47 protein-coding genes (2 of these 47 cut by a window edge) are annotated in these 57671 nt (G+C 71.3%); 30 read left to right on the forward strand and 17 right to left on the reverse strand.

Going from position 1 to position 57671, the window contains the following annotated elements:
* Nucleotides 1–824, reverse strand: partial view of a C40 family peptidase gene (locus DMA15_RS21475; RefSeq protein ID WP_125514403.1) — the 5' portion only. The gene continues 10 nt to the left of window position 1, outside the view; the window shows 824 of its 834 coding nt (coding positions 1–824); its start codon is at nt 822–824; its stop codon lies beyond the left edge, outside the window.
* Nucleotides 825–1618: 794 nt separating this feature from the next.
* On the opposite strand from DMA15_RS21475, the gene DMA15_RS21480 reads away from it, so the two are divergent.
* From DMA15_RS21480 to recQ, 15 genes are all read left to right on the forward strand, one after another.
* A complete protein-coding gene (locus DMA15_RS21480) occupies nt 1619–1978 on the forward strand; it encodes an NADH-quinone oxidoreductase subunit A (protein ID WP_003992243.1) in 360 nt (119 codons plus the stop codon).
* A gap of 21 nt (nt 1979–1999) precedes the next feature.
* A complete protein-coding gene (locus tag DMA15_RS21485; RefSeq protein WP_125514404.1) occupies nt 2000–2554 on the forward strand; it encodes an NADH-quinone oxidoreductase subunit B in 555 nt (184 codons plus the stop codon).
* Entirely contained in the window at nt 2551–3291 is a 741-nt protein-coding gene (locus tag DMA15_RS21490; RefSeq protein WP_125514405.1) for an NADH-quinone oxidoreductase subunit C, read from the forward strand. Before DMA15_RS21485 ends, DMA15_RS21490 begins: the two co-directional genes overlap by 4 nt.
* Complete coding sequence (locus DMA15_RS21495; RefSeq protein WP_125514406.1) at nt 3291–4643, forward strand: NADH-quinone oxidoreductase subunit D; 1353 nt, start codon at nt 3291–3293, stop codon at nt 4641–4643. Before DMA15_RS21490 ends, DMA15_RS21495 begins: the two co-directional genes overlap by 1 nt.
* Entirely contained in the window at nt 4640–5491 is an 852-nt protein-coding gene (gene nuoE / locus DMA15_RS21500; protein ID WP_125514407.1) for an NADH-quinone oxidoreductase subunit NuoE, read from the forward strand. Before DMA15_RS21495 ends, nuoE begins: the two co-directional genes overlap by 4 nt.
* The gene (gene nuoF, locus DMA15_RS21505) at nt 5488–6852 is read left to right on the forward strand and encodes an NADH-quinone oxidoreductase subunit NuoF (RefSeq protein WP_206302788.1); all 1365 of its coding nucleotides are present in this window, start codon (nt 5488–5490) and stop codon (nt 6850–6852) included. The genes nuoE and nuoF overlap by 4 nt, the downstream gene beginning before the upstream one ends.
* Complete coding sequence (locus tag DMA15_RS21510) at nt 6849–9359, forward strand: NADH-quinone oxidoreductase subunit G (protein ID WP_125514409.1); 2511 nt, start codon at nt 6849–6851, stop codon at nt 9357–9359. Before nuoF ends, DMA15_RS21510 begins: the two co-directional genes overlap by 4 nt.
* 38 nt (nt 9360–9397) lie before the next feature.
* Complete coding sequence (gene nuoH / locus DMA15_RS21515; protein ID WP_240660238.1) at nt 9398–10732, forward strand: NADH-quinone oxidoreductase subunit NuoH; 1335 nt, start codon at nt 9398–9400, stop codon at nt 10730–10732.
* Nucleotides 10725–11450 (forward strand): NADH-quinone oxidoreductase subunit NuoI, encoded by a 726-nt coding sequence (gene nuoI, locus DMA15_RS21520; RefSeq protein WP_240659886.1) that lies wholly within the window; start codon nt 10725–10727, stop codon nt 11448–11450. The genes nuoH and nuoI overlap by 8 nt, the downstream gene beginning before the upstream one ends.
* Nucleotides 11447–12286 carry an NADH-quinone oxidoreductase subunit J gene (locus DMA15_RS21525; protein WP_125514411.1) on the forward strand — a complete coding sequence of 280 codons (840 nt, stop codon included), beginning with the start codon at nt 11447–11449 and terminating at the stop codon, nt 12284–12286. Before nuoI ends, DMA15_RS21525 begins: the two co-directional genes overlap by 4 nt.
* Nucleotides 12283–12582 carry an NADH-quinone oxidoreductase subunit NuoK gene (nuoK, locus tag DMA15_RS21530; protein ID WP_055529377.1) on the forward strand — a complete coding sequence of 100 codons (300 nt, stop codon included), beginning with the start codon at nt 12283–12285 and terminating at the stop codon, nt 12580–12582. Before DMA15_RS21525 ends, nuoK begins: the two co-directional genes overlap by 4 nt.
* A 10-nt stretch (nt 12583–12592) precedes the next feature.
* Complete coding sequence (gene nuoL, locus DMA15_RS21535; RefSeq protein ID WP_125514412.1) at nt 12593–14488, forward strand: NADH-quinone oxidoreductase subunit L; 1896 nt, start codon at nt 12593–12595, stop codon at nt 14486–14488.
* A gap of 5 nt (nt 14489–14493) precedes the next feature.
* On the forward strand, nt 14494–16065 hold the full coding sequence (locus DMA15_RS21540) for an NADH-quinone oxidoreductase subunit M (RefSeq protein WP_125514413.1): 1572 nt from the start codon (nt 14494–14496) through the stop codon (nt 16063–16065).
* Nucleotides 16062–17711 carry an NADH-quinone oxidoreductase subunit NuoN gene (gene nuoN / locus DMA15_RS21545; protein ID WP_125514414.1) on the forward strand — a complete coding sequence of 550 codons (1650 nt, stop codon included), beginning with the start codon at nt 16062–16064 and terminating at the stop codon, nt 17709–17711. The genes DMA15_RS21540 and nuoN overlap by 4 nt, the downstream gene beginning before the upstream one ends.
* Nucleotides 17712–17906: 195 nt before the next feature.
* On the forward strand, nt 17907–19919 hold the full coding sequence (recQ, locus tag DMA15_RS21550) for a DNA helicase RecQ (protein ID WP_240660239.1): 2013 nt from the start codon (nt 17907–17909) through the stop codon (nt 19917–19919).
* 152 nt (nt 19920–20071) lie between these two features.
* On the opposite strand, the gene fahA is transcribed toward recQ, so the two are convergent.
* Entirely contained in the window at nt 20072–21385 is a 1314-nt protein-coding gene (fahA, locus tag DMA15_RS21555; RefSeq protein WP_125514416.1) for a fumarylacetoacetase, read from the reverse strand.
* A gap of 213 nt (nt 21386–21598) precedes the next feature.
* On the opposite strand from fahA, the gene DMA15_RS21560 reads away from it, so the two are divergent.
* Together DMA15_RS21560 and DMA15_RS21565 are read left to right on the forward strand one after the other, a co-directional pair.
* Nucleotides 21599–22879 (forward strand): ATP-grasp domain-containing protein, encoded by a 1281-nt coding sequence (locus DMA15_RS21560; protein ID WP_125514417.1) that lies wholly within the window; start codon nt 21599–21601, stop codon nt 22877–22879.
* Nucleotides 22876–24138, forward strand: a complete 1263-nt coding sequence (locus DMA15_RS21565; protein WP_125514418.1) for an NAD(P)-binding domain-containing protein — start codon at nt 22876–22878, stop codon at nt 24136–24138. Before DMA15_RS21560 ends, DMA15_RS21565 begins: the two co-directional genes overlap by 4 nt.
* Nucleotides 24139–24227: 89 nt before the next feature.
* Here the strand turns inward: DMA15_RS21565 and DMA15_RS21570 are convergent, their stop codons facing one another.
* From DMA15_RS21570 to DMA15_RS21580, 3 genes are read right to left on the reverse strand one after another with little or no spacing between them, the layout of a single operon-like run.
* Nucleotides 24228–24647, reverse strand: a complete 420-nt coding sequence (locus DMA15_RS21570) for an SUKH-3 domain-containing protein (RefSeq protein ID WP_164551801.1) — start codon at nt 24645–24647, stop codon at nt 24228–24230.
* An 18-nt stretch (nt 24648–24665) separates the two neighbouring features.
* Nucleotides 24666–26054 (reverse strand): SUKH-3 domain-containing protein, encoded by a 1389-nt coding sequence (locus DMA15_RS21575; protein WP_125514420.1) that lies wholly within the window; start codon nt 26052–26054, stop codon nt 24666–24668.
* A complete protein-coding gene (locus DMA15_RS21580; protein WP_125514421.1) occupies nt 26051–30739 on the reverse strand; it encodes a DUF6531 domain-containing protein in 4689 nt (1562 codons plus the stop codon). The genes DMA15_RS21575 and DMA15_RS21580 overlap by 4 nt, the downstream gene beginning before the upstream one ends.
* 201 nt (nt 30740–30940) lie before the next feature.
* Here DMA15_RS21580 and DMA15_RS21585 point away from each other — a divergent pair, with 201 nt between their 5' ends.
* Entirely contained in the window at nt 30941–31768 is an 828-nt protein-coding gene (locus DMA15_RS21585; protein ID WP_125514422.1) for an HAD family hydrolase, read from the forward strand.
* Nucleotides 31769–31813: 45 nt separating this feature from the next.
* Here the strand turns inward: DMA15_RS21585 and DMA15_RS21590 are convergent, their stop codons facing one another.
* Complete coding sequence (locus DMA15_RS21590; RefSeq protein ID WP_125517926.1) at nt 31814–33805, reverse strand: CocE/NonD family hydrolase; 1992 nt, start codon at nt 33803–33805, stop codon at nt 31814–31816.
* A 307-nt stretch (nt 33806–34112) separates the two neighbouring features.
* On the opposite strand from DMA15_RS21590, the gene DMA15_RS21595 reads away from it, so the two are divergent.
* From DMA15_RS21595 to DMA15_RS21610, 4 genes are all read left to right on the forward strand, one after another.
* Nucleotides 34113–35123, forward strand: a complete 1011-nt coding sequence (locus DMA15_RS21595; RefSeq protein ID WP_125514423.1) for a polyprenyl synthetase family protein — start codon at nt 34113–34115, stop codon at nt 35121–35123.
* A 308-nt stretch (nt 35124–35431) separates the two neighbouring features.
* Nucleotides 35432–36688 (forward strand): DUF2092 domain-containing protein, encoded by a 1257-nt coding sequence (locus DMA15_RS21600; protein WP_125514424.1) that lies wholly within the window; start codon nt 35432–35434, stop codon nt 36686–36688.
* A gap of 156 nt (nt 36689–36844) precedes the next feature.
* Nucleotides 36845–37846, forward strand: coding sequence for an ABC transporter ATP-binding protein (locus DMA15_RS21605; protein WP_125517927.1), 1002 nt, complete (start codon nt 36845–36847; stop codon nt 37844–37846).
* Complete coding sequence (locus DMA15_RS21610) at nt 37833–38735, forward strand: ABC transporter permease (protein ID WP_125514425.1); 903 nt, start codon at nt 37833–37835, stop codon at nt 38733–38735. Before DMA15_RS21605 ends, DMA15_RS21610 begins: the two co-directional genes overlap by 14 nt.
* A 24-nt stretch (nt 38736–38759) precedes the next feature.
* Here DMA15_RS21610 and DMA15_RS21615 read toward each other — a convergent pair whose 3' ends face one another.
* From DMA15_RS21615 to DMA15_RS21630, 4 genes are all read right to left on the reverse strand, one after another.
* Entirely contained in the window at nt 38760–39356 is a 597-nt protein-coding gene (locus DMA15_RS21615; protein WP_125514426.1) for an NAD(P)H-dependent oxidoreductase, read from the reverse strand.
* Between the two features lie 95 nt (nt 39357–39451).
* Entirely contained in the window at nt 39452–40951 is a 1500-nt protein-coding gene (locus DMA15_RS21620) for a hypothetical protein (protein WP_240659887.1), read from the reverse strand.
* Between the two features lie 563 nt (nt 40952–41514).
* The gene (locus DMA15_RS21625) at nt 41515–41970 is read right to left on the reverse strand and encodes a VOC family protein (RefSeq protein ID WP_125514427.1); all 456 of its coding nucleotides are present in this window, start codon (nt 41968–41970) and stop codon (nt 41515–41517) included.
* A gap of 17 nt (nt 41971–41987) precedes the next feature.
* Nucleotides 41988–42917 (reverse strand): AraC family transcriptional regulator, encoded by a 930-nt coding sequence (locus DMA15_RS21630; protein WP_125514428.1) that lies wholly within the window; start codon nt 42915–42917, stop codon nt 41988–41990.
* A gap of 80 nt (nt 42918–42997) precedes the next feature.
* Here DMA15_RS21630 and DMA15_RS21635 point away from each other — a divergent pair, with 80 nt between their 5' ends.
* Nucleotides 42998–43891, forward strand: coding sequence for an NAD(P)H-binding protein (locus DMA15_RS21635; protein ID WP_125514429.1), 894 nt, complete (start codon nt 42998–43000; stop codon nt 43889–43891).
* Between the two features lie 194 nt (nt 43892–44085).
* Here the strand turns inward: DMA15_RS21635 and rarD are convergent, their stop codons facing one another.
* The gene (gene rarD, locus DMA15_RS21640) at nt 44086–45105 is read right to left on the reverse strand and encodes an EamA family transporter RarD (protein WP_276314363.1); all 1020 of its coding nucleotides are present in this window, start codon (nt 45103–45105) and stop codon (nt 44086–44088) included.
* 141 nt (nt 45106–45246) lie between these two features.
* On the reverse strand, nt 45247–46107 hold the full coding sequence (locus DMA15_RS21645; protein ID WP_125514430.1) for an SDR family oxidoreductase: 861 nt from the start codon (nt 46105–46107) through the stop codon (nt 45247–45249).
* A 91-nt stretch (nt 46108–46198) separates the two neighbouring features.
* Between DMA15_RS21645 and DMA15_RS21650 the strand changes: the two genes are divergently transcribed.
* Complete coding sequence (locus tag DMA15_RS21650; RefSeq protein WP_125514431.1) at nt 46199–46582, forward strand: helix-turn-helix domain-containing protein; 384 nt, start codon at nt 46199–46201, stop codon at nt 46580–46582.
* Between the two features lie 36 nt (nt 46583–46618).
* Here the strand turns inward: DMA15_RS21650 and DMA15_RS21655 are convergent, their stop codons facing one another.
* The 5 genes from DMA15_RS21655 to DMA15_RS21675 all read right to left on the reverse strand — a co-directional run bounded on the left by DMA15_RS21655 (nt 46619) and on the right by DMA15_RS21675 (nt 53553).
* Nucleotides 46619–47680: a 2-oxoacid:ferredoxin oxidoreductase subunit beta gene (locus tag DMA15_RS21655; RefSeq protein WP_125514432.1), complete on the reverse strand. Its 1062-nt coding sequence runs from the start codon at nt 47678–47680 to the stop codon at nt 46619–46621.
* Entirely contained in the window at nt 47673–49604 is a 1932-nt protein-coding gene (locus tag DMA15_RS21660; protein ID WP_125514433.1) for a 2-oxoacid:acceptor oxidoreductase subunit alpha, read from the reverse strand. Before DMA15_RS21660 ends, DMA15_RS21655 begins: the two co-directional genes overlap by 8 nt.
* A gap of 296 nt (nt 49605–49900) precedes the next feature.
* Nucleotides 49901–50560 (reverse strand): response regulator transcription factor, encoded by a 660-nt coding sequence (locus DMA15_RS21665; RefSeq protein WP_276314393.1) that lies wholly within the window; start codon nt 50558–50560, stop codon nt 49901–49903.
* 326 nt (nt 50561–50886) lie between these two features.
* Nucleotides 50887–52242 (reverse strand): sensor histidine kinase, encoded by a 1356-nt coding sequence (locus tag DMA15_RS21670; RefSeq protein ID WP_125517930.1) that lies wholly within the window; start codon nt 52240–52242, stop codon nt 50887–50889.
* A 108-nt stretch (nt 52243–52350) separates the two neighbouring features.
* Nucleotides 52351–53553, reverse strand: a complete 1203-nt coding sequence (locus DMA15_RS21675) for a sensor domain-containing protein (RefSeq protein ID WP_125517931.1) — start codon at nt 53551–53553, stop codon at nt 52351–52353.
* A 297-nt stretch (nt 53554–53850) separates the two neighbouring features.
* On the opposite strand from DMA15_RS21675, the gene DMA15_RS21680 reads away from it, so the two are divergent.
* The 6 genes in view from DMA15_RS21680 to DMA15_RS21705 are tightly spaced (at most 2 nt apart) and all read left to right on the forward strand, a layout consistent with a single transcriptional unit that may run on beyond the window.
* Nucleotides 53851–54240 (forward strand): NADH-quinone oxidoreductase subunit A, encoded by a 390-nt coding sequence (locus DMA15_RS21680; RefSeq protein WP_125514435.1) that lies wholly within the window; start codon nt 53851–53853, stop codon nt 54238–54240.
* On the forward strand, nt 54231–54833 hold the full coding sequence (locus DMA15_RS21685; RefSeq protein ID WP_125514436.1) for an NADH-quinone oxidoreductase subunit B: 603 nt from the start codon (nt 54231–54233) through the stop codon (nt 54831–54833). Before DMA15_RS21680 ends, DMA15_RS21685 begins: the two co-directional genes overlap by 10 nt.
* Nucleotides 54830–56131 (forward strand): NADH-quinone oxidoreductase subunit C, encoded by a 1302-nt coding sequence (locus DMA15_RS21690; protein WP_125514437.1) that lies wholly within the window; start codon nt 54830–54832, stop codon nt 56129–56131. Before DMA15_RS21685 ends, DMA15_RS21690 begins: the two co-directional genes overlap by 4 nt.
* Entirely contained in the window at nt 56128–57096 is a 969-nt protein-coding gene (locus DMA15_RS21695) for a complex I subunit 1 family protein (RefSeq protein ID WP_125514438.1), read from the forward strand. Before DMA15_RS21690 ends, DMA15_RS21695 begins: the two co-directional genes overlap by 4 nt.
* Before the next feature lie 2 nt (nt 57097–57098).
* A complete protein-coding gene (locus tag DMA15_RS21700) occupies nt 57099–57659 on the forward strand; it encodes an NADH-quinone oxidoreductase subunit I (RefSeq protein WP_125514439.1) in 561 nt (186 codons plus the stop codon).
* Nucleotides 57656–57671: the beginning of an NADH-quinone oxidoreductase subunit J gene (locus DMA15_RS21705; protein ID WP_125514440.1), read on the forward strand. 590 nt of this gene lie beyond the right edge of the window; 16 of the gene's 606 nt are visible here — the first part of the coding sequence; its start codon is at nt 57656–57658; its stop codon lies off the right edge, out of view. The genes DMA15_RS21700 and DMA15_RS21705 overlap by 4 nt, the downstream gene beginning before the upstream one ends.

Here is a 57671-nt window from a genome sequence, read left to right on the forward strand (position 1 = left end):
CGCACGGCACCCGAGGCCGGGTAACCCGAGAGGTCCTGGATGACAACGCCCTTGCTGGGGTTGGCGGCGTCGAGGTACTGGCCGTTGCCGATGTACACACCGACGTGGTACGCGGAACCGGCGCCACCCCAGTAAAGGATGTCGCCCACCTGGAGGTTGGAGAGCGAGACCGGCGTACCGGCGACCGACTGGTCCTGCGAGACGCGCGGAAGGTCCACGCCCGCCTGCTTGAACGCGGCCTGCACCAGGCTGGAGCAGTCCCAGGCGTTGGGGCCGGAGGCGCCCATCACGTAGGCGTCGCCGAGCTGCGCCTTGAGGAAGCTGATGACCGTGCCGACGCTGCCGCTGGCCGGGGCGACGGAGTCCGAGGCGGTGGCGGCGGCACCGGAACCGGAGCCGGACGTCGACTGGGTGGAGAGCGTGGTGCGCTCGGTGGCACGGGAGGCGCGCTCCTCCTCGGCCTTCTTCTTCGCGGCGGCCTCGGCCTTGCGCTTGGCCTCGGCCTTCTTCTCGGCCTGCGCCTGGTCTTCCTGGGCCTGCTTGGCGGCCTTGGCGGCGGCGGCGTCCTGCTCGGCGCGCGACTCGTAGGTGACGGCGGCCTGCTGCGTCAGGTCGGCCGACTGCGCGATCTGCGCGGACAGATCGGTGGTCAGGGTGGGCATTTCGATGGTCTCGGACACCGGCTCGGCCGCGTTCGCCGTACCGGCCGCCGCGGCCACTGCCAGGGTGCTGAGGACGCCACCGGCAACTCCGGCGCGCAGGGCGATCTTGGAGGCGCTGCGACGGGGCTTCCGGTGGCTGGGTATGTGAGCGGTGTGGGACATGAGAACAACCGCTATCAGGGACTCACGGTTCCCTTCAAGAAACGTGTGGTGCGCCACAGTTGCCGTTCGCGGCCCTGAATCTCGGGCGTGTCGCTCCTTATTGACGCCGTAACGGGCAATGCGGACACCGGTGATCACGCCTGTGATCATGGGTTTTCTGAGATACGCCCGAATTGCCCACGGTCTACCACCGGTTGAGGCCGTTGGCCAAGCCCGGTTGATTTGGCGTGAGGGGCACTGTGGCGCACGTCACAGGGGACTCCCCTCGGGGATCTCCCTGAGACCTCGCCGAGACCTCCCTGAGATCTCCCGTACTTTTCGGCTGCCCTATGGGTGCATTCCCAATCGTTCGCGCGGACGTGGGTGCGGGCACGGGCGGCCCCTCGTGAATCGGCGCACGCGTCCACATCCGTCCCCGCCGCTGCCGCCAAAGTGTGAACGCGGCGCCTTTATCAAGGGAACGCGTCCAGCGCCAATTTGCTTGGCCGCTCCATCTCTTGATAGAGCGCCACGCCTTCGACCAGGCACAACCCGACGAGATGTCACCTCTAGTGATCACTCAGGCGCTTCGCGTACGAAGATCACCGCTCATCCGACTTCATGATCCTTCGTCAGGTGGTGGAGATCACAAAGACGTTGGCGCACCCCGTGTCGCAGATCACAGACCGCCGGGCATAAGATGCGGGGCAGTTGGGCTTGTGACCTGCTTCACATGTAAGCGATCTTCGGTGGGGGTCAGGGCCGGGTCCGACGTAACCGCCAACAGTCAGTGCCGACTGAGAGGAGCGAGGAGCGTGAACGCCTATGCGCCCATCCTCGTGCTGGGAGCCCTCGGGGCAGGCTTTGCGATCTTCTCCGTGGTCATGGCCACGCTTATCGGTCCAAAGCGGTACAACCGCGCGAAGCTAGAGGCCTATGAGTGCGGTATCGAGCCGACGCCGACGCCGGCCGGTGGTGGGCGATTCCCCATCAAGTACTACCTGACGGCGATGCTCTTCATCGTCTTCGACATCGAGATCGTCTTCCTCTACCCCTGGGCCGTCACCTTCGACGCGCTGGGGATTTTCGGGCTCGTGGAGATGCTGCTCTTCGTGCTCACCGTCTTCGTCGCGTACGCGTACGTATGGCGGCGCGGCGGCCTGGAATGGGACTAAAGGTCTGAGGGGCCAAAGAGCATGGGACTCGAAGAGAAACTGCCGAGCGGTTTTCTGCTGACCACCGTCGAACAAGCCGCGGGCTGGGTGCGCAAGTCATCCGTCTTCCCCGCCACCTTCGGCCTCGCGTGCTGCGCCATCGAGATGATGACGACGGGCGCGGGGCGGTACGACCTGGCGCGCTTCGGCATGGAGGTCTTCCGCGGCTCGCCGCGCCAGGCCGATCTGATGATCGTGGCCGGCCGGGTGAGCCAGAAGATGGCGCCGGTCCTGCGGCAGGTCTATGACCAGATGCCCAACCCCAAGTGGGTGATCTCGATGGGAGTTTGCGCCTCATCTGGCGGGATGTTCAACAATTACGCGATTGTGCAAGGTGTGGACCACATTGTCCCTGTTGACATCTATTTGCCCGGCTGTCCGCCGCGGCCCGAGATGCTGATGGACGCGATTCTCAAGCTCCACCAGAAGATCCAGGGCTCCAAGCTCGGCGTGAACGCGCAAGAAGCGGCCCGCGAGGCGGAGGAGGCGGCCCTCAAGGCGCTCCCCACCATCGAGATGAAGGGGCTGCTGCGGTGAGCGACGCGCACGACAAGCACGACACGCCCGGCGAGCAGCCGAACGGCAACGGCGTGCCCGCCCCGCGCGGCGCGGCCGCCGAGGTCATCCGCGTACGCAAGGGGATGTTCGGCGCCGAGGACGGCGGGGACACCTCCGGCTACGGCGGGCTCGTGCGGACCATCACGCTGCCCGGCGCCTCCGCGCGCCCCTACGGCGGCTGGTTCGACGAGGTCGCGGACGAGCTGGAGGGCGCCCTGGAGGAGCAGGGCCTGCTCCCGGAGAACGCGATCGAGAAGACGGTCGTCGACCGCGGCGAGCTGACCTTCCACATCGCGCGCGAGCACCTCCTGCGCGTCGCCCAGACCCTGCGCGACGACCCGGCCCTGCGCTTCGAGCTGTGCACGGGCGTCTCGGGAGTGCACTTCCTGGAGGACAAGGGCCGCGAGCTGCACGCCGTCTACCACCTGCGCTCGATCACCCACAACCGGCTGATCCGGCTGGAGGTCAGCGCCCCCGACGCCGATCCGCACGTCCCCTCGCTGGTCTCCGTCTATCCGACGAACGACTGGCACGAGCGCGAGACGTACGACTTCTTCGGGCTGGTCTTCGACGGCCACCCGGCCCTGACGCGGATCATGATGCCGGACGACTGGCAGGGCTTCCCGCAGCGCAAGGACTACCCCCTCGGCGGCATCCCCGTCGAGTACAAGGGCGCCCAGATCCCGGCTCCGGACCAGCGGAGGTCGTACAGCTGATGTCCACTTCACAGGGAACCCCCCAGGCCGGCGCGGCCTCCGCGGCCTCCGCCCGGGAGACGACCGAGGGGACCGTATATACGGTCACCGGCGGCGACTGGGACGAGGTCGTCCAGGCCGCCGCGAAGGCCGACGACGAGCGCATCATCGTCAACATGGGGCCCCAGCACCCCTCCACGCACGGTGTGCTCCGCCTCATCCTGGAGATCGAGGGCGAGACCGTCGCCGAGGCCCGCTGCGGCATCGGCTATCTGCACACGGGCATCGAGAAGAACCTCGAATACCGCACGTGGACGCAGGGCACGACGTTCGTCACGCGCATGGACTACCTGACGCCGTTCTTCAACGAGACGGCCTACTGCCTCGGGGTCGAGAAGCTGCTCGGCATCGAGGAGCAGATCCCGGACCGCGCCTCGGTCATCCGCGTGCTCCTCATGGAGCTGAACCGCCTCTCCTCGCACCTGGTGGCCATCGCCACCGGCGGCATGGAACTCGGCGCGACGACGATCATGATCTACGGCTTCCGGGATCGTGAACTCATTCTCGACATCTACGAGTTGATCACCGGCCTGCGCATGAACCACGCGTACATCCGGCCCGGCGGACTCGCCCAGGACCTGCCGCCCGGCGCGGTGGACCAGATCCGCGAGTTCGTGAAGAAGATGAACAAGAACCTTCCCGAGTACGACAAGCTCGCCACCGGGAACCCCATCTTCAAGGCCCGTATGCAGGACGTCGGCTACCTCGACCTCGCCGGCTGCATGGCGCTCGGCGCCACCGGCCCGGTCCTGCGCTCGGCGGGCCTGCCGCACGACCTGCGCAAGTCCCAGCCCTACTGCGGCTACGAGAACTACGACTTCGAGATCCCCACCGCGGACACCTGCGACTCCTACGGCCGCTTCCTCATCCGCCTCGAGGAGATGCGGCAGTCGCTGCGCATCGTCGAGCAGTGCCTGGACCGGCTCGCCCCCGGACCGGTGATGGTCGCCGACAAGAAGATCGCCTGGCCCGCCCAACTGGCCCTCGGCCCGGACGGTCTCGGCAACTCGCTCGACCACATCAAGAAGATCATGGGCACCTCCATGGAGTCCCTGATCCACCACTTCAAGCTGGTGACCGAGGGCTTCCGGGTCCCCGCCGGACAGGTGTACACCGCGGTCGAGTCGCCCAAGGGCGAACTGGGCGTGCACGTCGTCTCCGACGGCGGCACCCGCCCCTACCGGGTCCACTTCCGTGACCCGTCCTTCACCAATCTGCAGGCCATGGCGGCGATGTGCGAGGGCGGCCAGGTCGCCGACGTCATCGTCGCCGTCGCGTCCATCGACCCCGTGATGGGAGGCGTCGACCGGTGACCACCACTCCTGAAGAGCAGGACACGGGCGTCAGCCTGGGCATGCCCCAACTCCCCGCCCCCGACTACCCGGCCGACGTCCGGGCCCGGTTGGGCGCGGACGCCAAGGAGATCATCGCCCGCTACCCGGGATCGCGGTCCGCGCTCCTGCCCCTGCTGCACCTGGTGCAGGCGGAGGAGGGCCACGTCACGCGCACGGGCATGCGGTTCTGCGCCGAGACACTGGGCCTGACCACCGCCGAGGTCACCGCCGTGGCGACCTTCTACACCATGTACCGGCGCAAGCCCTCCGGTGACTACCAGGTCGGCGTCTGCACCAACACGCTGTGCGCGGTGATGGGCGGCGACGCGATCTTCGAAGAGCTCAAGCAGCACCTCGGCGTCGGCAACGACGAGACGACCGAGGACGGCAAGATCACCCTTGAGCACATCGAGTGCAACGCGGCCTGCGACTTCGCCCCCGTGGTGATGGTCAACTGGGAGTTCTTCGACAACCAGACGCCCCAGTCCGCCAAGCGGCTCGTCGACGACCTGCGCGCGGGCGTCCCCGTCGAACCCACCCGCGGCGCGCCGCTGTGCACGTACAAGGAGACCGCCCGGATCCTGGCGGGCTTCCCCGACGAGCGCCCCGGTGCCGTCGAGGCGAGCGGTGGCGCGGGCCCCGCCTCACTGATCGGACTGCGCCTGGCCAAGGGCGAGGCGTCGCAACGGCGCGTGGTCCACCCGCGCGCGGGAGGTCCGCAGACCGACGCGCCCGCCGAGCACCTCAGCTCGCACGACGCACCGCAGCAGACCTCGGCATCCGACCCGGCCCACCCGGCCGGACCGACCGCCGAGGAGGGGGAGTGATGACCTTGGCAGCCGAGATCGACAACGAGACCAGCCCCGAGAAACTGCTCTCGCCGGTCCTCTCCGCCTTCTGGGACGAGGAGAAGCCCTGGACGCTGGAGACCTACCGGCGGCACGAGGGGTACGAGGGTCTGCGCAAGGCGCTCGCCATGGCCCCGGACGACCTCATCGCGTACGTGAAGGACGCGGGTCTGCGGGGCCGGGGCGGCGCCGGATTCCCCACCGGGATGAAGTGGCAGTTCATCCCGCAGGGAGACGGCAAACCGCACTATCTAGTTGTCAACGCCGACGAGTCGGAGCCGGGGACCTGCAAGGACATCCCGCTCCTCTTCGCGAACCCGCACTCCCTCATCGAGGGGATCGTGATCGCGTGCTACGCGATCCGGTCGTCGCATGCCTTCATCTATCTGCGGGGCGAGGTCGTCCCCGTGCTGCGCAGGCTGCACGAGGCCGTCCGCGAGGCCTATGCGGCGGGCTACCTCGGCAAGAACGTCCTGGGCAGCGGACTCGATCTCGAACTCACCGTGCACGCGGGCGCGGGCGCGTACATCTGCGGTGAGGAGACCGCGCTGCTCGACTCGCTCGAAGGCCGCCGGGGCCAACCGCGACTGCGTCCCCCCTTCCCGGCCGTCGCGGGCCTTTACGCATGCCCCACTGTCGTGAACAACGTCGAGTCCATCGCGTCGGTTCCCGCGATCCTGAACCGCGGAAAAGACTGGTTCAAGTCGATGGGGAGCGAGAAGTCCCCGGGCTTCACGCTCTACTCGCTGAGCGGCCACGTCACCAACCCCGGCCAGTACGAGGCGCCGCTCGGCATCACGCTGCGCCAGCTGCTCGACATGAGCGGCGGCATGCGCGCCGGACACCGGCTCAAGTTCTGGACGCCCGGCGGCTCTTCGACGCCGATGTTCACCGACGAGCACCTCGACGTCCCCCTCGACTACGAGGGCGTGGGCGCCGCCGGTTCGATGCTCGGCACCAAGGCGCTCCAGTGCTTCGACGAGACGACGTGCGTCGTGCGGGCCGTCACCCGGTGGACCGAGTTCTACGCCCATGAGTCCTGCGGCAAGTGCACGCCCTGCCGCGAAGGGACGTACTGGCTGGTGCAGTTGCTGCGGGACATCGAGGCCGGCAAGGGCTCCATGGGCGACCTCGACAAGCTGAACGACATCGCCGACAACATCAACGGCAAGTCCTTCTGCGCCCTCGGCGACGGCGCGGCCTCGCCGATCTTCTCCTCGCTGAAGTACTTCCGCGCGGAGTACGAGCAGCACATCACCGGCAGGGGCTGCCCCTTCGATCCGGCCAAGTCGACTCTCTGGGCCGACCGGCCCGCCGACCACGCGGAGGTGAACGCATGACAGTGACCACGAACAGCGCTCCCTCCGGGGGCGGGGAGGCGGCCGTTCCGCCGGAGGACCTCGTCTCGCTGACGATCGACGGCATCGAGATCAGCGTCCCCAAGGGGACGCTGGTGATCCGCGCCGCCGAACTCCTCGGCATCGAGATCCCCCGCTTCTGCGACCACCCGCTGCTCGACCCGGCGGGCGCCTGCCGCCAGTGCATCGTGGAGGTGGAGGGCCAGCGCAAGCCGATGGCGTCCTGCACCATCACCTGTACCGACGGCATGGTCGTCAAGTCGCAGCTGACCTCGCCGGTCGCCGAGAAGTCGCAGCGCGGTGTGATGGAGCTGCTGCTCATCAACCACCCGCTGGACTGCCCGGTGTGCGACAAGGGCGGCGAGTGCCCCCTGCAGAACCAGGCGATGCAGGTCGGCGAAGCGGACTCCCGCTTCGAGGGCAAGAAGCGCACGTACGAGAAGCCGGTGCCGATCTCCACCCAGGTGCTGCTCGACCGCGAGCGGTGCGTGCTGTGCGCGCGCTGCACCCGGTTCAGCAACCAGATCGCCGGCGACCCGATGATCGAGCTGATCGAGCGCGGCGCGCTCCAGCAGGTCGGCACGGGGGAGGGCGACCCCTTCGAGTCGTACTTCTCCGGGAACACCATCCAGATGTGCCCGGTGGGCGCGCTGACCTCGGCGGCGTACCGCTTCCGTTCACGCCCCTTCGACCTGGTGTCGTCGCCGTCGGTGTGCGAGCACTGCTCGGGCGGCTGCGCGACCCGCACCGACCACCGCCGCGGCAAGGTCATGCGGCGGCTCGCGGCGGAGGACCCCGAGGTCAACGAGGAGTGGATGTGCGACAAGGGGCGCTTCGCCTTCCGCTACGCCCAGCGGCCCGACCGGCTCACCCACCCCCTGGTGCGCAACGCCTCGGGTGAACTGGAGCCCGCCAGCTGGCCCGAGGCCCTGGCGGCCGCGGCCCGCGGCCTCGCCGCCGCGCGCGGCCGGGCCGGGGTGCTGACCGGCGGCAGGCTCACGGTCGAGGACGCCTACGCGTACAGCAAGTACGCGCGCGTGGCGCTCGACACGAACGACATCGACTTCCGCGCGCGCGTGCACAGCAGCGAGGAGGCCGACTTCCTCGCGGCGCGGGTGGCCGGACGGGGCCTGGACCTCGACGGGACCGGTGTCACGTACGCCGCTCTGGAGAAGGCCCCCGCGGTCCTGCTCGTCGGTCTGGAGGCGGAGGAGGAGGCGCCCGGCGTCTTCCTGCGGCTGCGCAAGGCCTGGCGCAAGCACGGCCAGCGCACCTTCTCCCTCGCCACGCACATGACCCGGGGCCTGGAGAAGGCGGGCGGCACGCTGCTGCCCGCGGCTCCCGGCACCGAGACGGAGTGGCTGGACGCGCTCGCGTCCGGGGTGGGCCTTGCGGACGACGGGGCCAAGGCCGCGGACGCTCTGCGCGCTGCGGGCGCCGTCATCGTCATCGGTGAACGGCTCGCGGCGGTTCCCGGCGGGCTCACCGCGGCCGCGCGGGCCGCCTCCGCGACCGGCGCCCAGCTGGTGTGGATCCCGCGCAGGGCCGGGGAGCGTGCCGCCGTCGAGGTGGGCGCGCTGCCGTCGCTGCTGCCCGGCGGACGTCCGGCCACCGACCCGCGCGCGCGGGACGAGGTCGCGGCCGCCTGGGGCGTCGCCGAACTCCCGCACCGCTACGGCCGCGACACCGGCCAGATCCTGGAGGCCGCCGCCACCGGCGAACTGGGCGCGCTGCTCGTGGCGGGCGTCGAGGTGGCCGACCTGCCGGATCCGGCGCGCGCGCGTGAGGCGCTCGACGCGGTCGGTTTCCTGGTCTCGCTGGAGCTGCGGCCCAGCGAGGTGACACAACGGGCGCACGTCGTCCTTCCGGTGGCCGCCGTCGCGGAGAAGCCCGGCACGTTCCTCAACTGGGAGGGCCGCGCGCGGATGTTCGATGCCGCACTCAAGCCGGACCAGATGACGCGCAGGCTGGCCCCCACCGACGCGCGCGTACTGCACATGCTGGCCGACGCCGGTGACCTCCACCTCGGCCTGCCCGACCTGGTGACGCTCCGCCGCGAGCTCGACCGGCTCGGCGGCTGGGACGGCCCGCATGCCACCGAGCCGCTGGAGACGGCGGCCCAGCCGCCGCGGCCCGCCTCCGGAGAGGCCGTGCTCGCCGGGCACCGGCTCCTGCTCGACCAGGGCCGCCTCCAGGACGGCGACGAAGCGCTGGCCGGTACGCGGCACGCGGCCCACGCGCGCGTGTCCGCCGCCACGGCCGCCGAGGCGGGCGTGAAGGACGGCGACCTCCTCGCGGTCACCGGCCCCGCCGGGTCGACCGCGCTGCCGCTCCAGGTCACGCAGATGCCCGACCGGGTGGTCTGGCTGCCGCTGAACTCGACCGGGGGAGGCGTCACTTCGGACACCGGCGCCCGCCCCGGCGAACTCGTCCGTATCGGCCCGGCGGTCCTGCCGGAGCCCACCGAGGCCCCGGAGGTGACGTCGTGAGGCACACCGTGGTGCCGCTTGCGGCGGAAGACCTGTCCATGTTCGGCCGCGACCCCTGGTGGCTGATCGCCCTCAAGGCGGTCTTCTGCTTCGCGTTCCTGATGGTGACGGTCCTCTTCTCCATCGTGTGGGAGCGCAAGGTCGTCGCGTGGATGCAGCTGCGCATCGGCCCCAACCGGCACGGGCCCTGGGGGATGCTCCAGTCCCTCGCCGACGGCGTCAAGCTGATGCTGAAGGAAGACGTCATCGTCAAGCGCGCGGACAAGGTGGTCTACGTCCTCGCGCCGATCGTCGCGGCGATCCCCGCCTTCATGGCGATCGCGGTGATCCCCTTCGGGCCCGCGGGCAACGAGGTCTCGATCTTCGGCCAGCGCACCACGATGCAACTCACCGACCTGCCGATCGCGATGCTCTACATCCTCGCGGTCGCCTCCGTCGGCATCTACGGCATCGTGCTCGCGGGCTGGAGCTCCGGGTCCACCTATCCGCTCCTCGGCGGACTGCGTTCCTGCGCGCAGATGATCTCGTACGAGATCGCGATGGGCGCGGCGTTCGCCTCCGTCTTCCTCTACTCCGGGTCGATGTCGACCTCGGCGATCGTGGAGGCGCAGGCCGACCGCTGGTACGTACTGCTGCTGCCGGTGTCGTTCCTCATCTACATCGTGACGATGATCGGTGAGACCAACCGCGCGCCGTTCGACATGCCGGAGTCCGAGGGCGACCTCGTCGGTGGCTTCAACACCGAGTACTCCTCCATCAAGTTCGCGCTGTTCATGCTCGCCGAGTACGTCAACATGGTCACCGTCTCGGCGGTCTCGGTCACGCTCTTCCTCGGCGGCTGGCGGGCCCCGTATCCGATCAGCACCTTCTGGGAGGGCGCGAACCACGGCTGGTGGCCGATGCTCTGGTTCGTGATCAAGGTCCAGCTGCTGCTGTTCTTCTTCATCTGGCTGCGCGGCACGCTGCCACGCGTGCGCTACGACCAGCTGATGAAGCTCGGCTGGAAGGTCCTCATCCCGGTCTCCGTCGTCTGGCTGATGCTCGTCGCCACGGTCAGGGCGATGCGGAACGAGAACTATGACTTCTCCTCGATCGCGCTCTATGTGGGCGGCGGGGTCATCGCGCTGCTGTTGCTCTCCGTGGTCGTCGACATCTTCCGCGACCGGCGGGAGAAGGAGGCCGCCGCCGAGGAGAAACCGGTCGCCTTCGACCCGATGGCGGGCGGCTTCCCCGTGCCGCCGCTGCCCGGCCAGAGCCTGCCACCCGTCCCGCGCCGACGCTCGCGCCAGGAGCGGGAGCTGATTGTCAGTGGTGGGCCGGATACTCAAAGTGACGGAACCCGAAGTGACGGAAAGGAGGCGTCCGATGGCTGAGTCGAAGAAGCAGACACCGGGATCACCGGCATCCCCGGCATCGCCCGAGTCACCCCACGAGTCGAACCAATCGAAGCAGGGGTTCCAGAACCCCGTCGCGGGCTTCGGCGTGACCTTCAAGGCCATGTTCAAGAAGCGGCTGACCGAGCAGTATCCGGAGCAGCAGAAGACCACCGCTCCCCGCTTCCACGGCAGGCACCAGCTGAACCGCCATCCGGACGGCCTGGAGAAGTGCGTCGGCTGCGAGCTCTGCGCCTGGGCCTGCCCCGCCGACGCCATCTACGTGGAGGGCGCGGACAACACGGAAGAGGAGCGGTACTCCCCGGGCGAGCGGTACGGCCGCGTCTACCAGATCAACTACGCCCGCTGCATCCTGTGCGGCCTGTGCATCGAGGCGTGCCCCACGCGCGCGCTGACGATGACGAACGAGTTCGAGCTGGCCGACAGCAGCCGCGAGAACCTCATCTACACCAAGGAGCAGCTGCTCGCCGGGCTCGAGGAGGGCATGGTCGAAAGCCCGCACTCGATCTTCCCCGGCATGGACGAGCAGGACTACTACCGAGGTCTGGTGACCGAGGCCGCGCCGGGGACGGTTCCCCAAGTGGCCCGCTCCAAGGGCGAGACGCCCCAGGAGGCGGCCTCGGACTTCGGGGACGGCGAACCGGCCTCCGGGAAGGTGGTCGGCGGACCGGCGTCGGAGAAGGTGATCCGCCGATGACGCAGCTCGCCGCCTACACCACCTCCACGGGCGAGGCCTTCCAGTTCTGGATCCTCGGCACGGTCGCCGTGATCGGCGCCCTGTGCACGATCCTCATGAAGAAGGCCGTGCACAGCGCGCTCTGTCTCGCCGGGACCATGATCATCCTGGCGGTCTTCTACCTCGCCAACGGCGCGTACTTCCTGGGCGTCGTCCAGATCGTCGTCTACACGGGCGCGATCATGATGCTCTTCCTCTTCGTGGTCATGCTCGTCGGTGTCACCGCCGCCGACTCCCTGAAGGAGACCATCAAGGGCCAGCGCTGGCTGGCGCTGCTCTGCGGACTCGGCTTCGCGGTGCTGCTCTTCGCGGGCATCGGGAACGCCTCGGTGAAGGAGTTCAACGGCCTCGGCAAGGCGAACGCCGGCGGCAACGTCGAGGGCCTGGCGGAACTCATCTTCACCAAGTACGTCTTCGCCTTCGAGATCACCGGCGCGCTGCTCATCACCGCCACGGTCGGCGCGATGGTGCTCACCCACCGCGAGCGCACGGAGCGCGCCAAGACCCAGCGCGAGCGGTCCGAGGAGCGCGTGCGCGAGGGCAAGCACCTGCCGCCGCTGCCCGCCCCGGGTGTGTACGCCCGGCACAACGCCGTGGACATCGCCGGTCTGCTCCCCGACGGCACGCCCTCGGAGCTGACGGTCAACAAGACGCTGCGCGAGCGCGGCCAGATCCGTGACGTGTCGAGCGAGGCCCTGGACGACCTGCGGGCGCTGGAGCAGCGCTCCACCGACCGGCTGGAGCGGCCCGACCTGCGCGCGACCGACAGCGGGCGGACCGAGGAGGCGTCGAAGTGAACCCCGTCAACTACCTCTATCTCGCCGCCCTGTTGTTCGCGATCGGTGCCACCGGCGTGCTCATCAGGCGGAACGCGATCGTGGTGTTCATGTGTATCGAGCTGATGCTCAACGCCTGCAACCTCGCGTTCGTGGCCTTCTCCCGGATGCACGGCAACCTCGACGGCCAGATCATCGCGTTCTTCACGATGGTCGTCGCCGCCGCGGAGGTCGTGGTCGGGCTCGCGATCATCGTGTCGCTCTTCCGTTCCCGCCACTCGGCCTCGGTCGACGACGCCAGCCTGATGAAGCTGTAAGGGGCTGAAAGTGGAGAACCTGATTGCGCTGCTCGTCGCGGCGCCTCTGCTCGGAGCGGCCGTACTGCTGTGCGGCGGCCGGGCGTTGGACCGCGCGGGCCACTGGCTCGGCACGCTGCTCGCGGCCGCCTCCTTCGTCGTCGCCGTGGTGCTCTTCGCGGACATGCTGGGCAAGGGCGCCGAGGAGCGCACCCTGTCGCAGCACCTGTTCAGCTGGCTGCCCGTCGAGGGCTTCCAGGCGGACGTCGCCTTCCAGCTCGACCAGCTGTCGATGACGTTCGTCCTGCTGATCTCCGGCGTCGGCACCCTGATCCACGTCTACTCCATCGGGTACATGGAGCACGACGAGCGCCGCCGCCGCTTCTTCGGCTATCTGAACCTCTTCCTCGCAGCGATGCTCCTCCTCGTCCTCGCCGACAACTACCTCCTCCTGTACGTCGGCTGGGAGGGCGTCGGTCTCGCCTCGTACCTCCTGATCGGCTTCTGGCAGCACAAGCCCAGCGCGGCCACCGCCGCGAAGAAGGCCTTCCTGGTCAACCGGGTCGGCGACATGGGCCTTTCGATCGCCATCATGCTGATGTTCACCACCTTCGGGACGTTCGCCTTCGGGCCCGTCCTGGAGGCCACGGGTGAGACCAGCGAGGGCAAGCTCACCGCCATCGGCCTGATGCTGCTGCTCGCCGCGTGCGGCAAGTCCGCCCAGGTGCCGCTGCAGTCCTGGCTCGGTGACGCGATGGAGGGCCCGACCCCGGTCTCGGCCCTCATCCACGCCGCCACGATGGTGACCGCGGGTGTCTATCTGATCGTCCGCTCCGGCGCGATCTTCAACGGAGCGCCCGAGGCGCAGCTCGTCGTCACGATCGTCGGAGCGGTCACGCTCCTGTTCGGTGCGATCGTCGGTTGCGCGAAGGACGACATCAAGAAGGCGCTCGCCGGTTCGACGATGTCCCAGATCGGCTACATGATCCTCGCCGCCGGCCTCGGCCCCATCGGCTACGTCTTCGCGATCATGCACCTGGTGACGCACGGCTTCTTCAAGGCCGGGCTCTTCCTCGGCGCCGGATCGGTCATGCACGGCATGAACGACGAGGTCGACATGAGGAAGTACGGCGGCCTCAGGAAGTACATGCCGGTCACCTTCGTCACCTTCGGGCTCGGCTATCTCGCGATCATCGGCTTCCCCGGTCTCTCCGGCTTCTTCTCCAAGGACAAGATCATCGAGGCGGCCTTCGCCAAGGGCGGCACCGAGGGGTGGATCCTCGGCTCGGTGGCGCTGCTCGGCGCGGCCATCACCGCGTACTACATGACGCGCGTGATGCTCCTGACCTTCTTCGGAGAGAAGCGCTGGCAGCCGGATGCCGAAGGACACGCACCGCACCCGCACGAGTCTCCGAAGACCATGACGATCCCGATGATCGTGCTCGCCTTCGGTTCGGTCTTCGCGGGCGGCTTCTTCGGCATCGGCGACCGCTTCCTGCACTGGCTGGAGCCGGTCACCGGCCACAAGCACGGTCACTCCCCGCTCAGCGCCGCCACGGTCACGGGCGCCACCGTGGGCGTCCTGCTCATCGGCGTCGCCCTGGCCTACCTCCAGTACGGGCGCGGGCCCGTACCGGTCACCGCCCCGCGCGGCTCGCTGCTCACCCGGGCCGCCCGCCGCGACCTCCTCCAGGACGACTTCAACCACGTCGTCCTGGTGCGCGGCGGTGAGCACCTCACGCGCTCCCTGGTCTACGTCGACCACACCCTGGTCGACGGGGTCGTCAACGGCACGGCGGCCACGATGGGCGGCCTCTCCGGGCGCCTGCGCAAACTGCAGAACGGCTACGCCCGCTCCTACGCGGTCTCGATGTTCGGCGGCGCTGCGGTGCTCATCGCCGCGACCCTGCTGATGAGGGCGGTCTGATACCGATGTCCTTTCCACTGCTGACAGCGACGGCGGCCCTGCCCGCGGTCGGCGCGATCGCCACGGCGGCCGTCCCGGCCGCCCGGCGGTCCGCCGCCAAGTGGCTCGCGCTGCTCGTCTCGCTCGCCACGCTGGCGCTCGCCGTGACCGTCCTCGTGCGGTTCGACCCGGACGGCGACCGCTATCAACTCACCGAGTCCCGCGCGTGGATCGCGGAGTTCGGGGTGCGGTACGAGCTGGGGGTCGACGGCATCGGCGTCGCGCTCATCGGCCTCACCGCGCTGCTGATCCCGTTCATCATCCTGGCGGGCTGGCACGACGCCGATCCCCTGGAGACCAAGTCGTCCCGGTGGCGGCCGACGCAGGGCTTCTTCGCCCTGATCCTCGCCGTCGAGGCGATGGTGATCATCTCCTTCGAGGCCACCGACGTCTTCCTCTTCTACATCTTCTTCGAAGCCATGCTCATCCCGATGTACTTCCTCATCGGTGGCTTCGGGGACCGCGCCCACGCGGGCAGCGACGAGAACGCCTCGGCGCAGCGCAGTTACGCGGCCGTGAAGTTCCTGCTCTACAACCTCGTCGGCGGTCTCATCATGCTGGCCGCGGTGATCGGGCTCTACGTGGTCGCGGGGAACTTCTCGCTCCAGGAGATCGCCGAGGCCCGCGCCAACGGCACGCTCGACATGGCGACCAGCACCGAGCGGTGGCTCTTCCTCGGCTTCTTCTTCGCCTTCGCGGTGAAGGCGCCGCTGTGGCCGCTGCACACCTGGCTGCCGAACGCGATGGGCGAGTCCACGGCCCCCGTCGCCGTGCTGATCACGGCGGTGGTCGACAAGGTCGGCACCTTCGCGATGCTGCGGTTCTGCCTCGGGCTCTTCCCCGAGGCGAGCAAGTGGGCGACGCCGGTCATCCTCGTACTCGCGCTGATCAGCATCATCTACGGCGCGCTGCTCGCCGTCGGCCAGCGCGACATCAAGCGCCTGGTGGCGTACGCGTCGATCTCGCACTTCGGGTTCATCGTCCTCGGCATCTTCGCGATGACCTCGCAGGGCCAGTCGGGCGCGACGCTCTACATGGTCAACCACGGCCTGTCGACCGCCGCGCTGATGCTGGTGGCCGGCTTCCTGATCTCGCGGCGCGGCTCGCGTCTGATCGCCGACTACGGAGGGGTGCAGAAAGTCGCCCCGGTGCTCGCGGGCACCTTCCTGATCGGCGGTCTGGCCACGCTCTCGCTGCCGGGGCTCGCACCCTTCGTGAGTGAATTCCTGGTCCTGGTCGGCGCGTTCGCGCGCTATCCGGTGGTCGGGATCATCGCGACCCTCGGTATCGTGCTCGCCGCGCTCTACACCCTCGTCCTCTACCAGCGGACGATGACGGGCCCCGTGAAGCCGGAGGTCTCGGCCATGCCGGACCTGCGGGTGCGGGAACTGGTCGTCGTCGCCCCGCTGATCGCGCTCCTGATCGGCCTCGGGGTCTACCCCAAGCCGCTCACCGAGCTGGTGAACCCGGCGGTCGAGCACACCATGTCCGACGTACAGCAGAAGGACCCCGAGCCCGAGGTGGAGGCGGCCAAGTGAGCGCATCAGCCGTCCACAGCCTGTGGACAACGGCCGCCGATCCGATCGACAAGATCGGCGCGCCCAAGATCGAGTATGGACAGCTGTCACCGACGTTGATCGTCATCGGTGCGGCCGTCGTCGGAGTGCTCGTCGAAGCCTTCGTCCCGCGCAAGTTCCGTTACTACGTGCAGTTGTTCCTGTCCGTCGTCGCCCTCGCCGCGGCCTTCGCCGCCGTCGTCGGGCTCGCGGCCCGCGGGTTCGGTACGACGAAGGCGCAGATCGCGGCGATGGGCGCGATCGCGGTCGACGGCCCCGCGCTCTTCCTCCAGGGCACGATCCTGCTCGCCGGGCTCGTCGCCATCTTCACCTTCGCCGAGCGGCGGCTCGACCCGCTGGCGCACGGCAACCGCGTCGACTCCTTCGTCGCGCAGGCCGGGGCGGTGCCCGGCAGCGAAGGCGAACAGGCCGCCACCAAGGCGGGGTTCACCACCACCGAGGTGTTCCCGCTGGCGCTCTTCGCCATCGGCGGCATGCTCGTCTTCCCCGCGGCCAACGACCTCCTGACGCTCTTCATCGCGCTGGAAGTCTTCTCCCTGCCGCTGTACCTGCTGTGCGCGCTCGCCCGCCGCAAGCGCCTCATGTCGCAGGAAGCCGCCGTCAAGTACTTCCTGCTCGGCGCGTTCGCCTCCGCGTTCACGCTCTTCGGCATCGCGCTCCTGTACGGGTACGCGGGCTCGGTGTCGTACGCGACGATCGCGGACGTCGTCGAGGGCAACGTCTCGACGGTGGACCCGGCGCTCGCCGAGACCATGGGCAACGACGCGCTGCTTCTGATCGGCGTCGCGATGGTCGTCATGGGGCTGCTCTTCAAGGTGGGCGCGGTGCCGTTCCACATGTGGACGCCCGACGTGTACCAGGGCGCTCCGACCCCGGTCACCGGTTTCATGGCGGCGGCGACGAAGGTGGCCGCGTTCGGCGCGCTGCTGCGGCTGCTGTACGTGGTCCTGCCGGGCCTGCGCTGGGACTGGCGGCCGGTCATGTGGGGCATCGCGATCATCACGATGCTGGGCGGCGCGATCGTCGCGATCACCCAGACCGACATCAAGCGGCTCCTCGCGTACTCGTCCATCGCGCACGCGGGCTTCATCCTCGCCGGTGTCATCGCCACCACCCCGGACGGCGTCTCCTCGGTCCTCTTCTATCTGGCGGCCTACTCCTTCGTGACGATCGGCGCTTTCGCCGTGGTCACGCTGGTGCGCGACGCGGGGGGCGAGGCCACGCACCTGTCCAAGTGGGCGGGGCTCGGGCGGCGGTCCCCGCTGGTCGCGGCGGTCTTCGCGGTCTTCCTGCTGGCCTTCGCCGGCATTCCGCTGACCTCCGGGTTCACGGGGAAGTTCGCGGTCTTCAAGGCGGCGGCCGAGGGCGGCGCGGGCGCGCTCGTCGTGGTCGGCGTGCTGTCGTCCGCGATCGCCGCGTTCTTCTACATCCGTGTGATCGTGCTCATGTTCTTCAGCGAGCCGAAGGCGGACGGCCCCACGGTCGCCGTGCCCTCGCCGCTGACCATGACGGCGATCGGCGTGGGCGTCGCGGTGACGCTGGTGCTGGGTGTGGCCCCGCAGTACTTCCTGGACCTGGCCGGGCAGGCGGGGGTCTTCGTCCGGTAGGCCGTCGTCCTTGAAGTCGAACGTATGTCGCCGCCCGGCATCCCGATCTGGGGATGCCGGGCGGCGGCCTGTGGATAACTTCTCGGGCTGTCGGTGCGGGGCCCTATCGTGGAGGCAGTGGTCGGGGCAGCGACCCGAGCGGTGACCGAGGCAGGACGTACGGCGGGGGACAGGGCGATGGATGGGACCAGCGGCATGAGCGAGGTGACGGCGTCGGCACCGGTGCCGGGCGGCACGGCGACCGGCTCGGTGACGGAGAGCGACGCGCTGCGGACGCTCCACCGCGTCTTCGGGTACGACGCCTTCCGGGGCGAGCAGGAAGCCATCATCGACCATGTGGTGGCCGGTGGTGACGCCGTCGTCCTCATGCCCACCGGTGGCGGAAAGTCCCTCTGCTATCAGATCCCGGCCCTGGTCAGACCGGGTACGGGCGTGGTGGTCTCCCCGCTCATCGCGCTCATGCAGGACCAGGTGGACGCGCTGCGGGCGGCCGGTGTGCGCGCCGGGTTCATCAACTCCACGCAGGACTTCGACGAGCGGCGCGTGATGGAGGCCGAGTTCCTCGCGGGGGAGCTGGACGTGCTCTATCTCGCTCCGGAGCGGCTGCGGCTCGACGCCACCCTCGACCTCCTCTCGCGCGGCAAGATCTCCGTCTTCGCCATCGACGAGGCGCACTGCGTCGCGCAGTGGGGGCATGACTTCCGGCCCGACTATCTGGCTCTCTCCGTGCTCGGGCAGCGCTGGCCGGACGTGCCCCGCATCGCCCTGACGGCGACGGCCACGCACGCCACGCACCGGGAGATCACCGAGCGGCTCGGCATGCCGGACGCCAAGCACTTCGTGGCGAGCTTCGACCGGCCCAACATCCAGTACCGCATCGTGCCCAAGGCCGAGCCGAAGAAGCAGCTCCTCGCCTTCCTGAAGGAGGAGCACGAGGGCGACGCCGGCATCGTCTACTGCCTCTCGCGCAATTCGGTGGAGAAGACCGCCGAGTTCCTGTGCCGGAACGGCATCGAGGCCGTCCCGTACCACGCGGGCCTCGACGGCGGCACGCGCGCGGCCCACCAGTCGCGCTTCCTGCGGGAGGAAGGCCTCGTCGTCTGCGCGACGATCGCCTTCGGCATGGGCATCGACAAGCCGGACGTCCGCTTCGTCGCCCACCTCGACCTGCCCAAGTCGGTCGAGGGGTACTACCAGGAGACGGGCCGCGCGGGCCGCGACGGCCTACCCTCGACGGCCTGGATGGCGTATGGCCTCCAGGACGTCGTGCAGCAGCGCAAGATGATCCAGGGCAGCGAGGGCGACGAGGCGTTCCGGCGCCGGGCCGCCTCCCACCTGGACTCGATGCTGGCGCTCTGCGAGACCGCGCAGTGCCGCCGGGCCCAGCTGCTCACGTACTTCGGCCAGGAGGCGGCGGCACAGTCCTGCGGGAACTGCGACACGTGCCTCGCCCCGCCCGAAACCTGGGACGGCACGGTCGCGGCGCAGAAGGTGCTCTCCACGGTGGTGCGCCTCCAGCGCGAGCGCGGCCAGAAGTTCGGCGCGGGCCAGATCATCGACATCCTGCTGGGCAAGAAGACCGCGAAGGTCATCCAGTTCGACCACGACCAGCTCTCCGTCTTCGGCATCGGCGAGGAGCTGGCGGAGGCCGAATGGCGGGGCGTGGTGCGGCAGTTGCTGGCGCAGGGCCTCCTCGCGGTCGAGGGGGAGTACGGCACGCTGGTGCTCACCGAGACGAGCGGTTCCGTCCTCGGCCGTGAGCGCGAGGTGCGGCTGCGCAAGGAGCCGAAGCGGGCCCCGGCGGCGCGGGCGGCAAAGGGCGAGCGCAAGGCGAAGGCGGCGGCAGCGGTCGCCGAGCTGCCCCCGGAGGCGGTGCCGGTCTTCGAGGCGCTGCGTGCCTGGCGCGGCGCCCAGGCCAAGGAGCAGGGCGTCCCCGCGTACGTGATCTTCCACGACGCCACGCTGCGTGAGATCGCCACGCTGCGGCCGACGTCCGTCGGGGACCTCGCGGGCATCAGCGGGGTCGGCGAGAAGAAGCGGGCGACGTACGGCGAGGGTGTGGTCGGGGTCGTCGCGGAGTTCACGGGCGGCGCGGCGGCTTCCGGCGGGACGCCGCCCGGGGAGCGGTCCGCGGTGCCCGAGCCGAGGCTCAGCGAGGACGTGGAGCCGGAGTGGGGGGACGAGGAGGAGCCGGACTGGTCGTCCTGAGGAGGGTGGCCGGAGCGGCGCCGGGCGGGGGAGCGGGAGCCGGGTGCGCCTCGGGCCCGGCACAGGCCGGGCCCGAGGGGTGAGGCGGCGGTCCGCCGGTGCAGGTGGTCGGCTCAGCGGGCCGCCACGGTCGGTGGGCCGCCACGATTGCCTCAGCGGGCCGCCACGATCCGCCCGCTCACCTCGCCGAGGCCCACCTTGGTGCCGTCCGGTCCCGGGGCCCACGCCGAGAGCGTGACCTCGTCGCCGTCCTCCAGGAACGTCCGCTTGCCGTCGGGGAGTTCGAGGGGGTCGCGGCCGTTCCAGGTGATCTCGATCAGGGAGCCGTACTGCCCGGCCGACGGCCCGCTGACCGTGCCCGAGCCGTAGAGGTCACCGGTGCGCAGGGAGGCGCCGTTGACCGTCATGTGCGCGAGCTGCTGCGCCGCCGTCCAGTACACGGTGGAGAACGGCGGCTCGGAGATGACGTGGCCGTTGAGCGTGACCGTCATGCGCAGGTCGTAGCCGCCCGGCTCGTCCGCGGCCGGCTCGGTGGAGTCGTCCAGGTAGGGCAGGAGCTGGTGCGTGCGCTCCGGGGGCGCGACCCGGGCCGCGTCCAGCGCGTCGAGGGGGGTGATCCACGCCGACACCGACGTGGCGAACGACTTGCCGAGGAACGGCCCGAGGGGGACGTACTCCCAGGCCTGGATGTCGCGCGCCGACCAGTCGTTGAGGAGGGTGAGGCCGAAGACGTGCTCGCGGAAGTCCGCGAGGGGCACGGGGGTGCCGTGCTCCGAGGGCGCGCCGACGACGAAGCCGACCTCCGCCTCGATGTCGAGGCGGGCCGAGGGGCCGAAGGCGGGGGCCGTGTCGGTGGGCGCCTTGCGCTGGCCGCTGGGGCGCACCACGTCCGTCCCGGAGACCACGACGGTGCCGGACCGGCCGTGGTAACCGATCGGCAGGTGCTTCCAGTTGGGGGTCAGCGGGGTCGGCGAGTCCGGGCGGAACATCTTGCCCAGGTTGGTCGCGTGGTGCTCCGAGGCGTAGAAGTCGACGTAGTCCGCGACCTCGAACGGCAGGTGCAGGGTGACGTCGGAGAGGGGGTGGAGCAGGGGGCGTACGGAATCCCGGTAGGAGGGGACGGTCACCCACGCCGTCAGGGCGCGCCGCACGTCGGACCAGGCGGTGCGGCCCGCGGAGAGGAGGGCGTTCAGCGTGGGCCGGGCGAGGAGCGAGACGTAGGGGGAGCCGAGGGCGGCGGCCGCGGCGCCCGCGTCCAGGACGTACGAGCCGAGCCGTACCCCTACCCTGCGCTGGTCGTTGCGCTCCCCGGCCAGGGAGAACACGCCGTAGGGGAGGTTGTGCGGTCCGAAGGGGTCGCCCTCGGGCAGGCCGAAGGGGTCGCCCTCTGAGCGGCCGACGGAGTCGCTGTCGGGGAGGCCGGGGGAGTCACCGGCGGCCGGGTCGAGCGGGGTCTGCTCGGACATGCGTACCTGCCTCGCTTTCCATAGGGGTGTGCCACACGTTACGTGTGTAGTCCCCTGTTTCGGCAGTGCCTAAAGAGTTCGTAATGTCCGGATAAGCCTTGCTGGAGTGGTCAATTACGCCTTAGCGTCTTTTGCCTCAGCGGTTCTTGGGGGCGCGGGCGGGGTGGGTCCGGGTCGGGGTTGAGGGCGTACGTGGGGGGACCCGTGGCCAGGATGAGCAGCGGTGCGCCGTGCGCACCGGACCGGAGTGTTCCGGGGCTGATCGTGAAGTTCGGCGACTACCCCCTGCACCACGGCGGAGTGGGCGCGATCCGCAGCCTCGGCCGGCTGGGCGTGCCGATGTACGCGATCACGGAGGACCGCTACACGCCCGCGGCCGCCTCCCGCCATCTGACCCGCGCCTTCCCCTGGCCGACGACCGGCACCGAGGAGCCGGAACGCCTCGTGGAGGGGTTGTTGCGGGTGGGGCGCCGGATCGGGGCGCCGACCGTCCTCATCCCCACCGACGAGGAGGCGGCCGTCCTCATCGCCGAGCACCAGGACGAGCTGTCCGGGCCGCGGACCGGCTTCGGCGGGTTCCTCTTCCCGCGCGTGGAGGCGGAGTTGCCGCGGCGCCTGGCGAGCAAGCAGGGGCTGCACGAGCTGTGCGTGGAGCACGGGGTCGCCTCTCCGGCCGCCGCGTTCCCCGAGAGCCGGGCGGAGGTGGAGGAGTTCGCGGCCACGGCGCGCTTCCCGGTGGTGGCCAAGAACCGCGAGGCCTTCACCCGCCGGAAGCGGCCCGCGGTGCACGGCACCACCCGTATCGAGACCGCGCGGGGCCTGCTCGCGCTCGCCGGTGACTGGGGGGAGCGGCCCGGCGTGATCCTCCAGGAGTATCTGCCGAGGGAGCAGGCCGAGGACTGGATCGTGCACGCGTACTTCGACGCGGACTCAAAGCCGCGCGCGCTCTTCACGGGCGTCAAGGTCCGCGCCTGGCCGCCGCACGCGGGGATGACGGCGAGCGCGTACGTCGTGGACAACCCGGAACTCGCGGACCTCGCCGCGCGTTTCATCAAGCGGATCGGCTTCACCGGCGTCATCGACCTCGACCTGCGCTTCGACCGGCGCGACGGTCAGTACAAGCTGCTCGACTTCAACCCCCGGATGGGCGCCCAGTTCCGGCTCTTCGAGAGCGGGGCTGGCATCGACGTCGTCCGTGCCCTGCACCTCGACCTGACGGGGCGTGCCGTCCCCGAGGGGGCCCAGCGCCCCGGCCATCGGTTCGTCGTGGAGAACATCGACCTGCCCGCCCTCCTCGCGTACCGCCGCAGCGGCTATACGACGCCGCACGCGCCCGCCCGCGCGAGCGGTACGGAGCTGGCGTGGCTCGCCGCGGACGACATGCTGCCGTTCTTCACGATGCTCGCGAGGGTCGCGGGGCCGGGGGCCCGGAATCTGTACCAGCTGTGGCGCGCGGGGCGCCGTGGCGGCATCACCAGGGGGAGGGTTCCGTGAGCGAACCGGTGGCAGTCATCGGGGCCGGGCCGTACGGCTTGTCGACCGCGGCCCATCTGCGGGCGCGCGGCATACCGGTGCGGGTGTTCGGCGACCCGATGGTGAGCTGGCGTGCGCACATGCCCAAGGGGATGCTGCTGAAGTCGACGCCGGCGGCTTCGAACATCGACGCGCCGCAGCGCGGGCACGACCTCGTCGACTACTGCGACGCGGCGGGGATACGGCGCCTCGTCACGGACGAGGACATCGTCCCGGTCGAGACCTTCGTGGCGTACGGGGAGTGGTTCCGGCAGCAGCTGGTGCCGGGGGTGGAGCGGGTGCGGGTGGTCTCCGTGGAGCGGCGTGGCGCGGGCGGCGACCTCGCGCGCCCGCTGGGCCCCCCGCATACCTCTCCTGCCTTCGATCGGCGCCCCGGGTTCGAGCTGAAGCTGGACTCGGGGGAGCAGTTCACGGCCCGGGCGGTCGTCGTGGCGACGGGTCTTTCCGGGCTCTCGCGGCTGCCGCGCGAGCTGGCGCGGGCGGTGCCGGACGGGCCTTCCGCCACCGGTCCCGTCTCGCACAGCGCGCAGCACCACGACCTCTCCCGGTTCGCCGGGCGCGATCTGATCGTGGTGGGCGCCGGGCAGTCCGCGCTGGAGACGGCCGTGCTCGCCGCGGAGGCGGGGGCGCGGGTGCGGGTGGTGGCCCGGGGCAGGGGCGCGGTGGCCTTCGGCGAACCGCCCTGGCGGCAGCCGAGGTTCCGCCCCGAGTCGCCCTTCGGCAGGGCCTGGTCCCTGTACGCGATCAGTTACCACGCCGATCCGTACCGCCATCTGCCGCCCCAGGCACGGCACTTCCTGGTCCGGCGCGTCCTGGGGCCGCTCGGCGCGTGGTGGCTGCGGGAGCGCTATGCGGGCGCGGTCCGCACGAGCGAGGTACGGGGCATCAGGGCGGCACGGGTGCACGAGGGGCGGCCCGTCCTGACGGTCGAGACGCTGGGCGGCCGCGTGGCGGAGTTCACCGCCGACCACGTCATCGCCGCGACGGGCTACCAGGTGGACCTCGCCGCGCTGGACTTCCTCGGCCACGCCTTGCGCGCCCGCCTCGCGACGAGCCGCGGCACGCCGAGGCTGGGCGCGGGCTACTCCTCGTCCCTGCCGGGCCTGTACTTCACCGGCATGCTGGGGGGTTCGTCGTACGGGCCGGTGATGCGGTTCGTGTGCGGCACGCGGTTCGCCTCTCCGCGGTTGGCGGGGCATGTGGCGGGGGTGTGGGGGTGAGTGGGACGCGGGGTGTTTCGGAGAGCACGGTCGACGGAAGCGCCGCGTGGGGAAGGGCCACGCGGGGAAGCGCCGCTCCCGCACCGAGGTCACCCCTCGCCCGCTCCGCTGCCCCGGATGAGTCTCTCCAGGGCGTCGTCGGCGGTCTCTGCCAGCAGGTCGATGTAGTCCATGCCCACGTACACCGCGCCGCTTGAGGCCATGCCCAGATAGAAGTTGCGGTGATCGGCCATGCCGAGGGGGCAGAGAGGGGTACCGGCTTCCTCATCGAGCGCTTCGAAGATCTCCCTGTCGTCCTTCGCCAGGAGTGGATCCAGCTGGAACTCCCGCCAGCCCCGGCCGTGGTCGGAACCCCGGACGACCGTCAGTCCGCCGAACTCCGCGAGGAAGTCACGGGCGGCCGCATGGAATACGAAGCCGCCCTCGTCGCACAGGGCGCTCTCCCATGGCGCCGTGGGTACCGAACGGCCGGGAGACCAGCCGGACCTCCGCAACACGCGGTCGGTCACTTGGGACCACCGGATGCGCTACCGCACCCCCTCGATGAGCTTCCTCAAGGCCTCGTCGCCCGTTTCCGCAAGGAACGTCACCTCGTCCATGCCGACATGGACCGTGCCGTCCGCGGCCATGGCGAGGTAGGAGACGCCGCGGCCGATCCCGCCGATGGGGTAGAGGTACTTCCCCGCCTGCTCGCCGAGGTCGTCGAAGATCTCGCGGTCCCACGTGGCCACCAGCGGGTCGAGCCGGAACGGAGTGCGCGCGGCCGTCCGCCCGGGGCCCCGCTGGTGGATCTCCAGACCGCCGAACTCCCGCAGGAAGCCGCGCGCGGCCTCGTGGATCTCGAAGTCCTCGTCGGCCTCGTGCAGCGTCCGCTCCCACTCCTCCGTGGCGACGGACCGGCCGGGGTACCAGCCCGAGAGCCGCAGCACACGGTCGGTCTCGGCGGACCACCGCGTCCCGATCTCCGCGCGCAGGTCGTGCTCGGGGCTGTGGGGGAGCACGAGGTGGTCCCCCGCCGGGACGAACGGCAGCGGGGCGTCGGTGCGGCGCTCCATCACGAGCTTCTCCACGGCGTCGTAGCCGCTCTCCGCGAGCAGCTCGGCGCTGTCCCCGCCGACGTACACCGCGCCATCCGCCGCCATGCCCAGAAAGCTGTCACCGCTGTCCGCCCGGCCGATGGGGCACAGGTCGGCCCCGGCCGCGTCGACGAACGCCGCGAAGGCCCCCGTGTCCGCCGCCGCGCCGAGCGGATCGAAGTGGTAGGGCGACTGAGGCATGACCGGGCCGGGCGTCCACTCGTCGGTCCGCAGCCCGCCGAACTCGGCGAGGAACCGCCGAGCCGCCTCGTGGACCGGGAAACCGCGCTCTCGCAGCTCGCTCTCCCACTCCGGCCTGGGCACCCGGCGGTCCGGATCCCAGCCGGACGACCGGAGCACGCGCTTGGTCAGAGCCGACCAGCGGGACCGGAGTTCGGTCCCCTCGCCCGTTCCAGCGCCGACGCCTGCGTCCGACGCGAGCTTGTCCAGCGCCTCCCCAGGGGAAGGAGCGAGGAGCCGCACACTCTCCCGGCCGATGTAGACGGCCCCGCTCGGGGCCATGCCCACGCCGTCACCGCGGTCCGTGGCGCCGATGGGGCAGAGATACGCGGGTGAGCCCTCGTCCGGCACGTCGAAGACCTTGTCGTCCCAGTCGGCCGCGAGCGGGTCGATCCGGAACCGTCCGGCCTCCCCCGCGACGACCAGGCCACCGAACTCGGCCAGGAACCCCCGGGCCGCCGCGGACATGTCGATGCCACCGCGCCCCAGCAACGTCCGCCGCCACTCCTCGGTGGGCACCTCGCGGCCGGGGTACCAGCCTGCCTGGCGCAACGCGCGGTCGGTTGTCGCGGACCACTGCGGTCCGAGCCGGTCACTCATGACAGGGGGGCCTCTCTCACTCCGAGTCGGTCAAGCACGAACTTGCAGGAATCACAGGCTTCCTTCGGCCTCTGGTGCGCCGGGTTGCCCGCCGCACGCACGTCCACAGCGGCCATCACACCACCTCGCGGATCAACGCCCGCCTTCATGGCGTTCGACAGCGCCTCGGCCTCGCCGCACTTCCCGTGCTGTCCCAGTGCCCTCAGTTCCGCCGGAGCACGGTCGTAGGCGTCCCGGACAGCCGGATGCAAGTCGTGCTGGACGTCGGCGCCGCCCTTGATGTTCGCACCGGTGAAGGGCGTTTCGTGCCCCGGCACCGACAGCCCGGCCGCACTCGTCGGCCGGGTCTTCTTGCTCTGGCCGGTCGGAGCGTCCTGCTCCTCCTGCGCCCGCCGCCTCGCCGCGTCCCGCGCCGCCGTCTCGCAGTCCGGGGCGAGGCCCAGGGGGTCCACCGCGGTGAACGGGTTCGGGACGTACGCGCGGGGGTTCGGGCCGGGGGCCAGGCCGAGGGGGTCGACGGAGGCGTACTGGCCGGTCTCGGGGTCGTAGTGGCGCTGGTAGTTGTAGTTCAGCGCCGACTCGGGGTCGTGGTACTGGCCGGGGAACCGCAGGGGGCAGTACGCCCCTTCGCGCTCGGCCTCACCCAGGGGCGCGCCCCACACCGTGGTCCGGGCCCGCCACGCCAGCTCCCCCTCGTCGCCGACCAGCTCGGTCGGGGTGCCGACCAGGTCGGTCACGATCGAGTAGAACTGGGCGTCCACCCACTCCTGCGAGCGACCCTGGCCATGGCCCCGCCGACCATGCTCCGGGCCCTGCTCCGGGCCCTGCTCCTGCTCCTGCTCCCGCCCACGCCCCTGCGCGCCCTCCTCGCGGACGACGCGATCGACCTGGGTGACCGGGCTGAACCGGTCCGGCTCCCAGTCCCAGACCGTGCACGTGGGAGCCTCGTCACCCCTGCGCGTGACCTGCTCGGCCAGGACGAAGCCGTCCCAGGCGAACGTCACCTCCTCCACCACCGTCCGCCCGTCCGGCCCGAAGCGCTCCTTGGCGACGCGGCGGCCGAACGGGTCGTACCGGTAACCCCACTTGGTGCCGTCCGGCGTGGTGACTCCGACGAGCCGGTCCTGGCTGTCCCAGGCGTACCGCCAGACATCCGGCTTGCGCGAGAGGCGCTTCTTGCGGCGTACGACCACCCGGCCCTGGGCGTCGAACTCATAGCGGACCTCACCCGACCCGCGCCCCGCCGATCCGTGCGCCGCCGGTTCACCCCCGCCCGGCGTCCCGGGCCGTGACCCGGCGGAGCCCTGCCATTCGGCCCGGGTGAGGTTGCCCGCGGGGTCGTAGGCGTACCGCTCCGACCAGGTCGCCGCCCGCACGCCGGTGACCCGGCCGGTGCCGTCGACATCGAGCACCCGGTCACCGCCGAGCAGATCGCTGATCCCGGTGACCGCGCCGTCCGGCCGGTAGCGGTACGCCCGGTGCTGGAGGAGCCGCGGCCCGGGCGCGCCCGAGGAGCCGCCGTCCGCCGTCAGGGTCTGCGAGCCGAGCCTGCCGTCCGCGTCCCAGGTCTGGCTGAGCACGGTGGCGCCGCTCCGGCGCTCCACCTCGCGCCCCGCCTCGTCGTAACCGAAGGCGACGGTCCTGCCCGCCGTCCGCAGCAGCACCGGCCGGTCGCGGCCGTCGTACTCCCACACGCTCTCGGCGCCCGACGGCGTCACCCGGCGGGTGCGCCTGCCCAGCACGTCGTATGCCGAGCGGACGGTGGCGCCGTCGCACGTCTCGGCGAGGACGCGGCCCCGGGCGTCACGTTCGTAGGTCAGTTCGGTGTGGCCGCTGGTCACCCGGCGGACGTTGCCGACCGGGTCGTACGCGTAGGCCGTGACCCCCTCGGGAGTCCGCTCCTCGAGCACCTTGCCGAACGCGTCGCGCACGTACTCGATGCTCTGGCCCGCCCCGTTGGTCTGCCCGACCAGATGTCCCGCGGCGTCGAAGCGGTAGCTCTGCGTACGGCCGCCGAAGTCCTGCTCGCGGACCAGCCGGCCCGCCTCGTCGTAGAAGTAGCGCCAGGCCGCGCCGAGTTGGTTGGTGACCGAGGTGACGCGCAGTTCACCGTCGTAGGTGAACTCCAGCCGCGATCCGTCGGGGTTGACACGGGCCGACGGCAGGTCGAACCCGGAGTACTCGAAGCGGGTGACCTGGCCCAGCGTGTCCGTGTGCTCGACGAGGTTGCCCTCGCCGTCGTAGACGTGGTGTTCGGTGCTGCCGTCGGGCAGGATCCGGCGGCTCAGCTTGCCCTCGGGGGTCCACTCGAACCGGGTGACCGACCCGTCCGGGCCGGTCTGCGCGACCAGCCTGCCGAACGCGTCGCGCTCGAAGTGCGTCGTGCAGCCCTCGGCGTCGGTGCTGGAGCGCGGCTGCCCGGTCGCGTCGGGTTCGAGCACGGCCGTGCGCCCCGCGGCGTCGGTGATCGCGGTGAGGCCGCCGAGGTCGTTGTACCGGTAGGAGATCCGGGCGCCGGTGGGGTCGGTCTCGCCGGTGAGGTTGCCGCGTTCGTCGTACTCCAGGTGCCAGATGTGACCGTCGGCCTGGGTGACGGTGACGGGCTGGCCGTGGATGCCGTTCTGAGCCAGCTCCCGGCTGCCGTCGGGGCGGATGACGGCGGTCGGGGCGCCGTCCGCGTCATAGACGTAACGGGTCGTCCTGCCGAGCGGGTCGGTCCGCGAGAGCAGGCGGTCGTAGCGGTCCCACTCGGAGCACGTGGTGTGGCCGAGCGGATCGGTCTGGGCGACGAGCTGGCGGAGTTCGTTGTGGCGGTAGGTGGTGGTGTTGCCCAGGGAGTCGGTGTACCGCGTCGTCCGGTTCTCGTCGTCGTACGCGATGGTGCACGAGAGGCGGCCGTCGGCGCCCTCGCCCGTGACGCAGCGGTCCTGGTCGTCGTAGGTGAAGCGGTACCAGCAGCCGACGCGGTCGGTCCAGGACGTGATGCGGGAGCGGCTGTCGTAGGTGAGCGTCAGGGGCAGGCCGCTGGAGTTGTGGACCTCGGCGAGGTTGCCGTCGGCGCCGTAGACGAAGCGCCGCAGGGTGGTGCCTTCGGGCCCGTCATCGGGGTTGCGCAGGCGGAGGCCGACGACGCGGTCGCGCCGGGTGTCGACGTGGAGATGGCGGCCTGCCGAGTCGCGTACGGCGGTGGGAACGCCCTTCTTGTCACGGTCGACGTCGACGCGCAAGCCGTTGCGATCGGTGATCGCGGCCAGCGGCATCGTGAAGGCGGAGCCACTCGCTCCGGGGCTTCCGGTGGGGGCGAAGTGGCGGGTGAAGCCCGTGGCCGGGTCGGTGATGCGCAGGGGCGCGCCCGGCTCCCCGTCCCAGTCGAGCGGCCAGCGAGGGCCTTCCAGGGGCATGACCGAGGCACCGGGCCGGGGCACCGGGTAGAGCAGGATCATGCCGTCCTCGGCGGCGAAGGCGACGCCCTCGTCGTCGAGTTCGAGGCGTTCGTCGAGCGTGGAGGCCCACGAGGGGCCGAACCACTGGCCCCATCGGTACGTCGACAGATGGGTGCGCCGGAGAGCGAGCGGGAGCAGCCCCGGGAGGTCGACGTCGGTCTCCTCCATGATCATCTCGCCGGAGACCATGTCGACGGGGTCGCCGTTCTTGCAGCGGCTCCCCGCCTTCTTGCCGGACGCGACGGCGTCGTCGGCCCCCTTGCGCAGCCCGCCCTTGCCCAGGCCCTTGGCCATGCTCTTGAGGCCCTTGCCGAGTTTGGCGGCGGTGGTCAGGCCCTTCATGCCGGGTACGCAGTCCAGCGCGGCGAACGCGACATCCATCAGGCCCGCCTGGCCTTTTCGGTATTTGTTGAGGGTGTCGGCCAGCACGATCGCCCCGGCGATGATGACGATGGCGGCGAGGATGGGGCCACCGACGATCATCGCGATGATGCCGACGACGGCGACGACGACCTTGCAGATCTCGACGATGGTGTCCCAGTTGTCGGAGACCCAGTCGCCTATCTCCTCCCACCACTTGCGGTTGCGTATGCCCGCGTCGGAGGCCTCGTCGATCTTCCGCTTCGCGGCTCCGGCGGCCTCCTGACGCATCTTGCGGGCGTCCTCGGCCATCTTCTTCGCCGCGTCAAGGGCGCTCTTGGCGGCGGTGACGTCCGACTTCGCGGAGGCCTGCGCCTTCTCGGCGGAGGCGGCGTTGCGGGTGGCGGCCTTGACCTTGTCCGGGTCCGGCTTCGGCACATCCTTGCCCGAGCCCTTGTCGGCCTCCTTGCCCGCCTTCTCCACCCAGGAGTCGGCCGAGGTGAGGCGGGACTTGGCGGAGGACAGGTCGGCCTGGGCCTCGCGGCCCTTGGCCAGGGCCTTGTCGGCCAGGGACTGGGCGCGCTCCAGCTCCGGCCAGTACGCGGCGAGCGCGTCCCCGGCCATGCCGTAGGACTTCTTGAGCTTCTTCAGCTTCTCCGGGGCCTTCTCGAACTTCTCCGTGAAGCCCTCGGCGGTCTTGCCCGCCCACTTGAGGATCGCGTCCTCGCCCGCCATCCCCTTGATGTCCCGCAGCACCTTGCCGACATCGTCGGAGAAGTCGTGCAGGTCCTTGGCGAGCTTGCGCACCCGGTCCGGGTCGCCCGGCGTCGGGTCCTTGTCCAGGTCCAGGACATGCCAATCCCGCGGCCGATGGCCCCCCATGTGTCTCCCCCGTCACACCGCAACACACGTGATCGTGCTCGAACGCAAAGCTACTGCCCTGGACGCGCACCCCGCCAAGTCGGTTCTGCGGAACGGGAGGTTCCACTTTCTGGTGAACCGTGGAGGCTCCCACCTCCCCCCTCCCGCACCGGCCTCGTCAAGCCGCTTCCGGCGCGGCTCAGGATCCGTATTCTCTGGATCATGGCCGCTCCCCTCGCATATGCACTCATCGCCACTGACCTGGACGGGACGCTGCTGCGCGGCGACGACACGGTCTCCGACCGGTCGCGGCGGGCGCTGGCCGCCGCGGGCGAGAGGGGCGCGCGGCACCTCGTGGTGACCGGGCGGCCCGCGCCCCGGGTGCGGCCCCTGATCCGCGACCTCGGCTATGACGGCCTCGCCGTCTGCGGGCAGGGAGCGCAGCTCTACGACGCCGGGGCGCACCGCATGGTGTGGTCGGTGACGCTCGACCGCGAGCTGGCCGAGGTCGCGCTCGGGAAGATCGAGGCGGAGGTCGGGCAGGTCTTCGCCGCCGTCGACCAGGACGGCGTGGACGGCCTCACCCTCATCGAGCCCGGGTACGACATGCCGCACCCCACGCTCCCCGCGGTGCGCGTGCCCCACCGTGACGTGCTGTGGGAGCTGCCCATCAGCAAGGTGCTCGTGCGGCATCCGAGGCTGGCGGACGAGGAGTTGGCGGAGGTGGCGCGCGGGGCGGTGGGCTCGCTCGCCACGGTGACGATGTCGGGGCCCGGCACCGTGGAGCTCCAGCCGAGCGGGGTGACCAAGGCGACGGGCCTTGCCCTGGCCGCCGAGCGGATGGGGCTGACGGCCGCCGACACGGTCGCCTTCGGGGACATGCCGAACGACATCCCCATGTTCCTGTGGGCGGCCCACGGCGTGGCGATGGCCAACGCCCACAGCGAGCTGAAGTCGGTGGCGGACGAGCTGACCCGCACGAACGAGGAGGACGGGATCGCGGTCGTCCTGGAGCGCTTACTCGCGGCCGGGACGGACGTCCAGCTCTGAGACCGGGACGGACGTCCAGCTCTGAGAAGCGGGGAGCGGACCGGCTCACCCCGCCGTGCGGCGGATCCGGCGCTCCCAGGTGCGGTGGAAGACGACCTCGTCGCCGTCGCGGCAGATCACCTCGTCCGTGGTGAGGAAGTCCGCCGCGTCGCAGGTGATCTCCGAGTGCGTCTCGATCCTGGCGTCCCAGCCGAGTTCGGGGCGGTGCAGACGGATCGTCCAGTCGGAGCGGGCGCGGGCGCTCAGCGGATCGTTCTCGTGGATCGTGTACGTCTCCACGGCGTCCTCGGTGAGCTCGAGCCCGTCGGGGTACACGCGCGTACCGCCGCAGCGCGGGTCGACCTCAAGGCGCCACTCGCCCTTGGCGACATCGCGTACGACCAGGCGTTCGGGGCGCTCCTCGTCGAGCGTCGCCGGATGGACCACGCCGAGCGGCGCGGACTGCTCGGGGGGCTCGAAGGTGATCGCCGGGTCCAAGCCGCCGGTGCGGACCGGCAGTTCCAGGGAGCTGCCGACCGGGTGCAGGGTGAAGCCCGCCGAGTCCGCCTGCGGCCAGATCCACGGCCAGTAAGCGGAGGAGACCGCGAGGCGGATGCGGTGGCCCGGCGCGAAGGTGTGGCCGATGCCGGTCAGCTCGAAGGCCACGTCCTCGGTGGCGCCGAGCGGCCACGCGTCCGCGCGGTCCCCGCCGTGGCGGGCGGAGAGGTTCAGCACGCCCCGGGTGACGAGCGTGGACGAGCCGTCCGGCGCGATGTCGCACAGACGGGCGATCGCCTGGCCGAACGGCACGTCCATGCGGAGCCGCAGGGTCACTTTCGGGCGCCCCAGGATCCGTACCTCGGAGGGGACCTCGAATTCGAAGCACGCCGACTTCGCGTCCTCGTCGCGCTGGTCGGGCGGCAGGTCGGCGTCGTTGCCGGACGGGCGGAAGCGGCCCGCGTCCAGACCGGTGTGCTGCGGGGAGTTGACCAGTACGGGGTTGCCCTGCAGGGCGTAGGTGGTGGGTGTGACGTGCGGGGAGGGCCAGGAGGGGTCGCCGACCCAGCCCCCGCGCAGCTCCGGGCGGGCCGTCACCGGCGGGTGCGAGTCGCTGATCCAGGAGCGGAGCTTCGGTTCGGCCATGACGCCCGTGTCGACGCCCTTGAGGTGGTGGTCCCACCAGCGCAGCGTCTCCTGGAGGAAGCCGATCGCCGGGCCCGGCGGCAGGCCCCGGTCGGGGTACTGGTGCGGCCACGGGCCGATCAGGCCCCGCACCCGGTCGTCGGGGAGGTGCGCGACCAGGCGCAGGACCGTGTCCCGGTACGGGTCGTGCCAGCCGCCCACCGCGAGGACGGCGGCGCCGATCGCGGAGCGGTTTTCGCGGACGCTGCCGTGCCGCCAGTAGTCGTCGCGGGTCTGGTGGTCCAGCCAGGTGTGGATGGGGGGCTCGACGGCCTCCAGGCGCGTCAGCCACATCGCGCGCCACACGTCGCCCACGTGGTACGGATCCGGCGGGCGCGATACGAAGGCCAGCGTCGCCGCCGCCCCCGCGTGCATGCCCGCCGCCAGGACGGAACCACCCATGTAGTGCCCGCCGTCGTCGAAGCCGTCGTCCGCCGAGCAGACCGTGACGACCGCCTTGAGCGGCTCGGGCGCGAGGGCCGCGATCCGCAGCGCCTCGGAGCCGCCCCGCGAGATGCCGAACATGCCGACCTTCCCGGTCGACCACTCCTGCCCGGCCAGCCAGTTCACCACCTCGACACCGTCGGCCGCCTCCTGCCCGCGGTGCTCGTCGGCGGGCACGCCCTCGCTGTTGCCGTGCCCGCGGGCGTCGACGCGCACGGACGCGTAGCCGTGGCCCGCGTACCAGGGGTGGCGCTGCCAGTCGCGCGCCGCCGTCCGGTCGCTGAGGCGGGAGGGCAGGTATTCGAGGAGTACGGGAACGGGCTCGTCGGTCACCGGGCGCCATACGCGCGCGAAGAGCGTGGTCCCGTCGGCGAGGGGTACGCGAATGTCCTCGTGCGTCGTCTCGTACGGGAAGTCGGTGCCGGACCGGATCTTCGGGTGCGTCATGGGGAGACCTCGTACTCAGCGGTAGTACGGGACAAAGCGGTTTCTCCCGGTCTTACGTGCCCAGTGGTGCGGAAAGGGCGTCTTGGTCGTATGGGCTGATCAAGAACATACCGGTGGTGATCGCAGGTCGCCCGGCCGCGTTTGTGCGGGCAGGTGCTCGCTGTGATCGAAAGGCGACCGGATACGCTGACTTGAGTGATGGCAGCGACACATCGACAAACCGTGTCATCGACCGAGATCCAATGATCGACCGAGTTCGCCATGTGATCGTCAGCAGACAGGAGAACCTCTCGTGACCGTCGTCGGGCCTTTTGGGCTGAGCGTGCGGGACCAGGCTCTCGAAGCCGATGTCCAGGCAGGGTTGGCGGCTGTCGAGGAGGGCCTCCTGGAGGCCACCAAGAGCGAGGTCCCCTTCATCACGGAAGCCGCCCAGCACCTCGTCCGTGCCGGGGGAAAGCGTTTCCGCCCGCTGCTCGTGATGCTCGCCTCCCAGTTCGGCGACCCGTACGCGCCGGGCATCGTGCCCTCCGCCGTGGTCGTCGAGCTGACGCACCTCGCGACGCTCTACCACGACGACGTGATGGACGAGGCGGATGTACGCCGCGGCGTCGAGAGCGCCAACCAGCGCTGGGGCAACTCCGTGGCCGTGCTGACCGGTGACTTCCTCTTCGCCCGCGCCTCCTACATCCTGGCCGACCTCGGCCCGGAGGCCGTCCGCATCCAGGCGGAGGCGTTCGAACGCCTGGTGACCGGCCAGATCCTGGAGACCGCGGGGCCCAGCGAGGGGCGCGACCCGGTCGACCACTACCTCGACGTGCTCGGCGGCAAGACCGGCTCGCTGGTCGCCGTCGCCTGCCGGTTCGGCGCGATGATGTCCGGCGCCGACGAGACGGTCGTGGACGTCCTGACGCAGTACGGCGAGCGGCTCGGCGTCGCCTTCCAGCTCGCCGACGACGTGCTCGACATCGCCTCCGACTCGCACGAGTCCGGCAAGACGCCGGGCACGGACCTGCGCGAGGGCATCCCCACGCTGCCGGTCCTGCGGCTGCGCGAGCGCGTGGCGCGGTTCGGCCTGCCCGAGGACATCGCCCTGAGCGAGCTGCTCGCCTCCGACCTCACCGACGACGCCCGGCACGCCGAGGCGCTCTCCCTGCTGCGCGCGCACCCTGCCCTGGAGCAGGCCCGCCGGGACACCGTGCGGTACGCGGAGGAGGCGCGGGCCGCGCTGGCGCCGCTGCCGGAGTGCGACGCGAAGATCTCGCTGGTGGAGCTCTGCGACCTGGTGGTGCACCGGGCCGGCTGAGTGACCAGGGCCGACTGGGCCGACTGGGCCAACCAGTACTGACGATCGGCGGCGCCATCCCCTACGGGTCGGGGGAGGCGCCGCCGCTTCATGTCATCCCTGGGCAGTACGTGGAGTTGAGCCCGGGGTCTGACGCTTTGGGGCGGCCGATTTGGTCGGATAGAACCCAGCAGGAACCACCACTCCTGACCAATTCGGGTGAGAATGGCGGCGCGGGGTGGACGATGGCACGTACGCATGTATGCACGTACAGGGATGTACAGCACGTACAGGGAAGGCCGCCGCCGACCACGGAGGTAGGGCACACAATGGCACCGTACGAACCGGAACAGGACACCAGTGAGGCCGGGGAGCCGCGCGTCGGCCGCCGCAAGGCGGCCCGTTACGCGGTCCCGGTCGCGGTGGCGGGGGTGGCGGCGGCGACCATCGGGCTCGTCCCGGCGCTCGCCACCTCGGGCGACCCGGATCTGCCGAAGGTCACCGCTCAGGAACTCGTCGAGAAGATCGCCGCGTCGGACACGCAGCGGCTCTCCGGCAACGTCAAGATCAGTACGGATCTGGGTCTGCCGTCGATGGGCGGCATGGCGGGCGGTCTCGCCGGCGGTGGCGGCGCGGGCCGCGACGGCGAGGGCGAGGGCTCGGCCGCCGACCCCAAGGCCAAGCTGATGGAACTGGCCTCGGGTACGCACACGCTGCGGGTCGCGGCCGATGGCCCCGACAAGCAGAAGGTGTCCGTCCTAGGGGACGCCTCCGAGTACAGCCTGATCCACGACGGCGACGAGCTGTGGGCGTACGACAGCGCGTCGAACGAGGCGTACCACGCGAAGGCGCCCGAGGACGCGAAGGACCGGGGCCCGAAGGAATCCGACGTCCCGAAGGGCGCGGCCGAGGATCTGCCCGCCACGCCCAAGGAGTTCGCCGAGCAGGCGCTGAAGGCCGTCGACGACACGACGTCCGTGAAGGTCGACGGGACCGCGCAGGTCGCGGGCCGTGACGCGTACCGCCTGGTCATCAAGCCGAAGCAGAGCGGTTCCACGATCGGGCAGATCACGGTCGCCGTGGACGCGAAGACGGGTACGCCGCTCAAGTTCACCCTGACCCCGGCCTCCGGGGGCGCGGCGGTGATCGACGCGGGCTTCACCAAGGTCGACTTCGGGAAGCCGTCGGCGGACACGTTCGACTTCGCGCCGCCCAAGGGCGCGAAGGTCACCGAGGCCGAGGAGCACGCCGGGGACGGCCGTGACGCCGAGGACAGGAACAAGGGCGGCAAGGAGTTCAAGGAAGAGGACCTCAACGACCTGAAGGTCATCGGCGAGGGCTGGAACGCGATCGCCGAGCTGAAGCTGCCGGGCGGCAAGGGCCTGCCGACGGCCGGTTCGGGCGACGTCCCGCCGGACGCGCAGAAGCTGCTGGACTCGCTGGGCGACCAGGTGAGCGGCGAGTTCGGCTCCGGCACGGTCTTCTCGACCCGACTGGTCAACGCCCTCGTCACCGACGACGGCACGGTGTACGCGGGTGCGGTCACGAAGGACGCGCTCGTCAAGGCGGCGAACGCGGCCCACTAGGCGTGGGGCCTGTTCGGTGTTCCTCGGTGCCGCCGGGTGGCGGCACCGAGGAACACCGCGCGTCGGGAGCCGGGAGCCGGGTGACAGGAGGAAGCGGTGCCGGACACCATCGGGGGACGGCCCACGCCGGGCGACGCGCTCGGCGGGGGCGGGGAGCTGGAGCCGGGCGGCCGGGACGGGGATCGGGAGCCCGGCGGCCCGGACGGTGCCGCGTACGTCATCGAGACCCGGGGGCTCACCAAGCGTTACGGCAGGCATCTCGCCGTCGACCGGCTGGACCTCACCGTCCCCGAGGGCAGCGTCTTCGGGTTCCTCGGGCCGAACGGCTCGGGCAAGACGACCACCATCCGCATGCTGATGGGCCTCATCGAGCCGACCTCCGGCACCGCACGGCTCCTCGGCAGACCCATGCCGCGCGCCACGCGCACCGTGCTCCCGCACGTGGGCGCGCTGATCGAAGGCCCCGCCCTCTACGGCTTCCTCTCGGGCCGCGACAACCTCCTGCGGTACGACTCCGCCGACCCGGCCGCCGACCCCCGTACCCGGCGCGTGCGCGCCGATGCCGCCCTCGACCGGGTGGGCCTCACCGCCGCCGCGGGCAAGAAGGCGAAGGCGTACTCACTGGGCATGAAGCAGCGGCTCGGCCTCGCGGCGGCCCTGCTCCAGCCGCGCAGGCTCCTCGTCCTGGACGAGCCGACGAACGGCCTCGACCCGCAGGGCATGCGCGAGATCCGCACCCTGGTGCGGGAACTGGCGGCCGAGGGCACCACCGTCTTCCTCTCCTCGCACCTCCTCGACGAGATCGAGCAGGTCTGCACGCACGCCGCCGTCATGACGCGGGGCCGCCTGATCACCCAGGGCCCGGTCGCCGACCTGGCCGCGGGCGCGCGCGGCAGGCTCGTCGTGACGACACCGGACCCGGGCGAGGCGGCCCGCGTCCTGAAGGAGCGTGGCGTGGCGGACCTGGTCGTGGCGGAGGACCGCGTGACGGGCGAGCCGCCAGACAAGGACGCCTCGGGGCGGGAGACGGAACTCGCCGATCTGAACGCCGCGCTGGTCGAGGCGGGCGTCCGCGTCCGCGGCTTCGGGCTCGAACGGGCCTCGCTGGAGGACGCGTTCGTGGCGCTCACGGGGGAGGGTTTCGATGTCGCGGGCTGAGGTCGTGGACGTATCGACGGGTGACGGGGGCGAGCCGAGGGCGCCGCGCGCGCTGTGGACCCTCGGGCTCTTCCGCAGCGAGCTGATGATCACCTTCCGCCGCTGGCGGACTCTGGCGCTGCTCGGCGTGCTCGCCGCCGTGCCGGTGCTCGTCGGTGTCGCCGTCAAGATCGAGACGAGCGACGGTTCGACGGTCGGCGGAGGCGGGGAGGGCGGCGGCCCCGCGTTCATCGCGCAGATCACCAACAACGGCCTGTTCCTGGTCTTCACCGCGCTCGCCGCGACCCTGCCGTTCTTCCTGCCGATGGCGATCGGCGTGGTCGCGGGCGACGCCATCGCGGGGGAGGCGAACGCGGGCACCCTGCGCTATCTGCTGGTCGCGCCCGCGGGACGCACCCGGCTGCTCCTCGTCAAGTACGCGACCACGCTGACGTTCTGCCTGGTCGCGACCCTGGTAGTCGCCGTGTCCGCGCTCGCCACGGGTGCGCTGCTCTTCCCGCTCGGCGAGGTCACGACGATCTCCGGTACGCGCATCGGCTTCGGCGAGGGGCTGTGGCGGGCCCTGCTCATCGCGCTCGTCGTCGCCGCGTCACTGATCGGCGTGGCGGCGCTCGGGCTCTTCGTCTCGACGCTCACCAGCAGCGGCATCGCGGCGATGGCGACGACGGTGGGCCTGCTGATCACCGTCCAGATCCTCGACCAGATCCCCCAACTGGACGCCCTCCACCCCTACTTCTTCTCCCACTACTGGCTCTCCTTCGCCGATCTGATGCGCGAGCCCGTCTACTGGGACGACCTCCTCAAGAACCTCCGGATGCAGGGGCTCTACGCGGCGGTCTTCGGCTCGGCGGCGTGGGCGCGGTTCGGGGCGAAGGACATCATGGCGTGAGGTGGCGGCCGGGCCGGGCCCCGGTCACGCCTTGTCGTAGGGGAAGCGGGCCAGCGGCGGCTCCTGCGCGAAGAACGTCTTGGCGCGGGCAAGGGCCTCGGTGTCGTCGAGCACCTGGCCGGGCCGGGTGCCGTTGCCGAGCAGGACGCCGCCGAAGCGCATGGGGAAGTAGGCGGCGGTGTTGTTCAGCGTGCCGATCAGCGGCTCGGCGACCTCCTCCTCGGTGTGCGCGAGCGCGGTCACGCCCCACAGGGTGCGGCCCTTCAGCGACTCCTTGAAGCCGATCTCCGGGGTCTCCAGCCAGGCGTCCCAGTAGTCGAGGTAGCGCTTGACGGTGGCCGACACGGAGTACCAGTACAGCGGCGAGACGATGACGATGTCCGTGGCTTCGAGGGTGGCATCGAGGAGCAGCGCCTCGTGGTCGCCCTCGGGGCGGGGGCGGGCGCGAGGGAGGGTCTCGTCGTGGCGCAGGTCCGCGAAGTCGGGGAGCGGGTGCTCGGCGAGGTTGATCCAGCGCTGCCCGGCGTCCGCGGGCAGCTGCTCGGCGGCCTTGCGGGCCAGGATCTCGGAGTTGCCCTCGGGGCGGGCGCTGCCGACGACGAAGAGGAACGAGCGGGTCATGTGAATCCCCCTGGATGGGCCCGGTGCGGCCGGGCGCGGCAATTACTTGCACGCGCACTATATGCATGCGCAAGCAATGGCGTCCAGGGGGCTTCTCAAGGGCGTACGTGGACGACCCACCCGGAGGAGTACGTGCCGGGCACGGCATGGCGGGGCCAGTCGCGGGCCCAGTGCGGGGGCGCGGCCTCGCGCAGCACGAGGGCGCTGAGGTCGCCGGGGCCGTCCGCCGGGCCGCCGGGTGCGCATCCGGCGACATGGGCGAGGGGGATGACGGAGGTGTTGCCGCCCAGGGTGCAGGGGGCGTCGGTACGGGCGCCGGGACGCGAACCGTTGCCGACACCGTGCCGCTCCAGCACTTCGGCGACCCGCGCCCAGTCGTCGCGGGCGCCCGCCTGGATCGTGGCGTTGCCGTGAGCGAGCAGAACCTGCACGAGGAGATGCCCCCCGAGCACGACCCCCACCAGACCGGCGCCGACCCACCGGTGCCGTCCGGCGCGGGCGACCCCGACGAGGGTGAGGAGCCCGAGGGCGGCGGTGGGGGCGAGCAAGGCATGGGTGGGGAGGAGGAAGCGGGGGGCGGCGTAGGGGACGAGGAGGAGATAGGGCAGGGCGATGGCGAGGGCGGTGAGGAGGGTGAGGGTGGTGGCGGGGGGTCTCGTCGCCTCGGAAGCGCTCTGGGGGGCGCGTTCTCGGCGCAGGGTCCACAGGCCCGCCGTCACCAGGAGGAGCAGCAGCAGCCACCACTCCGTCGCCACGGGGCGGATGCCGTCGCTGTCGCAGGGGCGGCAGAGCAGCGGGCCGTCCATGACCGTGAGGTGGTGGACGAACGACAGGAGCGGGCGCAGGTCCCCCTGCACCTCGCTGGCCTCCGTCAGCCGTTCGCGGACGCCGCCGAAACGGACGTACGCCTCCACGGCCCAGGGCAGCGCTCCCGCCGCGAGCCCGCCGAGCACGGCCACCACGCGGCCGCGCCCCCGCCAGGCGGGCACCAGCAGGGCGGCGAGGAGCAGGGGCAGCCCTATGGCGAAACCGTCGTTGGGACGCATCAGCGTGGCGAGGGCGATGCCGGCCGCGACACCGGCGTACGTGCGGAGGGACTGCCGCGACCAGAGGAAGAGGCCGACCGCGCCGACCGCCCCCATGGCGGTGTAGTGGTTGGGCATCGCCGCGCTCGCGTAGAAGAGCGTGATCCACAGCCCGCCGTAGAGCGCGGCGGCGACCGGGGCCATCAGGGGCCGGTGCGCGGCCCGCAGCCAGGGCCGGAACCCGAGATAGAGCGCGGCGGTCGAGAGCAGCGTCAGCCACACCCGGAGCAGCACGACGGAGTCGCTCCAGAGGGCCACCGGCGCGATGAGGAACGGCACCCCGCGGGTGCGGGGCGCGCTGAAGGGAGTGGCGGGCCCGTAGGGGGAGTACCTGCTGGCGTAGACGAGTTCGTCCCAGCCGAGGGGCAGGGAGAGCGGCACGAGGGCGAGCGACAGCAGCGCGAAGCCGCCGCAGACGGCGAGGAGGAGGCGCTGGGGAGGGCCCGCGCCCTTCCTCCCGCCGACCGGGCCGCGTTCGACGCCCGCGCTGTCCTCGAAGCCCGCTCTCACTCGGTCCTCGGCGCCCACCCGGCGCCCGGCGCCCACTCGGCTCTCGGCGCCAGCCCGGCATCCGGCGCTGGCTCGGTCCTCGGCGCCTGCCCTGCGTTCGGAGCCTGCTCTGTCTCCGGCGCCTGCTCGGCCCTTGGCGTCCGCCCCGCGTTCGGTGCCCGATCCGGCCCCGGCGCCTGCCCTGTCACCGGCGTCTGCTCGGTCCTCGGCACACGCCCGGCGTTCGGAGCCTGCTCGGTCCTCGGCACCCCCTCCGCCCTCGGCACCCCCTCCGCCCCCGGCACCCCCTCCGGGCCCCACGCTCTCCCTGTCCTCGGCGCTCACCCGCTCCTCTGCGCTCACCGCGCCTTCGCCGCCGTGGGCCGCTTCTTCGCCGAGGTGCTCTTGGCCTCCGCGCATCGGGGTCCCGCCTCCGGGGCGTCCCGGAGGCGGGCTGCCAGGGGTGTCTTCAGGGACACGGGGGAGGCCTCCTCGCTGGCAGAGCTGGCAGAGCTGACGGCGCCCCCGGCACCCCGCCGAAGAGGCATCGTCACCGCAAGCTTGCCACCGCCGTCCCCTCCCCCCTAGTGGACACAGAACTCGTTGCCCTCCGGGTCCCGCATGATCACCCACTCGCCCCCTGGCTCCCTGACATGCCGCTCCACCACCGCGCCGAGCCCCTCCAGACGGGCCACCTCACCGTCCCGGCCGCCGGCCCCGGAGTGCACATCGAGATGCAGCCGGTTCTTGCCGGTCTTGGCCTCGGGGACGCGCTGGAAGAGGATGCGGCGGCCGAGACCCACCCCGGTCTCCTCCTCGTAGGGGTCCTCGGGGTGGCGCACGGCGATGAGGTCGCGCCAGGCGCGGCGGCCGCGGAAGTCGACGGCCGCCGCCTCCGGCACCGCGCCGAAGCCGAGCAGGCGCTCGATCAGGGCGCTGTTGTCCTCGACCTCGTACCCCAGCGTCTCCGCCCAGAAGACGGCCTGGGCATGCGGGTCGTTGGCGTCGATGACGAGCTTCCAGTGCAGGGTCGTATGCATGTAACCAGTTATATCGGTTACGCGGAGAGCGCGCCCAGCTTCTGGTCCTGACCCCGCTTCCCGTGCTGAAGCGCCAGCGAGGCGCGGTAGCCGCTCGGCGCGATGCCCCGGATCCGCTTGAACGCGTCGCTGAAGCCGAACCCGTCGGCGTACCCCACCTGTCCCGCCACCGAGGCGACCGTCGCGCCGGGCTCGGCGAGCAGTTCGGCGGCGAGCGTCATGCGCCACTCGGTGAGGTACGCCATCGGGGGCCTGCCGACCAGGTCGGTGAAGTTCCTGGCGAAGGCGGCCCGCGAGACCTGGGCGCGCGCGGCGAGCGCCGCCACCGTCCAGGGCCGGGCCGGCTCGTCGTGCATGGCGCGCAGCGCGGGGCCGACCACGTCGTCGCCGAGCGCGCGGTACCAGGCGGGCGGGCAGGCCTCGGGCAGGTCGAACCACTCCCGCAGGGTGCACGCCAGCATCCAGTCGAGCATCCGGTCCATCACGTACTGACGGCCCGGCCGGTCCGCGGCGATCTCGGCGGCGATGAGTTCCACGATGGGCATGCACTCCTCGCCGGCCGGCACGACGAGCAGCGGCGGCAGCGCGCTGACGAGCCGCCGCCCGACGGAGCTGTCCAACTGGTACGCGCCGGTGACCAGTTCGCACCCGGCGCCGGGACCCGCGCCGGGACCCGCGCCGGGACCCGCGCCGGACCCCGTGCCAGGCCCCGCGGCAGCCAGCGTGAACGGCGCGTTCGTGCACACGATCGCGGCCCCGCCCGCCCGCAGGGTCCGCGCCTCGCCCGCCGCCGCCACGGCGATCCGCGCCACGCCCCGCACCACCGTGATCAGTTCGAGCGCCACCCCCTCGGCGCGGCGCGTCTCCCAAGGGCGCGTCAGCACCGTCCGGTTGAACAGCGCGCCGTCCGCGCGCACCCCTCGCAGCAGATCCCCCAGAGCGTCCATGGCCCCACGGTAGACGGACACCCATGCCACCAAGACGGACGCCCATGTCACCGAAACGCCGGGGGCGGTTGGCTGAACGCATGACCGACAACGCGCAGCACGACACGCCCGCCACCACCACCCACACCCCCACCCGCACCCCCGCCGCCCCCGACCGCCCCATCCTCGTGCTCGGCGCCACCGGCAAGACCGGCCGCCGCGTGGTGGCCCGGCTCCGCGCGGCGGGCCACCCCGTGCGCGCCGCGTCCCGCACCGCGGAGACCCCCTTCGACTGGACCGACCGCGCCACCTGGGCCCCCGCCCTGGACGGCGTGGGCGCCCTCTACCTCGTCGGCCCGCCCGACCCCGAGCCGATCGCCGACTTCGTCGCGCAGGCGAAGGCGGCGGGCGTACGCCGCTTCGTGGTCCTGTCCGGCCGGGGCATCGAGGTCTTCGGCGACTCCTTCGAACCGTCCATGGCGGAGGCCGAGCGCGTGGTGCGCGAGGCGGGCGTGGACTGGACGGTGATCCGCCCGAACAACTTCTCGCAGAACTTCGACGAGGACGTCTTCCACGCACCCCTGCTCGAAGGCCGCCTGGCGCTGCCGGTCGGCGACGTGCCGGAGCCGTTCGTCGACGTGGAGGACATCGCGGAGGTGGCCGCCGCCCTGCTCACCGAGGACGGGCACACGGGCCGTACGTACGAACTCTCCGGGCCGCGCTCGCTGACCTTCGCCGAAGCGGTGGCGGAGATGGCGGAGGCGTCGGGCCGGCCGATGCGGTTCGAGGACGTCACGGGGGAGGCCTATGTGGCCGAACTGACCGGGCGGGGCGTGCCCGAGGACGCCGCCCGGTCACTGGCGGAGGTGCTCGCCTTCCTCGCCGGGGGCCACAACTCCGCTCCGGCCCCCGGCGTCCGCGAGGTGCTCGGCCGTGAGGCCCGCGACTTCACGGAGTACGCGAGGAGGGCCGCGGAGGCGGGCGCCTGGGGCTAGGGCCTGTCCGGCGGATCATGTCGCCGGACGCGGGGTTTGGCACGCCGATCTGCGGCGTTGTCGTCGGTTGTCAACGCTCCGCGTTGCCGCCCTCCTCCGCCTTGCATCTCGACGCACCAAACCCCGCTCACCGGCACCAAGAGGTGGCCGCCACCCGAACGCGACCTGATCCGCCGGACAGGCCCTAGGGCACGTCAGGCCGCGGGCTCCCGCTCGCCAGGAGCCACAGAGGGGGCGGACCGGGCAGACGGGGCAGACGAGGTGGACGACGCGCCCTCCGCGGCACGGCGTGCGGCGGTCAGCCGGGCCGCGTTGCGGCGGGCCGTCCGCAGCGCGTCCCACGTCAGCAGCGACAGCGCCAGCCACACCAGCCCGAAGCCCGCCCACCGCTCGGGCGGCATCGCCTCGTGGAAGTACAGGATCCCGAGCAGGAACTGGAAGACGGGCGCGAGGTACTGGAGCAGCCCCAGCGTGGAGAGCGGCACCCGGATCGCCGCGGCGCCGAAGCAGACCAGGGGAGCGGCGGTCACCACTCCGGTCGCGGCGAGCAGCGCCGCGTGCCCGGCGCCCTCCGTGCCGAACGTGAGGTCCCCCCGCGAGCCGAGCCACACCAGAAAGGCGACAGCGGGCAGGAACTGCACGGCGGTCTCGGCGGCGAGCGACTCGAGGCCGCTGAGGTTGACCTTCTTCTTCACCAGCCCGTACACCGCGAAGGAGAAGGCGAGGCAGAGCGAGATCCACGGCGGCTGCCCATAGCCGAAGGCGAGCACGAGGACCGCCGCGAGCCCCACCGCGACGGCCGCCCACTGCACGGGCCGCAGCCGCTCGCCGAGCAGCAGCACGCCTATCGCGATGGTGACCAGGGGGTTGATGAAGTACCCGAGGGAGGCCTCGACGACGTGGCCGTTGTTCACGGACCAGATGTAGACGCCCCAGTTGAGGGTGATGACCGCCGCGGCGACCGCCACCAGGCCCAGTCGGCGGGGCCGGCGCACCAGCTCGCGCGCCCAGCCCCAACGCCGTACGAACAGGAGCGCGACGCCCACCACGACGAGCGACCACGCCATCCGGTGCGCGAGGATCTCGGCGGCCCCGGACGGTTTGAGGAGCGGCCAGAAAAGGGGGACGAGGCCCCACATCCCGTAGGCCGCGAAGCCGTTCAGCAGCCCTATGCGCTGCTCGCTCCTGGCCTGTCCGGCTGCTCCGCTCTCCACGGGCCCTCCTCGCCACACGGCAGTCCGACGCTGCCTCCCCGAAGGTAGCGCCGAGAGCCCTCGCCTGTCATGCCCGTATACCTGGAACACTCATGACATGAGCCGGGTCGGTAAGCCCGTCCGGCATTTGAGGACAAGCGGTCAACGCCGAAGCCCCGCGGCCACCGCCTCGGCGATACCCGTGGTCGGCCGCCCGATCAGCCGGGCGAGGTCACCGCTGGTCCCCGCGAGGCGCCCCCGCCCGACAGCCGCGTCGACGTCGACGAGGATCGCCGCCATCGGCTCGGGCACCCCCGCGCCGGTCAGCACCGCGAGATGCTCCTCGGCGGGGACGTTCACGTACGAGATGTCCTTGCCGCTCTGCCGGGCGACCTCGGCGGCGTACTCGGCCATGCTCCACGCGACGTCGCCGCTCAGCTCGTACACCTTGCCCTCGTGACCCTCGCCGGTCAGGACGGCGACGGCGGCCGCCGCGTAGTCGGCGCGCGAGGCGGAGGCGATGCGGCCCTCGCCCGCGGAGGCGATGACGGCACCGTGTTCGAGGACCGGGGCCAGGTGCTCGGTGTAGTTCTCGTGGTACCAGCCGTTGCGCAGGAAGGCGTACGGCAGACCGGAGTCGGCGATCAGCCGCTCGGTGGCCTTGTGCTCGGCCGCCAGGTCGAAGTCGGCGTCGGGCCCGCCGAGGATGCTCGTGTAGGCGAGGAGCGCCACGCCCGCCTCGCGCGCCGCGTCGATCACCGCGCGGTGCTGCTCCACCCGCCGCCCGACCTCGCTGCCGGAGATGAGCAGCACGCGGTCGCCCGCGGCGAAGGCGCCGCGCAGGGTCTCGGGGGCGCTGTAGTCGGCTGTGCGCAGCTCGACGCCGCGCTCGGCGAGGTCGGCGGCCTTGTCCTTGTCGCGTACGACGGCCGCGACCTCCCCGGCGGGGACACCGGCGGTGAGCAGCCCCTCGATGACGAGGCGGCCGAGGTGCCCGGTGGCTCCGGTGACGACGATGCTCATGTCTGAAATCTCCTCTTCGATGCGGTCTGCCACTCACCCTAGCTCCGGCACTAACTATCCGTAAGTACCCACTTTGAAGTAAGGTACTGGTATGTCCGTAAGTAGCTGGAGCCGCGGCGGCGGCGAGGAGATGTGCCCCTACCGCCTGGTCCTGGAGCACGTCACGAGCCGCTGGGGCGTGCTGATCCTGATCGCCCTCGCGGAGCGCTCGTACCGCTTCAGCGAGCTGCGCCGCGCCATCGGCGAGGTGAGCCGCGTCAGCGAGAAGATGCTGAGCCAGACCCTCCAGACCCTGGAGCGCGACGGCCTGGTGCACCGCGACGCCAAGCCGGTCATCCCGCCCCGCGTCGACTACTCCCTCACGGACCTCGGCCGCGAGGCCGCCGAGCAGGTCAAGGCCCTCGCGGCCTGGACGGAGCGGCGCATGGACGACGTACAGCAGGCGCGCCGGGAGTACGACGAAGCCCGGCTCTGAAAGATCCAGAACCGGGCTTTCGCGCGAGGGAGGCGGCTAGCCGACGACCGTCCACGTGTCGCCGCCCGCGAGCAGCGCGGCGAGGTCGCCCTTGCCGTTCTGCTCGATGGCGCTGTCGAGCTGGTCGGCCATGAGCGTGTCGTAGACCGGCCGCTCCACGTCGCGGAAGACGCCGATCGGGGTGTGGTGCAGGGTGTCCGGGTCGGCGAGGCGGGAGAGGGCGAACGCGGTCGTCGGGGACGCGGAGTGCGCGTCGTGGACGAGGATGTCGCGCTCGTTCTCCGGGGTGACCGCGACGACCTTCAGGTCGCCGGTGACCGCGTCGCGCACCACGCCCTTGGAGGCGTCGGTGCCGAAGCGGATCGGCTGCCCGTGCTCCAGGCGGATCACCGCCTCCTCCGCCTGCTGCTTGTCCTTGAGGACCTCGAAGGCGCCGTCGTTGAAGATGTTGCAGTTCTGGTAGATCTCCACCAGCGCGGTGCCCGGGTGGTCGGCGGCCTCGCGCAGCACCGACGTGAGGTGCTTGCGGTCGGAGTCCACGGTCCGCGCCACGAAGGACGCCTCCGCGCCGATCGCCAGCGAGACCGGGTTGAACGGCGCGTCCAGCGAGCCCATCGGCGTCGACTTGGTGATCTTGCCGACTTCCGAGGTGGGGCTGTACTGGCCCTTGGTGAGGCCGTAGATCCTGTTGTTGAAGAGCAGGATCTTCAGGTTCACGTTGCGGCGCAGGGCGTGGATGAGGTGGTTGCCGCCGATGGAGAGCGCGTCGCCGTCGCCGGTCACCACCCATACGCTCAGGTCGCGCCGCGAGGAGGCGAGGCCGGTGGCGATGGCCGGGGCGCGGCCGTGGATGGAGTGCATCCCGTACGTGTTCATGTAGTACGGGAAGCGGGAGGAGCAGCCGATCCCGGAGACGAAGACGATGTTCTCCTTCGCCAGGCCGAGGTCCGGCATGAAGCCCTGCACGGCGGCCAGCACGGCGTAGTCACCGCAGCCCGGGCACCAGCGCACCTCCTGGTCGGACTTGAAGTCCTTCATGGACTGCTTGGCCTCGGCCTTGGGGACCAGCTTCAGCAGTCCGTTGCCGACGTCAGTCATCGATGGCCTCCTTGAGAGCCGTGGCGAGCTGCTCGGCCTTGAACGGCATTCCGTTGACCTGGTTGTACGAGACCGCGTCCACCAGGTACTTCGCCCTGATGAGGGTGGCGAGCTGACCGAGGTTCATCTCGGGGACCACCACCTTCTCGTAACGCCCGAGGACCTCGCCCAGGTTCCGCGGGAACGGGTTCAGATGGCGCAGATGGGCCTGGGCGATGGGCACACCGGCCGCGCGCAGCCGCCGGACCGCCGCGGTGATCGGCCCGTACGTCGAACCCCAGCCGAGGACCAGCGTGGTGGCGTCCCCGCGCGTGTCGTCGACCTCCAGGTCGGGCACGTCGATGCCGTCGACCTTCGCCTGGCGGGTGCGGACCATGAAGTCGTGGTTGGCCGGGTCGTACGAGATGTTGCCCGTGCCGTCCTGCTTCTCGATGCCGCCGATGCGGTGTTCGAGCCCGGGTGTGCCGGGGACCGCCCAGGGGCGGGCGAGGGTCTGCGGGTCGCGCTTGTAGGGCCAGAAGACCTCGGTGCCGTCGTCCTCGGTGTGGTTGGTGCCCGAGGCGAACTGCACGCGCAGATCGGGCAGTTCGTCCACCTCCGGGATCCGCCACGGCTCGCTGCCGTTGGCCAGGTAGCCGTCGCTCAGCAGGAAGACCGGCGTGCGGTAGGTGACCGCGATCCGGGCCGCCTCCAGAGCGGCGTCGAAGCAGTCCGCCGGGGTCCTCGGCGCCACGATCGGCACCGGCGCCTCGCCGTTGCGCCCGTACATCGCCTGGAGCAGGTCGGCCTGCTCGGTCTTGGTCGGCAGGCCGGTGGAGGGGCCGCCGCGCTGGATGTCCACGATGAGCAGCGGCAGTTCGAGGGAGACCGCGAGCCCGATGGTCTCCGACTTCAGCGCCACCCCGGGCCCGGAGGTCGTCGTCACCGCCAGCGAGCCGCCGAACGCGGCACCGAGCGCCGCGCCGATCCCCGCGATCTCGTCCTCCGCCTGGAAGGTGCGCACGCCGAAGTTCTTGTGCCTGGACAGCTCGTGGAGGATGTCCGAGGCGGGCGTGATGGGGTACGAGCCCAGGTACAGCGGCAGATCCGCCTGGCGGCCGGCCGCGATCAGCCCGTACGACAGGGCGAGGTTCCCGGAGATGTTGCGGTAGGTGCCGGTCGGGAACGCCTTGGCGGCCGGGGCGACCTCGTAGGAGACCGCGAAGTCCTCGGTGGTCTCGCCGAAGTTCCAGCCCGCGTGGAACGCCGCGATGTTCGCCTCGGCGATGTCGGGCTTCTTGGCGAACTTGGTCCGCAGGAACTTCTCGGTTCCCTCGGTCGGCCGGTGGTACATCCACGACAGCAGGCCGAGCGCGAACATGTTCTTGGACCGGCCCGCGTCCTTGCGCGAGAGGTCGAACTCCTTCAGCGCCTCCACCGTCAGCGTGGTCAGCGGCACGGGGTGCACGCTGTAGCCATCCAGGGAGCCGTCCTCCAGCGGCGAGGTGTCGTAACCGACCTTCTGCATCGCCCGCTTGGAGAACTCGTCCGTGTTGACGATGATCTCCGCGCCGCGCGGCACGTCGCCGATGTTCGCCTTCAGTGCCGCCGGGTTCATCGCCACCAGGACGTTCGGCGCGTCGCCGGGCGTGAGGATGTCGTGGTCGGCGAAGTGGAGCTGGAAGGAGGAGACGCCCGGCAGGGTGCCGGCGGGCGCCCTGATCTCGGCCGGGAAGTTCGGCAGCGTCGACAGGTCGTTGCCGAAGGACGCGGTCTCCGAAGTGAAGCGGTCACCCGTGAGCTGCATGCCGTCACCGGAGTCACCCGCGAAGCGGATGATCACCCGGTCCAGGCGCCGTACGTCTTTCCCGCCCGCGGGCTTGCGTTGCTCTCCGACGAGTGCCCCGTCGGCCTGCTCGGCTTCGCTGCTGACCTGGCTGGTCACTGAAGTGGACCTCCCTCGAGGCGACTGAGGGGAAGTGCCGGGACGCCCGGCGTTCCCAAGGCCCACCCTACGTCTGTAAGGGTCGCCTTCCTCGGGTAGCTCGCATTTTGGACGTCTTTTTGGGACGCTCCGATGTCCTGTTCTGCCATGATCTGCCTTACCCCCCGGTCCTTCATAGATGACGCTCCCCGCTCGTCTTCTGGTTCTGGGACTTCTCTGGCTCTGGCGTGGCTCTGGCTCTGGTGTTCGGTCGTTCGGTCCTGCCGATCACTGGCAGGGTGTCAGCTCGTCACGCGTCATGAGTTGAGATACGTGAGAACCGCGAGCACACGGCGGTGATCCCCGTCACTCGGGGAGAGCCCGAGCTTCAGGAAGATGTTGCTCACGTGCTTCTCGACGGCGCCGTCGCTCACCACGAGCTGCCGGGCGACCGCCGAGTTCGTCCGGCCCTCCGCCATCAGGCCGAGTACCTCGCGCTCGCGCGGAGTAAGCCCCGCGAGCACGTCCTGCTTGCGGCTGCGGCCGAGCAGCTGCGCCACGACCTCCGGGTCGAGCGCCGTGCCCCCCTCGGCCACCCGCACCACCGCGTCCACGAACTCGCGGACCTCGGCGACCCGGTCCTTGAGCAGATAGCCCACGCCCCGGCTCGACCCGGCGAGCAGTTCGGTGGCGTACTGCTCCTCGACGTACTGCGAGAGGACCAGCACCCCGAGCCCCGGATGCTGCTGGCGCAGGAAGACCGCGGCCCGCACCCCTTCGTCCGTATGGGTCGGGGGCATCCGCACGTCGGCGACGACCACGTCCGGCAGCGCGTCCCGCGACGCCAGCTCCGTGATCGTCTTGATCAGCGCGTCGGCGTCCCCCACGCCGGCCACCACGTCGTGCCCGCGGTCGGTCAGCAACCGGGTCAGGCCCTCCCTGAGCAGCACTGAATCCTCGGCGATGACCACCCGCACTTTGTCCTCCACTGTTTTCGGCCCCCCGGCGCGCTCGTTCGGCCGGCGCCGGTACGACGTCCATCGCGTCGCCCGGGCATCCGGCACCTCAGTATCGCGCGATCCGGGCCCGGCCACCGGTGCTGTCGCCAGACTGGTACGCCCCGCACGCGGCGCGCCGCCCCTGGCCCGGGGCGGGGGGGGGCGGGGGCGGCGGGGCGTGGGGGGCGCTGATCAACTGGTGCCCTGTGCCGGGGGAGTTCGGTTCTTGCCCTTCGGGCCTCGCGCCCGTGGTGTTCGGCCCGTGCCGGTCAGGCCTTGCGCCCGTGGTGTTCGGCTTGGGCCGTTCAGGCCTTGCGCCAGGGCAGTTCCGCCGTGATCGTCGTCGGGCCGCCCTGCGGGGAGTCGACCACGAGGATCCCGTCGACCGCGTCGAGCCGTTCGGCGAGGCCCGCGAGCCCGGAGCCCGCCGACGCGTCGGCGCCGCCGTAACCGTCGTCCGTGACCTGGAGCATCAGCCGGTTCTCGGCGCGCCACACGTCGACCGAGCCCCGCGTCGCCCGGCTGTGCTTGCTGATGTTCTGCAGCAGCTCGGAGACGGTGAAGTACGCGATGCCCTCGATCGCCGCCGCCGGACGGCTCGCCAGGTCCACCTCGACCTGGACCGGCACGGTGCAGCGCGCGGCAAGCGCGGAGAGCGCCGCGTCCAGACCGCGGTCGGTCAGGACCGCCGGATGGATGCCGCGGGCCAGGTCGCGCAGCTCCTGGAGGGCGACCTTCACCTCGCCGTGGGCCTCGTCGACCATGCGGGCCGCGGCCTCGGGGTCCTCGGTCAGCTTCTCCTTGGCGAGGCCCAGATCCATGGCGAGGGCGACGAGGCGGGCCTGCGCGCCGTCGTGCAGATCGCGCTCGATGCGGCGCAGGTCGGCGGCGGCGGTGTCCACGACGACGCCCCGGTCCGACTCCAGCTCGACGACGCGGGTCGCGAGCCGCGAGGGGCCGAGCAGGCCGTGCACCATCAGCCGGTCCACGGTCGTCAGGGCCCGCAGGATCCACGGCGTGGCCAGCGTGATCAGCAGGCCGGTGCCCGCGGTGACGCCGATCTCGAAGGGGTTGTCCAGGTAGATGCGGTGGCCGTCGTCGCCGTAGAGCTGGATGCCGTCCTGGCCTCCGTACATCGGGAAGAGCCAGAACCACAGCGGATACGTGAGCATCATCCAGCCGTAAGCCCAGAAGACGACCGCCACGGTGAACGAGAACAGCGCCCACGGCATCAGCAGCACGCAGTAGAGCAGGTGCCGCCAGGACGCGCCGCTCTTCAGGACGGCCCCGATGACCGCCATCGGACCGCCGCCCTTGGGCCGCAGGGGCTCCGGGGCGGCGACGTCCAGGTCGAGCAGGCCGCGGGCCCGGGTGCGCTCCAGGGCGCCGATGCCGCGGCAGCCCGCCAGGGCGCCGGCGAGCACCGGGATGCCGATGAAGGTGATCAGCAGGCCCGCGCCGAGCGAGACCGACGTGACCGCGAAGACGAAGGAGGTGAGCCCGATGGGCAGGCTCAGCAGGATGTAGCCGAACTCCTTCCAGGTGCGCGCCTCGATCGGAGCGCGCAGCCCCGCGGGGAGGCGCCGCCGCCTCTCGGCGCCGGTCCCCCGGAATTCCGGCCGGTCCATGTGTGTGTGCCCCTGTCCGTACTCCGCGGCCATCACTGCCATCCGTCTCTGCTCAGCTGCCTGTTTTCCGTACACCAAGCCTCGCCGCGGGGGCCCTGCCGGGCCATGGAGCGGGTCGGCGTCTTGGGGCGGGGGTTTTCCCTACCTTCCCGGGGCCGCCTCCGCCGCACGGTCCCGCCACGGCAGCTCCGCCGTGATCGTCGTCGGGCCGCCCTGCGGGGAGTCGATCACGAAGAGGCCGTCGACCGCGCCGAGCCGGTCCGCCAGGCCCGCCATGCCCGTGCCGCCGTCCAGCCGGGCCCCGCCGCGCCCGTCGTCCCACACCTGGATGAGCAGCCGGTCCTTGGCCCGCCACACCTCCACGCTCGCGCTCCTCGCCCCGCTGTGCTTGCTGATGTTCTGCAGCAGCTCGGAGACGGTGAAGTACGCGATGCCCTCGATCGCCGCCGCAGGCCGCGCCGGCAGATCCGCGGTCACCTTCACCGGCACGGTGCAACGGGAGGCGACGGAGGACAGCGCCGCGTTGAGCCCGCGGTCGGTCAGGACGGCGGGGTGGATGCCGCGGGCCAGGTCGCGCAGCTCCTGGAGGGCGACCTTCACCTCGCCGTGCGCCTCGTCGACCATGCGGGCCGCCGCCTCGGGGTCCTCCAGAAGCTTCTCCTTGGCGAGACCGAGCCCCATCGCGAGGGCGACGAGGCGGGCCTGCGCGCCGTCGTGCAGATCGCGCTCGATGCGGCGCAGATCCGCGGCGGCCGTGTCCACGACCACCCCCCGGTCGGACTCCAGTTCGGCGATGCGCCGTTCCAACTCGTCGGAGGGGCAGAGCAGTCCGCGCACCATCGCCCGGTCCACATTGGTCAGCCCCCGCACGACGAAGGGCAGCACGGGCCAGAGCACGATCAGCCCGACGAGCGTGACCGCGAAGGTCAGCACCCCCCACGGCAACCGGATGAACGCGTACAGCATCGCGCGCCACCCCACCGGGTCCCTCAGACTCGACCAGAGCCACCCGAAGACGCCGCTCCCGCCGAACACCGCCATCGGGCTCGGCTCCTCGACCCGCACCCCGAGCAGTTTCCTGGCCCGTGCCCGCTCGGCCCTGCCCAGCAGGCGCGCGCCGAGCAGCCCCGCCGCGAGCAGCGGCAGACCGATGACGGTCACCGTCAGGCCCGCGCCCAGCGACAGCGTGACCACCGCGTAGACGAAGCCGGCGATGCCGATCGGCAGGTTTCCCAGGAGCTGGGCGATCTCCTTCCAGGTGTGCCCGTCGTAGGCGAACCGCGCGGGCGGCGGCCGGTCGTCGTCGAGCGGCCCGCCGACCGGGCGGTCCTCGGGCAAGGGCATGGTGCGTGCGGTCATACGCGCCAGAGTGCCCGGCGCGCCGCCGTAACGCCATGAGGGTCCCGCCCGGGGCGCCCGGGGGATAACCCCACCCCGCCCGACCACCTCACCCGACCGCCTCGCCGACCCACCCCGCCCGACCGCCTCGCCGACCCGCCTCGCCCGCATCGATGCGTGACGCTCTGCTTACCGAACCTTTAGCAGGCCCTAGACTCCCGTGCGTACAGATCGTCGAACAGGATCAGCATCAGGGCCAAGGACGGTCGGGGAGTGAGGAGCTGACGTGTGTGAGGGGCTGACGTGGACGTGACGAACGTCGCGGCGAGCTACTACCAGTCGTACTCCGTCGTCGGGCTGCTCGCCCTGGTGGGCGTGGTGTTCGTCGCCGTCGCCTTCGGCGCGGGCCGTCTGCTGCGCCCGGTGGTGCCGACCCCCGAGAAACTCCTGACGTACGAGTGCGGCGTCGACCCCGTCGGCGAGGGCTGGGCCCACACCCAGGTCCGCTACTACGTCTACGCCTTCCTCTACGTGATCTTCGCCGTCGACTCGATCTTCCTCTTCCCCTGGGCGACGGTCTTCGCCGCGCCCGGCTACGGCGCGACCACGCTCGTGGAGATGTTCATCTTCCTCGGCTTCCTCGCCGTGGGCCTGCTGTACGCATACAAGAAGGGCGTCCTTACATGGACGTGAGCGCCGTGACCCCCGCTCCCGTGGACCTCCCGGAGCCGAAACGGCTTGGCGTGCTCTCCCGCCTGGCCCCCGAGCCGATGAAGGTGGTCCTCAACTGGGGCCGCCGCTACTCCCTCTGGGTCTTCAACTTCGGCCTCGCCTGCTGCGCCATCGAGTTCATCGCCGCCTCCATGGCGCGCCACGACTTCATCCGGCTCGGCGTCATCCCCTTCGCGCCGGGCCCGCGCCAGGCCGACCTGATGGTCGTCTCCGGCACGGTCACGGACAAGATGGCACCCGCGGTCAAGCGCCTGTACGAGCAGATGCCCGAACCGAAGTACGTCATCTCCTTCGGCGCCTGCTCCAACTGCGGCGGCCCGTACTGGGACTCGTACTCCGTCACCAAGGGCGTCGACCAGATCATCCCCGTCGACGTGTACGTGCCCGGGTGCCCGCCCCGGCCCGAGGCGCTGCTCCAGGGCATCCTCAAGCTCCAGGAGAAGATCGCCGCCGAGTCGCTCGGGGAGCGCTACGGCCACGGCACGCGGCCCTCCACGGCGGCGCTGCGCAGCGGCCTGGTGAAGGCGCCCGCGCCGGGGGAGGCCCAGGCATGACCGGCTGGCTGCCGAGCCCCGTCGAGGAGCTGTTCGGCCCGGAGGCGACGGCCGACGAGTCGTACGACGTACTGACCGTCGACGTCCCCCCGGACCGGTGGACCACCGCCCTCGAAACGGCCCGCACCACGCTGGCCTGCACCTACTTCGACTGGCTGAGCGCGGTCGACGAGCCGGAGACGGGTTTCCGCGTCGCCGCCCACGTCGTCGCGCTCTCTCCCGTACGCCGTCTCCTGCTCCGTACGACGGTCGCGCACGACGCCCCCGTCCTCGCCTCCGCCGTCGGTGTCTACGCGGGCGCCGCCTGGCACGAGCGCGAGACGCACGAGATGTTCGGCGTGACGTTCGAGGGGCACCCCGGGCTGACCCCGCTGCTCCTCCCCGAGAACTTCGAGGGCCACCCGCTCCGCAAGGACTTCGTGCTCGCGGCCCGCGTCGCGAAGGCCTGGCCGGGCGCCAAGGAGCCGGGCGAGTCCGAACACGGCGGCCCCAAGCGCCGCCAGATGCTGCCCCCCGGCGTGCCCGACCCCAACGAGTGGGGCCCCCTCAAGGGCCAACTCCCCCCTGCCCCGGCCCGCCCGGCCCGAGCCGCTCGTACGGCAGGCGCGGCGGGCGCGCCCGGCCGTGCGGCTGGCGCGGCTGGTCGTGCGGCGGCCGGTGAACGCCCGGCGCGGCGGACCCGCTCGGTGAGCGAGGGCTCGGCGAGCCAGGCGACGACTCCGCCGGCGGCCGGTACCGGGGGAACCCAGCCTGCGGACCAGACCGCCGCTGAGCCCGCCGAGGCCGCCGAGGCCGTTGGGCCCGCTCAGCCCGCCGAGGCCCAGCAGCCGGCGGCCCCGACCCGCCCCCCGAGGCGCTCCCGCAGCGTCAGCCAGGGCTCGGCGTCCCAGCGGGCGGAAGCTTCGCCCGCTCCGGAGCCGGGGGCCTCGCCCACGGACCCGGCACCAGCGACACCGCCGACGCCGACGCCGACGCCGGAACCGGCTCCCGCGCCCGAGGCGAGCCCTGCTTCCGAGGCGACCGCGAGCCCGGCGCCCGAGGCATCCCCGGCCACCGAGTCGACGCCCGCCCCCGGGCCCGCCCCCGCCGCGGAGCCCGAGCCCAAGCGGCGCCCGGCCCCGCGCAGCTCCGACGCCCCGTGGCACCACGCCCGCCCGACCTTCGACGACGCCGAGCCCGCAAGGCCCGAGCAGCCCACCCCCGCCGACTCCACCGGGTCCACCGAGTCCACCGAGTCCACGGAACCCGGCCCCGACCAGAACCCGGAGAACGGCGAACGCCCAGGAGGCACCGAGTGAACGACGCCCTCGACGTCGCCCTGCGCCTCGTCATCGTCTTCGCCGTCTTCCTGGTCCTGCCCCTCGTCATCGGCCAGACCGAGCACAAGGTGATGGCCCACATGCAGGGCCGCCTCGGCCCCATGTACGCCGGCGGCTTCCACGGCTGGGCCCAACTCGTCGCCGACGGCGTCAAGTTCGCCCAGAAGGAAGACATCGTCCCGGCCCAGGCCGACCGCCGCGTCTTCCAACTGGCCCCCGCGATCGCCCTCCTGCCCTACCTCCTCGTCCTGGTCGCCATCCCGGTCGGCCCCGGCGAGGGCGCGGTCGGCGAGGTCGTCGACGCCGGCATCTTCTTCGTCCTGGCGGTCATGGGCATCGGCGTACTCGGCTCGCTCATGGCGGGCTGGGCCAGCGCCAACAAGTTCTCCCTCCTCGGCGGCCTGCGCACCGCCGCCCAGCTCCTCGCCTACGAACTGCCGATGCTGCTCGCCGCCGCCTCCGTCGCGATGGCGGCAGGCACGGTCTCCCTGCCCGGCATCGTCGACGCGTTCGAGTGGTGGTGGCTGCCCTGGCAGATCACCGGCGCCCTCGTCTTCTTCGTCGCGGGCCTCGCCGAACTCCAGCGCCCGCCCTTCGACATGCCCGTCGCCGACTCCGAGATCATCTTCGGCGCCTACACCGAGTACACGGGTCTGCGCTTCGCCCTCTTCCTCCTCGCCGAGTACGCCGGAATCGTCGTCCTGTGCGGCCTGACCACCGTCCTCTTCCTGGGCGGCTGGCACGGTCCGTGGGGCGCCGACGGCCTGGGCTGGGTGTGGACCCTGCTCAAGACGGCCGTGCTCGCCTTCGTCGTGATCTGGCTGCGCGTGACCTACCCCCGTCTCCGCGAGGACCAGCTCCAGAAACTCGCCTGGACCACCCTCGTCCCCCTCGCCCTCGCGCAGATCGCGCTCACCGGAATCGTGAAGGTGGCGATCTCCTAACCATGTCTCCCATCCCCGGATCCGGCCTCGCCAAGGGCCTCGCCGTCACGCTTCGCACGATGACGAAGAAGACCGTCACCGAGCAGTACCCCGAGGCCCAGCCCGAACTCCCGCCCCGCACCCGGGGCGTCATCGGCCTGTTCGAGGAGAACTGCACGGTCTGCATGCTCTGCGCCCGCGAATGCCCCGACTGGTGCATCTACATCGACTCCCACAAGGAGACGGTCCCGCCCGCCGCCCCCGGCGGCCGCGAGCGCAGCCGCAACGTCCTCGACCGCTTCGCCATCGACTTTTCCCTCTGCATGTACTGCGGCATCTGCATCGAGGTCTGCCCCTTCGACGCCCTCTTCTGGTCCCCGGAGTTCGAGTACGCCGAGACCGACATCCACGAACTCACCCACGAGCGCGACAAACTCCGCGAGTGGATGTGGACGGTCCCGGCCCCGCCCGCCCTCGACCCCGGCGCCGAGGAGCCGAAGGAACTCGCCGCCGCCCGCAAGGCCGCGGAGAAGCTGGCCGCCGCCGAGGCCACCCCGCCCGGGACGAAGGAAGGGGAGTCGTGACCTTCGCAGCAG

The sequence above is a fragment of the Streptomyces sp. WAC 01529 genome, from assembly GCF_003945545.1.
Classification (GTDB): Bacteria; Actinomycetota; Actinomycetes; order Streptomycetales; family Streptomycetaceae; genus Streptomyces; species Streptomyces anatolicus.

Bases quoted from the DNA above. Each gene is read 5' to 3' on its own strand.
- DMA15_RS21525 (WP_125514411.1), top strand. From the start codon at position 11,447: ATGACGCAGCTCGCCGCCTACACCACCTCCACGGGCGAGGCCTTCCAG.
- nuoI (WP_240659886.1), top strand. From the start codon at position 10,725: ATGGCTGAGTCGAAGAAGCAGACACCGGGATCACCGGCATCCCCGGCA.
- DMA15_RS21495 (WP_125514406.1), top strand. From the start codon at position 3,291: ATGTCCACTTCACAGGGAACCCCCCAGGCCGGCGCGGCCTCCGCGGCC.
- DMA15_RS21585 (WP_125514422.1), top strand. From the start codon at position 30,941: ATGGCCGCTCCCCTCGCATATGCACTCATCGCCACTGACCTGGACGGG.
- recQ (WP_240660239.1), top strand. From the start codon at position 17,907: ATGAGCGAGGTGACGGCGTCGGCACCGGTGCCGGGCGGCACGGCGACC.
- DMA15_RS21645 (WP_125514430.1), bottom strand. From the start codon at position 46,107: ATGAGCATCGTCGTCACCGGAGCCACCGGGCACCTCGGCCGCCTCGTC.
- DMA15_RS21675 (WP_125517931.1), bottom strand. From the start codon at position 53,553: ATGCCCTTGCCCGAGGACCGCCCGGTCGGCGGGCCGCTCGACGACGAC.
- DMA15_RS21560 (WP_125514417.1), top strand. From the start codon at position 21,599: ATGAGCAGCGGTGCGCCGTGCGCACCGGACCGGAGTGTTCCGGGGCTG.
- DMA15_RS21690 (WP_125514437.1), top strand. From the start codon at position 54,830: ATGACCGGCTGGCTGCCGAGCCCCGTCGAGGAGCTGTTCGGCCCGGAG.
- DMA15_RS21685 (WP_125514436.1), top strand. From the start codon at position 54,231: ATGGACGTGAGCGCCGTGACCCCCGCTCCCGTGGACCTCCCGGAGCCG.
- DMA15_RS21575 (WP_125514420.1), bottom strand. From the start codon at position 26,054: ATGAGTGACCGGCTCGGACCGCAGTGGTCCGCGACAACCGACCGCGCG.
- DMA15_RS21650 (WP_125514431.1), top strand. From the start codon at position 46,199: ATGTCCGTAAGTAGCTGGAGCCGCGGCGGCGGCGAGGAGATGTGCCCC.
- DMA15_RS21580 (WP_125514421.1), bottom strand. From the start codon at position 30,739: ATGGGGGGCCATCGGCCGCGGGATTGGCATGTCCTGGACCTGGACAAG.
- DMA15_RS21615 (WP_125514426.1), bottom strand. From the start codon at position 39,356: ATGACCCGCTCGTTCCTCTTCGTCGTCGGCAGCGCCCGCCCCGAGGGC.
- DMA15_RS21670 (WP_125517930.1), bottom strand. From the start codon at position 52,242: ATGGCCGCGGAGTACGGACAGGGGCACACACACATGGACCGGCCGGAA.
- DMA15_RS21610 (WP_125514425.1), top strand. From the start codon at position 37,833: ATGTCGCGGGCTGAGGTCGTGGACGTATCGACGGGTGACGGGGGCGAG.
- fahA (WP_125514416.1), bottom strand. From the start codon at position 21,385: ATGTCCGAGCAGACCCCGCTCGACCCGGCCGCCGGTGACTCCCCCGGC.
- DMA15_RS21630 (WP_125514428.1), bottom strand. From the start codon at position 42,917: ATGGACGCTCTGGGGGATCTGCTGCGAGGGGTGCGCGCGGACGGCGCG.
- DMA15_RS21700 (WP_125514439.1), top strand. From the start codon at position 57,099: ATGTCTCCCATCCCCGGATCCGGCCTCGCCAAGGGCCTCGCCGTCACG.
- nuoH (WP_240660238.1), top strand. From the start codon at position 9,398: ATGTTCGGCCGCGACCCCTGGTGGCTGATCGCCCTCAAGGCGGTCTTC.
- DMA15_RS21655 (WP_125514432.1), bottom strand. From the start codon at position 47,680: ATGACTGACGTCGGCAACGGACTGCTGAAGCTGGTCCCCAAGGCCGAG.
- DMA15_RS21600 (WP_125514424.1), top strand. From the start codon at position 35,432: ATGGCACCGTACGAACCGGAACAGGACACCAGTGAGGCCGGGGAGCCG.
- DMA15_RS21510 (WP_125514409.1), top strand. From the start codon at position 6,849: ATGACAGTGACCACGAACAGCGCTCCCTCCGGGGGCGGGGAGGCGGCC.
- DMA15_RS21485 (WP_125514404.1), top strand. From the start codon at position 2,000: ATGGGACTCGAAGAGAAACTGCCGAGCGGTTTTCTGCTGACCACCGTC.
- DMA15_RS21625 (WP_125514427.1), bottom strand. From the start codon at position 41,970: ATGCATACGACCCTGCACTGGAAGCTCGTCATCGACGCCAACGACCCG.
- DMA15_RS21540 (WP_125514413.1), top strand. From the start codon at position 14,494: ATGTCCTTTCCACTGCTGACAGCGACGGCGGCCCTGCCCGCGGTCGGC.
- DMA15_RS21635 (WP_125514429.1), top strand. From the start codon at position 42,998: ATGACCGACAACGCGCAGCACGACACGCCCGCCACCACCACCCACACC.